56 protein-coding genes and 1 other RNA gene (1 of these 57 running past the window's edge) are annotated in these 57,671 nt (G+C 38.7%); 12 read left to right on the forward strand and 45 right to left on the reverse strand.

Annotated elements, in window-relative coordinates; genetic code table 11:
• The 11 genes from ACQKL0_RS09885 to ACQKL0_RS09935 all read right to left on the reverse strand — a co-directional run.
• Positions 1 to 1,331, reverse strand: the 5' portion of a protein-coding gene (locus ACQKL0_RS09885; protein ID WP_427687274.1) for an aldehyde dehydrogenase family protein. 145 nt of this gene lie to the left of the window's left edge; the window shows 1,331 of its 1,476 coding nt (coding positions 1–1,331); the start codon lies at positions 1,329 to 1,331; its stop codon lies off the left edge, out of view.
• 34 nt (positions 1,332 to 1,365) lie between these two features.
• Complete coding sequence (locus ACQKL0_RS09890) at positions 1,366 to 2,532, reverse strand: acyl-CoA dehydrogenase family protein (RefSeq protein WP_427687276.1); 1,167 nt, start codon at positions 2,530 to 2,532, stop codon at positions 1,366 to 1,368.
• Positions 2,533 to 2,554: 22 nt separating this feature from the next.
• A complete protein-coding gene (locus tag ACQKL0_RS09895) occupies positions 2,555 to 3,751 on the reverse strand; it encodes an acyl-CoA dehydrogenase family protein (protein WP_427687278.1) in 1,197 nt (398 codons plus the stop codon).
• A gap of 40 nt (positions 3,752 to 3,791) precedes the next feature.
• Complete coding sequence (locus ACQKL0_RS09900) at positions 3,792 to 4,208, reverse strand: Zn-ribbon domain-containing OB-fold protein (protein WP_427687280.1); 417 nt, start codon at positions 4,206 to 4,208, stop codon at positions 3,792 to 3,794.
• Positions 4,209 to 4,219: 11 nt separating this feature from the next.
• On the reverse strand, positions 4,220 to 5,383 hold the full coding sequence (locus tag ACQKL0_RS09905) for a thiolase C-terminal domain-containing protein (protein WP_427687282.1): 1,164 nt from the start codon (positions 5,381 to 5,383) through the stop codon (positions 4,220 to 4,222).
• 34 nt (positions 5,384 to 5,417) lie between these two features.
• Positions 5,418 to 5,834 (reverse strand): MaoC/PaaZ C-terminal domain-containing protein, encoded by a 417-nt coding sequence (locus ACQKL0_RS09910; RefSeq protein WP_402872843.1) that lies wholly within the window; start codon positions 5,832 to 5,834, stop codon positions 5,418 to 5,420.
• Positions 5,835 to 5,905: 71 nt separating this feature from the next.
• Positions 5,906 to 6,364 carry a MaoC family dehydratase N-terminal domain-containing protein gene (locus tag ACQKL0_RS09915; protein ID WP_427687284.1) on the reverse strand — a complete coding sequence of 153 codons (459 nt, stop codon included), beginning with the start codon at positions 6,362 to 6,364 and terminating at the stop codon, positions 5,906 to 5,908.
• A gap of 6 nt (positions 6,365 to 6,370) precedes the next feature.
• The gene (locus tag ACQKL0_RS09920) at positions 6,371 to 8,563 is read right to left on the reverse strand and encodes an acetate--CoA ligase family protein (RefSeq protein ID WP_427687286.1); all 2,193 of its coding nucleotides are present in this window, start codon (positions 8,561 to 8,563) and stop codon (positions 6,371 to 6,373) included.
• Between the two features lie 353 nt (positions 8,564 to 8,916).
• Positions 8,917 to 9,711: a CPBP family intramembrane glutamic endopeptidase gene (locus ACQKL0_RS09925; RefSeq protein ID WP_427687288.1), complete on the reverse strand. Its 795-nt coding sequence runs from the start codon at positions 9,709 to 9,711 to the stop codon at positions 8,917 to 8,919.
• 172 nt (positions 9,712 to 9,883) lie between these two features.
• Positions 9,884 to 11,935, reverse strand: a complete 2,052-nt coding sequence (locus ACQKL0_RS09930; RefSeq protein ID WP_427687290.1) for a helix-turn-helix domain-containing protein — start codon at positions 11,933 to 11,935, stop codon at positions 9,884 to 9,886.
• A 230-nt stretch (positions 11,936 to 12,165) separates the two neighbouring features.
• Positions 12,166 to 12,432, reverse strand: coding sequence for a hypothetical protein (locus tag ACQKL0_RS09935; protein ID WP_427687292.1), 267 nt, complete (start codon positions 12,430 to 12,432; stop codon positions 12,166 to 12,168).
• Between the two features lie 214 nt (positions 12,433 to 12,646).
• On the opposite strand from ACQKL0_RS09935, the gene ACQKL0_RS09940 reads away from it, so the two are divergent.
• Positions 12,647 to 13,975 carry a polysaccharide biosynthesis protein gene (locus ACQKL0_RS09940; protein WP_427687294.1) on the forward strand — a complete coding sequence of 443 codons (1,329 nt, stop codon included), beginning with the start codon at positions 12,647 to 12,649 and terminating at the stop codon, positions 13,973 to 13,975.
• A gap of 220 nt (positions 13,976 to 14,195) precedes the next feature.
• Positions 14,196 to 14,387, forward strand: a complete 192-nt coding sequence (locus tag ACQKL0_RS09945; RefSeq protein ID WP_402872824.1) for a DUF3934 family protein — start codon at positions 14,196 to 14,198, stop codon at positions 14,385 to 14,387.
• Between the two features lie 206 nt (positions 14,388 to 14,593).
• Here the strand turns inward: ACQKL0_RS09945 and ACQKL0_RS09950 are convergent, their stop codons facing one another.
• Positions 14,594 to 14,959 (reverse strand): DUF948 domain-containing protein, encoded by a 366-nt coding sequence (locus ACQKL0_RS09950; RefSeq protein ID WP_402872821.1) that lies wholly within the window; start codon positions 14,957 to 14,959, stop codon positions 14,594 to 14,596.
• A gap of 105 nt (positions 14,960 to 15,064) precedes the next feature.
• Entirely contained in the window at positions 15,065 to 15,439 is a 375-nt protein-coding gene (locus ACQKL0_RS09955; protein ID WP_402872818.1) for a DUF948 domain-containing protein, read from the reverse strand.
• A 210-nt stretch (positions 15,440 to 15,649) separates the two neighbouring features.
• Here ACQKL0_RS09955 and ACQKL0_RS09960 point away from each other — a divergent pair, with 210 nt between their 5' ends.
• From ACQKL0_RS09960 to ACQKL0_RS09970, 3 genes are all read left to right on the forward strand, one after another.
• On the forward strand, positions 15,650 to 15,979 hold the full coding sequence (locus tag ACQKL0_RS09960; protein ID WP_427687296.1) for a four-helix bundle copper-binding protein: 330 nt from the start codon (positions 15,650 to 15,652) through the stop codon (positions 15,977 to 15,979).
• 248 nt (positions 15,980 to 16,227) lie between these two features.
• On the forward strand, positions 16,228 to 16,551 hold the full coding sequence (locus ACQKL0_RS09965; protein WP_407406747.1) for a hypothetical protein: 324 nt from the start codon (positions 16,228 to 16,230) through the stop codon (positions 16,549 to 16,551).
• Between the two features lie 272 nt (positions 16,552 to 16,823).
• Entirely contained in the window at positions 16,824 to 17,030 is a 207-nt protein-coding gene (locus tag ACQKL0_RS09970; RefSeq protein ID WP_427687395.1) for a YqaE/Pmp3 family membrane protein, read from the forward strand.
• A gap of 75 nt (positions 17,031 to 17,105) precedes the next feature.
• Here the strand turns inward: ACQKL0_RS09970 and ACQKL0_RS09975 are convergent, their stop codons facing one another.
• Positions 17,106 to 19,673 (reverse strand): DEAD/DEAH box helicase, encoded by a 2,568-nt coding sequence (locus tag ACQKL0_RS09975; RefSeq protein ID WP_427687299.1) that lies wholly within the window; start codon positions 19,671 to 19,673, stop codon positions 17,106 to 17,108.
• Between the two features lie 415 nt (positions 19,674 to 20,088).
• Here ACQKL0_RS09975 and ACQKL0_RS09980 point away from each other — a divergent pair, with 415 nt between their 5' ends.
• Positions 20,089 to 21,033, forward strand: a complete 945-nt coding sequence (locus ACQKL0_RS09980) for a sensor domain-containing diguanylate cyclase (RefSeq protein ID WP_427687301.1) — start codon at positions 20,089 to 20,091, stop codon at positions 21,031 to 21,033.
• A 274-nt stretch (positions 21,034 to 21,307) separates the two neighbouring features.
• Here ACQKL0_RS09980 and ACQKL0_RS09985 read toward each other — a convergent pair whose 3' ends face one another.
• Together ACQKL0_RS09985 and ACQKL0_RS09990 are read right to left on the reverse strand one after the other, a co-directional pair.
• Positions 21,308 to 21,487 (reverse strand): hypothetical protein, encoded by a 180-nt coding sequence (locus ACQKL0_RS09985; protein ID WP_402872807.1) that lies wholly within the window; start codon positions 21,485 to 21,487, stop codon positions 21,308 to 21,310.
• Between the two features lie 14 nt (positions 21,488 to 21,501).
• Positions 21,502 to 22,230, reverse strand: coding sequence for a type II toxin-antitoxin system SpoIISA family toxin (locus tag ACQKL0_RS09990; RefSeq protein ID WP_402873209.1), 729 nt, complete (start codon positions 22,228 to 22,230; stop codon positions 21,502 to 21,504).
• Positions 22,231 to 22,473: 243 nt separating this feature from the next.
• On the opposite strand from ACQKL0_RS09990, the gene ACQKL0_RS09995 reads away from it, so the two are divergent.
• The gene (locus ACQKL0_RS09995) at positions 22,474 to 23,559 is read left to right on the forward strand and encodes an MBL fold metallo-hydrolase (protein ID WP_427687303.1); all 1,086 of its coding nucleotides are present in this window, start codon (positions 22,474 to 22,476) and stop codon (positions 23,557 to 23,559) included.
• Positions 23,560 to 23,597: 38 nt separating this feature from the next.
• On the opposite strand, the gene ACQKL0_RS10000 is transcribed toward ACQKL0_RS09995, so the two are convergent.
• Positions 23,598 to 24,554 (reverse strand): DMT family transporter, encoded by a 957-nt coding sequence (locus ACQKL0_RS10000; RefSeq protein WP_427687305.1) that lies wholly within the window; start codon positions 24,552 to 24,554, stop codon positions 23,598 to 23,600.
• Positions 24,555 to 24,783: 229 nt separating this feature from the next.
• Between ACQKL0_RS10000 and ACQKL0_RS10005 the strand changes: the two genes are divergently transcribed.
• Positions 24,784 to 25,110 carry a YnfA family protein gene (locus ACQKL0_RS10005; RefSeq protein ID WP_427687307.1) on the forward strand — a complete coding sequence of 109 codons (327 nt, stop codon included), beginning with the start codon at positions 24,784 to 24,786 and terminating at the stop codon, positions 25,108 to 25,110.
• 25 nt (positions 25,111 to 25,135) lie between these two features.
• Here the strand turns inward: ACQKL0_RS10005 and ACQKL0_RS10010 are convergent, their stop codons facing one another.
• The 4 genes from ACQKL0_RS10010 to ACQKL0_RS10025 form a co-directional block, all read right to left on the reverse strand.
• Positions 25,136 to 25,753, reverse strand: a complete 618-nt coding sequence (locus tag ACQKL0_RS10010; protein ID WP_403080125.1) for an NAD(P)-dependent oxidoreductase — start codon at positions 25,751 to 25,753, stop codon at positions 25,136 to 25,138.
• Between the two features lie 66 nt (positions 25,754 to 25,819).
• Positions 25,820 to 26,098: a hypothetical protein gene (locus tag ACQKL0_RS10015; RefSeq protein ID WP_427687309.1), complete on the reverse strand. Its 279-nt coding sequence runs from the start codon at positions 26,096 to 26,098 to the stop codon at positions 25,820 to 25,822.
• 309 nt (positions 26,099 to 26,407) lie between these two features.
• Positions 26,408 to 26,595: non-coding RNA, 6S RNA (gene ssrS / locus ACQKL0_RS10020), on the reverse strand.
• Positions 26,596 to 26,669: 74 nt separating this feature from the next.
• The gene (locus ACQKL0_RS10025) at positions 26,670 to 27,848 is read right to left on the reverse strand and encodes an iron-containing alcohol dehydrogenase (protein ID WP_427687310.1); all 1,179 of its coding nucleotides are present in this window, start codon (positions 27,846 to 27,848) and stop codon (positions 26,670 to 26,672) included.
• A 250-nt stretch (positions 27,849 to 28,098) separates the two neighbouring features.
• Between ACQKL0_RS10025 and tatA the strand changes: the two genes are divergently transcribed.
• Positions 28,099 to 28,305 carry a twin-arginine translocase TatA/TatE family subunit gene (gene tatA / locus ACQKL0_RS10030; protein WP_402872789.1) on the forward strand — a complete coding sequence of 69 codons (207 nt, stop codon included), beginning with the start codon at positions 28,099 to 28,101 and terminating at the stop codon, positions 28,303 to 28,305.
• A 377-nt stretch (positions 28,306 to 28,682) separates the two neighbouring features.
• Here the strand turns inward: tatA and ACQKL0_RS10035 are convergent, their stop codons facing one another.
• Both ACQKL0_RS10035 and ACQKL0_RS10040 read right to left on the reverse strand, forming a co-directional pair.
• The gene (locus ACQKL0_RS10035; RefSeq protein ID WP_427687312.1) at positions 28,683 to 29,978 is read right to left on the reverse strand and encodes a protoglobin domain-containing protein; all 1,296 of its coding nucleotides are present in this window, start codon (positions 29,976 to 29,978) and stop codon (positions 28,683 to 28,685) included.
• A 175-nt stretch (positions 29,979 to 30,153) separates the two neighbouring features.
• Positions 30,154 to 31,548 carry an amino acid permease gene (locus ACQKL0_RS10040; RefSeq protein WP_402989426.1) on the reverse strand — a complete coding sequence of 465 codons (1,395 nt, stop codon included), beginning with the start codon at positions 31,546 to 31,548 and terminating at the stop codon, positions 30,154 to 30,156.
• 457 nt (positions 31,549 to 32,005) lie between these two features.
• On the opposite strand from ACQKL0_RS10040, the gene ACQKL0_RS10045 reads away from it, so the two are divergent.
• Both ACQKL0_RS10045 and ACQKL0_RS10050 read left to right on the forward strand, forming a co-directional pair.
• The gene (locus ACQKL0_RS10045; RefSeq protein WP_403080131.1) at positions 32,006 to 33,079 is read left to right on the forward strand and encodes a DUF3900 domain-containing protein; all 1,074 of its coding nucleotides are present in this window, start codon (positions 32,006 to 32,008) and stop codon (positions 33,077 to 33,079) included.
• A gap of 416 nt (positions 33,080 to 33,495) precedes the next feature.
• Positions 33,496 to 33,741: a hypothetical protein gene (locus tag ACQKL0_RS10050; RefSeq protein WP_402872779.1), complete on the forward strand. Its 246-nt coding sequence runs from the start codon at positions 33,496 to 33,498 to the stop codon at positions 33,739 to 33,741.
• Between the two features lie 488 nt (positions 33,742 to 34,229).
• Here the strand turns inward: ACQKL0_RS10050 and ACQKL0_RS10055 are convergent, their stop codons facing one another.
• Positions 34,230 to 34,478, reverse strand: coding sequence for a hypothetical protein (locus ACQKL0_RS10055; RefSeq protein ID WP_402959074.1), 249 nt, complete (start codon positions 34,476 to 34,478; stop codon positions 34,230 to 34,232).
• A 223-nt stretch (positions 34,479 to 34,701) separates the two neighbouring features.
• Here ACQKL0_RS10055 and ACQKL0_RS10060 point away from each other — a divergent pair, with 223 nt between their 5' ends.
• Positions 34,702 to 35,112 carry a hypothetical protein gene (locus ACQKL0_RS10060; RefSeq protein ID WP_427687314.1) on the forward strand — a complete coding sequence of 137 codons (411 nt, stop codon included), beginning with the start codon at positions 34,702 to 34,704 and terminating at the stop codon, positions 35,110 to 35,112.
• Positions 35,113 to 36,042: 930 nt separating this feature from the next.
• Here the strand turns inward: ACQKL0_RS10060 and ACQKL0_RS10065 are convergent.
• From ACQKL0_RS10065 to sigH, 21 genes are all read right to left on the reverse strand, one after another.
• A complete protein-coding gene (locus ACQKL0_RS10065) occupies positions 36,043 to 36,387 on the reverse strand; it encodes a hypothetical protein (protein ID WP_427687316.1) in 345 nt (114 codons plus the stop codon).
• A 249-nt stretch (positions 36,388 to 36,636) separates the two neighbouring features.
• Positions 36,637 to 36,870, reverse strand: coding sequence for an NINE protein (locus ACQKL0_RS10070; RefSeq protein WP_427687318.1), 234 nt, complete (start codon positions 36,868 to 36,870; stop codon positions 36,637 to 36,639).
• A gap of 391 nt (positions 36,871 to 37,261) precedes the next feature.
• Positions 37,262 to 38,092: an ammonia-dependent NAD(+) synthetase gene (gene nadE, locus ACQKL0_RS10075; protein ID WP_427687320.1), complete on the reverse strand. Its 831-nt coding sequence runs from the start codon at positions 38,090 to 38,092 to the stop codon at positions 37,262 to 37,264.
• A gap of 29 nt (positions 38,093 to 38,121) precedes the next feature.
• Positions 38,122 to 39,591, reverse strand: a complete 1,470-nt coding sequence (locus ACQKL0_RS10080) for a nicotinate phosphoribosyltransferase (protein ID WP_402989449.1) — start codon at positions 39,589 to 39,591, stop codon at positions 38,122 to 38,124.
• Positions 39,592 to 39,640: 49 nt separating this feature from the next.
• On the reverse strand, positions 39,641 to 40,195 hold the full coding sequence (locus ACQKL0_RS10085) for a cysteine hydrolase family protein (RefSeq protein WP_427591899.1): 555 nt from the start codon (positions 40,193 to 40,195) through the stop codon (positions 39,641 to 39,643).
• A gap of 13 nt (positions 40,196 to 40,208) precedes the next feature.
• Complete coding sequence (locus tag ACQKL0_RS10090; protein ID WP_427687321.1) at positions 40,209 to 40,973, reverse strand: NUDIX domain-containing protein; 765 nt, start codon at positions 40,971 to 40,973, stop codon at positions 40,209 to 40,211.
• Between the two features lie 238 nt (positions 40,974 to 41,211).
• Entirely contained in the window at positions 41,212 to 42,957 is a 1,746-nt protein-coding gene (locus ACQKL0_RS10095) for a methyl-accepting chemotaxis protein (RefSeq protein WP_427687323.1), read from the reverse strand.
• Between the two features lie 311 nt (positions 42,958 to 43,268).
• The gene (locus ACQKL0_RS10100; RefSeq protein ID WP_427687325.1) at positions 43,269 to 44,798 is read right to left on the reverse strand and encodes an acyl-CoA carboxylase subunit beta; all 1,530 of its coding nucleotides are present in this window, start codon (positions 44,796 to 44,798) and stop codon (positions 43,269 to 43,271) included.
• A 23-nt stretch (positions 44,799 to 44,821) separates the two neighbouring features.
• Positions 44,822 to 45,604 carry an enoyl-CoA hydratase gene (locus tag ACQKL0_RS10105; RefSeq protein ID WP_427687327.1) on the reverse strand — a complete coding sequence of 261 codons (783 nt, stop codon included), beginning with the start codon at positions 45,602 to 45,604 and terminating at the stop codon, positions 44,822 to 44,824.
• A 19-nt stretch (positions 45,605 to 45,623) separates the two neighbouring features.
• Complete coding sequence (locus ACQKL0_RS10110; protein ID WP_427687329.1) at positions 45,624 to 46,523, reverse strand: hydroxymethylglutaryl-CoA lyase; 900 nt, start codon at positions 46,521 to 46,523, stop codon at positions 45,624 to 45,626.
• A 17-nt stretch (positions 46,524 to 46,540) separates the two neighbouring features.
• Positions 46,541 to 46,753 (reverse strand): acetyl-CoA carboxylase biotin carboxyl carrier protein subunit, encoded by a 213-nt coding sequence (locus tag ACQKL0_RS10115; protein ID WP_402872747.1) that lies wholly within the window; start codon positions 46,751 to 46,753, stop codon positions 46,541 to 46,543.
• A 57-nt stretch (positions 46,754 to 46,810) separates the two neighbouring features.
• Positions 46,811 to 48,160, reverse strand: coding sequence for an acetyl-CoA carboxylase biotin carboxylase subunit (locus tag ACQKL0_RS10120; protein ID WP_427687331.1), 1,350 nt, complete (start codon positions 48,158 to 48,160; stop codon positions 46,811 to 46,813).
• A gap of 12 nt (positions 48,161 to 48,172) precedes the next feature.
• Positions 48,173 to 49,819 carry an AMP-binding protein gene (locus ACQKL0_RS10125; RefSeq protein ID WP_427687333.1) on the reverse strand — a complete coding sequence of 549 codons (1,647 nt, stop codon included), beginning with the start codon at positions 49,817 to 49,819 and terminating at the stop codon, positions 48,173 to 48,175.
• Positions 49,820 to 49,927: 108 nt separating this feature from the next.
• The gene (locus tag ACQKL0_RS10130; RefSeq protein WP_402872737.1) at positions 49,928 to 51,070 is read right to left on the reverse strand and encodes an acyl-CoA dehydrogenase; all 1,143 of its coding nucleotides are present in this window, start codon (positions 51,068 to 51,070) and stop codon (positions 49,928 to 49,930) included.
• Positions 51,071 to 51,135: 65 nt separating this feature from the next.
• A complete protein-coding gene (locus ACQKL0_RS10135; protein WP_427687335.1) occupies positions 51,136 to 51,813 on the reverse strand; it encodes a TetR/AcrR family transcriptional regulator in 678 nt (225 codons plus the stop codon).
• A gap of 146 nt (positions 51,814 to 51,959) precedes the next feature.
• Positions 51,960 to 52,418 carry a staygreen family protein gene (locus ACQKL0_RS10140; RefSeq protein WP_402872733.1) on the reverse strand — a complete coding sequence of 153 codons (459 nt, stop codon included), beginning with the start codon at positions 52,416 to 52,418 and terminating at the stop codon, positions 51,960 to 51,962.
• Between the two features lie 70 nt (positions 52,419 to 52,488).
• Entirely contained in the window at positions 52,489 to 53,241 is a 753-nt protein-coding gene (locus ACQKL0_RS10145) for a hypothetical protein (protein WP_427687337.1), read from the reverse strand.
• 28 nt (positions 53,242 to 53,269) lie between these two features.
• The gene (locus tag ACQKL0_RS10150; RefSeq protein ID WP_427687338.1) at positions 53,270 to 54,316 is read right to left on the reverse strand and encodes a cytochrome d ubiquinol oxidase subunit II; all 1,047 of its coding nucleotides are present in this window, start codon (positions 54,314 to 54,316) and stop codon (positions 53,270 to 53,272) included.
• A 16-nt stretch (positions 54,317 to 54,332) separates the two neighbouring features.
• Positions 54,333 to 55,694 carry a cytochrome ubiquinol oxidase subunit I gene (locus tag ACQKL0_RS10155; RefSeq protein ID WP_402959106.1) on the reverse strand — a complete coding sequence of 454 codons (1,362 nt, stop codon included), beginning with the start codon at positions 55,692 to 55,694 and terminating at the stop codon, positions 54,333 to 54,335.
• Between the two features lie 622 nt (positions 55,695 to 56,316).
• On the reverse strand, positions 56,317 to 56,820 hold the full coding sequence (locus tag ACQKL0_RS10160; protein WP_402872722.1) for a hypothetical protein: 504 nt from the start codon (positions 56,818 to 56,820) through the stop codon (positions 56,317 to 56,319).
• 98 nt (positions 56,821 to 56,918) lie between these two features.
• Positions 56,919 to 57,572 carry an RNA polymerase sporulation sigma factor SigH gene (gene sigH / locus ACQKL0_RS10165; RefSeq protein WP_402872719.1) on the reverse strand — a complete coding sequence of 218 codons (654 nt, stop codon included), beginning with the start codon at positions 57,570 to 57,572 and terminating at the stop codon, positions 56,919 to 56,921.
• Positions 57,573 to 57,671 lie beyond the last annotated feature (99 nt).

The raw sequence follows: 57,671 nt of genomic DNA on the forward strand, positions 1-57,671 counted from the left end.
TTCCGAATCATTCGGTGTGCCCGGTTCAAGTTGGTCGTCCAAACGCCTGCTCCTAAACCGAATTCAGTATCATTGGCCATAGCAATCGCTTCATCTTCCGTATCAAAAGGGATGACGGTCGCCACCGGACCGAATATTTCCTCCTGGCAAATTCGAAGGGTGTTCCTATCCACCCTGATTAATGTAGGCTCAATCCAGTAACCTTCCGCTAAATGTGGCATATCCGGCAATAGATCCTTTCCTCCGTGGCGACCGCCGATGATAATTTCTCTCCCTTCTTTTTTACCTAATTCTATATACGAGCACACTTTTTCATATTGTATGGCATTAGCAATTGGCCCCATGGCGCTTTCAGGATGCATCGGATCTCCTAGTTGGATATACTCGGTGATCACTTCTTTCATTTTGGTCACCATTTCATCAATAATCGATCTTTGAATAAGGATCCTGGAACCACCTACACATAGTTGGCCTGCATTCCCAGTGAAAATCCCATTGAGTGTAACACCTTGTGCAGCTTTTTCAAGATCGGCATCCTCAAAGACGATGTTTGCTGATTTTCCTCCAAGTTCAAACGTCATAGGCTTTGGATTTTTAGCCGTTGATTGAGCAATTGCCCTGGCCGTTGTCCCGGATCCAGTTAGGCTGACTCTATTCACGTTAGGATGACTGACCAATGTATTACCTACTTCCACTCCATCCCCTGAAACAACATTCAGAGTACCAGGCGGAAGAACCTCATTAATTAACTCACCGTACCTTAATGACGCGACAGAGGCCAGTTCAGATGGTTTGATTATGACGGTATTCCCAGCAGCAAGGGCATAAGCTGCTTTAACGGTAAAAGTAAAAAGAGGGGAGTTCCATGGAAGTATTCCTACAACTACCCCATAAGGTTCCCGTAGTGTATATCCAACACTCGATGAGCCCAACTGTACAGTATCTCCTTTACTTCCTACAGCTGTCGCTCCTGCTGCATCGTACCAGTAACTTGCTAAACTCGGAATGAGTCCGTAACTCGTTTCCCTAATGACCCACCCATTATCTCTAGTCTCTAACTCCGAAAGTTCTTTACCATGTTGGACAATCAGATCACCAATTTTCCTCAAATAGTTTGCCCGCTCCATAGCTGGTAGGGTAGACCAGCCCTTAAAAGCACGCCTTGCTGCCCTTACTGCCGATTCGGCATCTTCGACTGTACTGTTAGGAATAGTGGCCCATACCTTTCCCGTAGATGGATTGATACTTTCTATTTGTCTTCCGGAAGAAGATTGAATTAATTTCCCGTTGATCATGTTTTGAAAATCCCTAATTTCATTTGCTATTTTCAAAGTTCAACTCCGCCTTTCAAAATGAGTATATATTTCAAACAGGCATGATTACCGCACTTTCGTCATACCACCCTAATGCTGTTGCGGCTTGTTTATAAAACTGATCTGTACGGCCTAAATAATTCTCATAGAATCGGGCCCGTTTTACAAATAGCTGGCAATCCATTTCTTCTGTAAAACCAATTCCTCCATGAATTTGTATATTATCAGCGGAGATACGGGTAAAGGCATCCGTAGCAAAGATTCTTGCGCAAGCAATGCCCTGAACACGATCGGATGCATGACTTTCCAATGCCCAATTCGCATAATATGCCAAAGATCTTGCCGTTTCCAAGTCTGTCTTCATATCTACTATTCTGTGTTTGATCGCCTGGAATCTTCCAATTGGTTGGCCAAACTGTTCACGAATTTTTGCGTACTCGGTAGCCATCTCCACTACTTTCTCCATAGCTCCCACTATTACAGCTGAAAGTGAAGCATTGAAGGAAAGTAAACCCTCTTGGAGAACATCCCAGCCTTTGTGAAGAGTTCCGAGGATTTGATTTCTTGGAATTTTAACGTTACTAAATGTAAGCTTTCCTAAGCTGCGCGTCTCATCCATGTTTTTTTGGTTTTGAATAGTTAGATTGGGATCGGTACGATTGACAATAACTAACGAAATCCCTTCTGTACCTTTTCCTATATCTGTGCGGACCGTTACGATAAAATGATCGGCTAACTCGGCATCTGGAACAAGCGATTTTACCCCATTTAATATCACTTGATCATTTTCTACTTTTCCAGATAGATTAATTCCAGAAGGACCATAACTTCCGCCCCTCTCTAACCATGCAAGAGAAAATGATTGAGTCCCATTCGCTATATTGGGTAGATAGTTTTCTTTTTGTTCTTCCGTACCGAACTTTTCTAATAAGGGGACAGCTAATGCACTCGTTTCTAAATAAAGTCCTGGTACTAATGAACGACCGGATTCTTCAAGAACAGGTATTAAATCCAAAGGTCCTAATCCCATTCCTTCATATTCTTCTGATATATTAATACTAGTACAGCCTAATTCGGCCATTCCTCTTTGCAGGGCTAGTAATGATTCTGTATCACCCTTGATAAAATCACGAGCTGCCTTTGTTTGACCTGCATCATCTAAATACTTTCGGACATACCCCCGAAACATCTCTTGTTCTTGATTTAAAGAAAAATCCATTTTTCATCACCCCTATTTAGACTTAGCGTCCCATATCCTTCGGTAAGCCTAGAATTCTTTCAGCAATTGTATTCTTTTGTATTTCACTCGTCCCTCCACCAATTGTCTGGCCGAATGAATAGAGATAATTATCTTGCCAATATGACTGACCTGAAATGGCATCTTCTTTCCATAGAACTCCCTGATGACCTTGCAGGGATATTGATTCAGAAAGTAAGTCCTTTGTGAGTTCACTTACTAATAATTTATCCATGGAACCCTCGGCTCCTGGATAACCATTTTTTATTGTTTTCGTTAAATTCCGATAATAATTTAATAAAGAACCACGGGAACGAGTATATAAATCTATCATCGTTTTTCTAACAAGTGGATCGGCCATTAACGGCTTGTCATCCTCTTTCCATTCTTTTGTCAATGATACGAGGTCATTGAATTGCTGTTCCAATGTGAAAACCTGTGCTCCTATACCCGTTCTCTCATGCATAAGGAGAGCAATTGAAACCTTCCATCCTTCATCCACTTCTCCAACAATTTCAGCATCATATGCAATCGCGTCATTTAAATACACTTCATTAAAATCATGCTGCCCATCCATTTGAATGATAGGTCGGGTTTCCACACCTGGCTGTTTCATGTCCAAGAGGAACACCGTAATCCCTTTATGTTTCTTATCAAAACGATTTGTTCTAGCAAGTAAAAAGCAGCGATCCGCTAGATGCCCAAAGCTTGTCCATACCTTTTGACCATTAATGATCCAACGGTCTCCATCTTTTACTGCACTCGTTTGGATAGCTGATAAATCTGATCCAGCGTTTGGCTCGGAGTATCCTTGACACCAAACTTCTTCTCCTGTGAGGATTCTCTGGATATACTTTTCTTTTTGTTCTTCCGTACCAATCTGCATAAGTGTTGGAGCCACCATATTAAGACCTACATAGTTTACAAGAGGCGGTGCTTTAACACGAACCATTTCCTGTTGATAAACAATTTCCTCCATCAACGTAGCTTCCCGGCCACCATATTTTTTCGGCCAAGCTATCCCAGCCCAGCCACCTTCATATAATTTCCTTTGCCAATCCCTTAAGAAAGCGGCATATTCACTTTCATCCTTAGAAACCTGGCTAGATCCATTTAACCAACCTTCAGGTAAATTTTGTTCAAGCCACATTCTTAATTCATGCCGGAATTCTTCTTCCTTTGCTGAAAATGAAAAGTCCATTGATTCTTTCCCCCTTTTTTACCAGTCTAAATTGAATGATCTATACTTGAATCCATTGTGGCAAAGAACGTTCTTCCGTCATTTTCTCCCAAGTCATCTTGACCTGCATTCCGATATGAACATCATCGGTAGGACACTGCAGAATATTCCCGATTAATTTGACATCAGGCAATTTATCTAATTCGACAATTGCAATGATGAGTGGTAAATCATCTTGGAATCCTGGTAGAAATGGACGATAGGAAATGATATACGAATAAACTTTCCCGTTTATGTCACTACCTTGACTTTCCCAACTTAGTTCCGTACTTCCGCATTTTGCACAACTTGGTCCAGGAGGATGCGAATATTCCTGACAGCTATTACACTTTTGTAGAATCAGTTCATGACGATCTGCCCCATCCCAATATGGGGTATTATCTTGGGTTTTTACCGGAATAGGTTTTTGGTATTCCATCTTTTTCCCTCCTAGTTTCTAAGAATCATAGCTCCGGCGATATCAGGACCAGCCCAGCCAGTACATATACCTATTTCACAATTTTCCACCTGGCGATCTGTCCCTTTATATTCATGTCGGACTTGTCGAACGATTTCCAAAACGTTGTTCATCCCATGTGTATAGCCTTCTGATAACATTCCTCCAGCAGTATTCGATGGTAATTTCCCACCCATCCGCAAGTTTCCTTCGGCTACAAAATCCCCTACTTCGCCTCGTGGGGCGAATCCATAAGCCTCCAATTGACGTAGAACCACCCAGCTGTAACAGTCATAAATGGAAGCAACATGAATATCTTCGGGTTTAACTCCTGCCATTTTATATACTTCAGGTGCAACATAGTCAGAAGCGACTTCATCTAAATTGTTCCAATAATGGGCATGTGACACACATTGCCTTGCAGATAAGCCCATGATGTAGACTGGTTTAGATTTACCATTTTCAGCTCGCTCTGCTGAAGTGACGATGATTGCATTTGCTTCATCTGATTCCATGCAGAAGTCGTGCTTATTGAATGGGTAACTCAAATATGGTGTATTTTTATATTCTTCCATCGTTAACGGTTTCCCGTAAAAATATGCTTTTGGATTTCTTTGGGCATGCTCATAAAAGCTCGTGCAGACATGTCCAAGATGCTCCTGGGTCAACCCGGTTTCATGCATATGGCGAGTCGCAAAAAGTCCGAACCACTGTGATGGGCTACCCGCTCCGTAAGGAATGATAAAGCTCCCACCTTCAATGGCCGATTGGAGCAGATTCACATCCCAACCGCCCCCGCCCATTCGGACGCCAGATCTCCCATTCATAGAGCGGTAGATTAATACCGTATTTAATTGACCTGTTTCAATTAGACCAACAGCATCAGCAATTAACATCTCCGTGCTGCTTCCTCCACCCATAATATCGTTTACATATTTCGGACGAACGCCTAAATACGTGGCTAACTGATGTGAAGTGCAAGAATCATGTTCGGAATAACTCATGAAACCATCAATATCTTTCGCTTGAAGACCAGCATCATTCAATGCTGCCCGTGCTGCATCCAATGCCAAATGAAGGGGCGTTGTTCCAGAATTCTTGGATCGTTCACTCTCCCCAACTCCGACAATGGCGTAGCGATCTTTTATACTTCCCATAAAAAAGCCTCCCTTTTGATTTCTAAAGCAACCCCTATTGAAATTGCAAGACGACTTGCCCTGATCCTACAACATGCTCTGGTTCTTTTTCTGCAATAAGATCCAGTTTGACAAAGCGTTTTCCCTCTTTCTCATACACATTTTTCACAAATGCTGAACAGGTAATTTGGTCTCCGGGTACAGTGATAGCACCGAATCTCATTTTAAAGTTCGTTGGCATAGCGGTATCCCCAGCCAATTTCATTACATATTCCCCTAGAAAGCCCATGACCAGCATTCCGTGAGCAATCACCCCTTGCATTCCTACTTTTTTGGCAAAGTCATCATCTGTATGGAGCGGATTGAAGTCCCCTGAAGCACCTGCATATTTGACTAATTGAACTTTTGTTACACTTGGCTTGGTAAGTGACTTGAGTCTTTGTCCTTCTTGTAAGCCTTCATAATTCAACATTTCCCTTTACTCCTCTCATTGGAAGTCTTCCTTTTGCTCCAATCGACTATTTATAAGCAATTATTCCCTACTTAAACTGTAGATGATTTAGCTTTTAAGGGCCTATAGATAATATTCGTACGGCTTATCACAACCAATTTACCCATTTCATCTCTGATTTCCGTATCGAGAACCACGAACTGCATAGGCCCTTTTTTTCCTTCACGTTCATAAACATCAGAGACCTTCATCTGGCAATATAGTGTATCCCCCGGACGAATTGGGCGTTCATAGATGAATTCCTGCTCACCATGCAGCATTCTTCTTTGATCGAGCTTTAGATCCAAGTTTTCTCCACTATCTTGCCCTATTGCTATAGGGAAAGTGGGAGGAGCAATAATGCCTCCATATATTGTTTTTGCAGCATACTCTTCATCGATATATAAAGGATTAAAATCACCGATTGCTTCGGCAAATTGCCGTATATGCCTTTTTTCGACTTCAAATACAAATTGATTTCCAGTTAAACCCTTTAAATAATCCAACTCCATAGTTTGCTACCCCCTAATCGTTGTTTTCACTTCAGATTCGTTACCGATAACAAGCATCGCATCCGCTGCTTTAATTCCATCTCGATAAACAATTAGAGGATTTATATCCAGCTCTTTGATGGAATCTTTATAATCAGTGACCAAGGCTGAAACCTTTAGTAACACATCAATAATGGATTCGATATGAACCGGATCTTTTCCCCGCGTTCCTTTAAGGATGGCTTTTCCCTTGATCTCTTCAATCATTTCATGAGCATCTTTTCTCGAAATTGGCGCAACCCTAAGTGACACATCTTTGAAGACCTCTACAAATATCCCTCCCAGACCAAACATGATAACAGGTCCAAAAACCGGATCATTATTAGCCCCTATAATTACTTCCACACCTTCGGGGAGCATTTCCTGTACGGAAATTCCATTGATTATAGCGTCTGGTTTATACATCAGTGCATTACGGGTTATTTCAGTGAAAGCTTTTACGACTTCTTGTTCGTCTTTCACATTCAATCGAATGGCATCTGCTTCTGTTTTATGTGGAATATCAGGGGAATCCACTTTTAAAACGACTGGGTACCCCATTTTTGTTGCAAAATTTGATGCTTCTTCAGCTGTTGTAGCTAAAGATCTCTTTGTAGTTGGAATTTGATAATGATCCAATATAGCGCTTGCTTCTGATTCACTCAGTGTCTTGCCAGCAGGCAATAGTTTTTCTATATCTTGCTTCTCTATCAACTTAGGAATTTCAAGTTGTTCAAATGCATGTAACTCCTTATTTTTTCGATAATATTCACTGTATTCGACTAATTTAGCAAATCCTCTGATTGGATTTAAATTACCCGGTACAACAGGAATCCCATTTTTAACAAGCTCTGCTGTGCCTTGAGGAATGGACATGCCTACCAGTGGGAAAGAGGTAATGAATATGAATTTGTCGGAAGCTTTACAAAGACCTATAAACTCTTTTAACAAAGGATGATCAGCATCCCAATAATTAGGAAACTCAGTGAAAATAATATTATCTACTTCAGGATCTTCAATAAGAGCCCTTAATGGAGCGATAAATAATTCTGGATTGGATACAGAGGCAGCAGCTGTTAAATCAACTGGGTTGGAAGCGCTTGCATAAGTGGGAATATTAAGCATGATTTTTTCCTTTGTTTTTTCACTTAGAGGCATGATGGTAAGACCATTTGCTTCACAACGGTCTGCTTCATTAATGCCTCTTCCTCCAGAACTTGTGATGATTACTGTATTTCTTCCTTTAGGCAACTTATTGGAAAGAAATAACTTTGAAAAAGAGATGATATCTTCATAATCATCAGCTCTGACAATACCGGATTGCGTAAAGAATGCATCATAAACATGATCCGAACCAGCGAGTGAACCAGTGTGAGAAGCAGCAGCTCTACTTCCTGCTATACTTCTGCCTGTTTTCATGACAATAATTGGTTTATTTTTGTCCAGTGCGTCTTTAGCCAAAATTCTTAGCTTTTCTGGATTTTTAGATCCTTCCAAGTAGCCACTTATTACGCTTATTTTTGGATCATGGATCATATATTCCACGATATCCGAAAACTCGGTTTCCATTTCATTTCCGACACTCACAAAGTAGTTAAAGCTTAGTTCATTCTGTGCAGCAGCCATATATGTTAATACACCAAATGCCCCACTTTGCGAGACATACCCCACACCTTGTTGGCCATCCAACGGAACTGATAATATCGCAGGTGAAAACGTCCCGATTAATCCATTAGACAAATTAACTAACCCAACGCAGTTGGGACCGACTATTCGAATACCATTCTTTTGGGCAATCTCTGTGAGCACCTTCTGCTTTTCAATGCCTTCCTGTCCAGTTTCAGAAAAGCCCGCAGAAAAAATGATGGCCGCTTTAACATTCTTTTTTGCACATTCTTCTAACCCTTGCTGTACTTGTTCGGCATTTAAACAAAATATGGCCAAGTCAATATCGTTTGGTACATCCAATAAGGAAGGGTAACATTTTAATCCTTCAATCTCCTTCGCTTTGCGATTGATTGGATAAATCTCTCCGATAAATTTCCCATCCAAAAGTGTCTTCACTTGTAGATTACCAATCTTATATTTATTCGCAGATGCACCTAGTATGGCTACAGACCTAGGATTAAATAAAGGATCAAGCGATTGATGTGAAAGATCTATTTGATTTTCATTTGTCATACATTCTCCCCCAACCTCGTAATGTATAAATCATTTCTCTGTTTTCATCTTACATGTAGAGAAAAAAAGATAAGAAAATTAACTATCGCTAAATTCATATAAACATTAGGAGGTTAATTCATGTAAAACCTTTCATTTAACCTTGATGCAGCAAGGAATACAAGGAGACACTAAAAAAATTACGTTCTATATAACCCCGACTATGCGTGGGGATAGCCCCGACATCTGAACAAGATAAACGCTTAACTTTTTAGTTTGAAATAAAAAAGGAAACCCCGTTTAAGGATTTCCTATATAAACTCTATTAAATTTTTTCTACTGTTCCTTGGTGATACTTGAATTCGTACCTTTTCTTAGTTCAATAGGAAACCACTTAAAACCATAAGAATATTAAAAATAAAGTGCCAAAGAATCGAAGGAATCACACTTCTGCCTTTGATAGTAATCCCTCCATAAAACATTCCTCCAATTGAAAATGCAATGCAAGTAACCCATGGAATTCCAAGTGAATAATGTTGCAATCCAAAACCCAAACTTGTTAGTACGACCGCCCATTTTTCACCTAATAGTTCTGAGAACCGATTCAGCAGATTACCTCTCCAAATAAGTTCTTCTAATACAGCATTTGTTATTGAAAATATGATGGTGAGTAGCCACATTTCTTTGATGGCGAACCAACCATTTTGAATAATGAAAGGTGTAAAGACAATAGTATTAACGATTAATGCTATGAATAGAAAAAACTTAACACTCGTTCGGTGAAAACCGGACCATATAAATGGAAAGTAAATCAGTTCATTCCATTGTGGTTTTTTCAAATATGCTATAAATGGAGACTTGGAAAAGAAAGATAAAATGAATAAGGGGACCAAAATTAGAATTAATGATACTCTACTGAAAAGTATGCGTAATTCCTTTGTTTCAAACTGTACCGTCCAATGAGTAATTGCATATAAATAAGCGTAAAATCCAACTCCAAATAGAATACTTGTGATAATAAACGATTTCATAGATTTATCGAAGGTTATAAAAATAAAAATAGACGTAATTAGCCATATACCAATAAGTAAATAATTGTTTAGTTGTAACGATATGATAAGGGATACAAATATAAATAATGAAGCGATATGTTTAAATACATATGACAATATGAAACATTCACCCCTCCGAAAACAGTAGTTGCATTAGGGCCAAATCCCTCCTGCTTACTTCGGGGGCTATAGTCCAATTCCTTCCCTTTTATTAGAGTGTAGTGTAGGAATTGGACTCTTTGGCTCAAAGGAATTTAATGAGCGGAATTCGGCATTTTAACCACTATGTTTAATGAACCGTTTCATGTTTTTCCAACCATTTTAGCATTTTCATGCGAATTTTTTTTGATGGGATTTTAATTCCCCTCTCAATATTACTAATGTAAGGGGCAGAAATTTCTAGTTCTTCTGCCAATTGATATAGGGTAAGATTGAGCACTTTTCTAGTGTTTCTTATTTGCTTACCAATTTGTTCATTCTTTTGGTTAGAATGTTTTTGTTCCGAATCATCAATAGGCTTTTTTTTCTCAATTGAGCGATATTGATCCTTAATAATCTCCGGAGGTTCTATTAAAATCATGGAATTCAACCAAATATTCGCCCATCCTTTAAAATCCGCAATAGACTCGTCCCACTTTTCATAATGCCATGATGCAATTACTCCATCATCAAGTAACTTATCCAAAGCCTTTTCAAAACGTTCTCTCGTACGCGATGGAGTTCGAATATTCATCTCTTCCCCAATAGATTCCAAGAGCGTACTTGTTTTATTTGGCTGTAAAAAGGTTCCTTTTCTCGCTTGTGTCCTCCAACGCCAGCTTAAATATCTAGTAAGTCGTTTCTCCCAAAGTTGTTTATAAGGGTTATATTGCAAAGCTTTAATTGAAAGAAGTGCAACCTGCCTGCCAGATCCATTCAAGAACTTCGCGAAAACCCGATCAATTGTAAAGGAAATCTTTTTCTTACATGTTTCCTCCGAAATGGAGTATTCTTCCCCCTTACGGTCGATAAAAGTAAATGTCCGTCCTTGCAACCTTGTATGAACTGGTTTACCTTTTTCGTAGACGATTGCTTTTTGGATATTAATCCATATGCTCTGAATATTTGTAAGCGATTTCAAAACTTGTTCTCGTTGTTTCGCTTCATATCCCCCTCTTCGCCCATCTCCACCAAGTTTAGGTTTTAAGCCTCTTATGGATAGTAAATCACTCAGGTGAATTTCTATAATTTCTTCATTGTTTCTCGCCTTGGATAAAAACAGGCTGCAAAGGGCATCGAATACATCCACATCCGCATCCGACAATAATTGTACTCTGTTCCATGCTTCGTCGACTATACTCTGTTCCATATTTAGAGAGTGGTTGAATATAGGGATAATTTGTATAAATCCTTCTGTGTTTCCACGAAGAATAGGTGTGGATGGCCATGGGGCATTTCCGATTTTTTGAAAGTTCTTTTTATAAATGGCGTCTCTGACAGACTGGTACGGTGCACTATTCATTACCAGTAAGTGGTCTTGGATAGTAAAGCTTGAAGAAAAATCCCTGATATTTGTTAATAATAAATCAGGTGTTCGAAAACCATCTTTCTTAATACAAAGAAACTCTTCTATTTTTTTTACAGAACAAGATTCCAGATTGAAATGAATGATGATTAATTTAACCCATTCTTGTACATAGCCATTTACGATATCAATTAATTTCAATACAAAATCGGTGTCTTTAGCGAATTTATCCGTAAGTTGTTGATAGAATAGTTTATTCAGCTCATCATTATCCAGTCTTGCCAAATGATTAGTGCCTAACAAACCAGCAATTTCCTCAATAATCCAATCCTTTATCTGATTTCTAAACCAACTATAAAAATTGACCCAAACAGTCTCCTTAGCCAAAAAGGTATCTGTTTTTAACTTGTTTTCCATTTGATAAATGGAATCTTCAATTAATTGTTTATCATTAAAAACAGCCTCGCTTTTTGAAGACAACTTCTCATATCTGCTTATAAGGTAAAACACAACATTCTGTGCTATCTGTGAAACGGTTTCATTTCGTGCTGTAATCCTTAGTTTAAAAAACAACTCTTCATTTTTTTTGTATGCCTCTTCCCAAATAACAAAAGATGTACTAAACCCTTCTTTAAATGTTTGAAAACCTGTCCGGCCTTTAGCCTTATGAATGTGATACATTTTATGAAAATCATTATATTGGTTGTTTGATTCATAGATGCAAAGCACCAAAAAGTTATTTATTTTGTTTGACCAGGGAAGAGTTGGCATGTTACCACTCGACTGGCTATTTGGTCTTTTTGTTTCGTTTTGCTTACCATCTATATTTTTTTGCATGAATACCTCCCCATTGAAATACGTAACCGCTCAAGATTTACTATTAAGATATATAAAAATGAGATGTATAACATGGAGCTAATGAAAGAGCAGGTAATACCCATCCTATTACATATATTCAATAAGCATTAACTTTACCCTTCTTTTGAACTAGAGTAATTAAAATTTTCTTGCCTGATTGCTTATATAAGAAAACGGATCAAAATAAAAACTCCTCAATTTAGAGGAGTTCATTCTTGTGAGAATTCTTTTAATCTAGGTAAAATAGGCACCAATATTTCATTTGCTATGTAATCCGTTTCTAAACCGATAAACTGTTTTCCGTCCAATTCAACAGATCGGGCATACTCGAGGTTGTTACAGAATATGAACGAGATAACTCCATTTTCTTCAGTCATGTCAACATATTTGAATGAAATATGATTTTGGGTCAAACAGCTTTCAAATGCAATACATAATTCGTCTAGGTTCGAATGGTCAATCGCTGAAAATTTCATTTTTAACATCTCCTCTGAATACAGGATAGCAAAATATTAGTTAGATTACAAAGGACATAACATAGTTACTTTTACACACTTTATCATCACCATGGCTACATGCTGTCATTTTGAACTGTATGGATAGCATGCCATGTCATGTCATCCTTCAATATGAATATTCCGGTGCCTGTCTCATATATTTATACAAACACCTTTTGAGGAGTGTGACAGCATGCAATCTTTTTATAAAGGAACGCTCATCTTGATAGTCGCAGCGTTTTTTGGTGAATGTATCGAGTTTTTTGTAAACATGATTCTCGCCAGGGAACTACAAGAGGAAGGCATGGGGCTTTACATGTCCATTTTGCCTGTATTCTTTCTGATATATGTAATTGCCAGTTTTGAATTGCATGTTTCGATTGCCAAGTTTGTCGCTGAAAACAAACCTGCATTACATTATAATTTACTGCTTCATGCCTTCAAATTGGCAACTGTGGTCGTGCTGATCATGTGTATCATCCTTCCTTTTATCCTTTCATTTTCTTCAATAATGGACGGGTTTCACCCATATATAAAATGGATGCTGATCGGTTTGATACCTATCGTCGCATTTTCCTCGATTGCAAGAGGTTATTTTATGGGTGTACAACAAATGAGCAAAATTGCAATCTCAAACTTTTTAAAGAAGATTTTTCAGTTCGGCCTGTTGCTCCTCATCTTCAACTTGTTTCAATTTAACCAGGAAAAGTCTTTGTTAATGGCCTTTTTCGTATTGGTAGGAAGTGAATTTCTTGTATTCTTATACTTGATCAGCATACTGATCCTTCAAGTTCGGATCATGGGGCGTGGTACGAATTTAAGGACCACAGGTAAACATGCCCGGCAAAAGCTTTTGGAGGTATCCCTCCCAACTATGGGACTTAGAATCTTTCATGCAATCACTAATGCCATTCAACCCTTTCTTATTCATGCTGCGCTTCTTTCAGCGGGGTTTGGTGCCGTTCTTGCAACCGAGCACTTTGGGATGTTAACGGGTGTCGCGATGACTATAGGTTTCTTTCCGGCATTTATTGCTCATTCTCTAATGATCATGCTTATTCCGACTGTATCGGAAGCTCACAAAAATCAGGATAAAGAAAAGCTTAGAGTCCTGTTACAAAAATCAATGTGGTTTACGGTTATGTATGGAGTCCCAGCCGTGCTCATTATCTATTTATTTGCGGAACCTCTGACAGCACTCTTCTTTTCTTCCACAACGGCTTCTCTTTATTTGAAAATGCTTTGTCCTTATTTCCTTTTCCACTTTTTCATCATACCGATGCAAGCCTACCTCATTGGATTAGGTCTAGTCAAAGATGCATTCATCCATACTGTGTGGGCGCATATTGTTTCCTTTACACTCATGTATATTCTTGGCTCTCAAGCTGTCCTTAATATGGAAGGCGTTATCTTGGGTATGAATACAGGTGCTGTTTTAATTACATTTATGCACTACTTAACCATCTGTAAAAAAATCGGAATAAGTCTCTGGTTGACGAAATCCAAACAAAACGTTTATTAATAATGGATTGTTTGGACGATTTGGCCATTCAATATCCCAACCATCTTGCCTAATGCTTGTACACGTAACCTATTTCTAGATACTGATCTATAAGGATTTTGAAAAATATTTGACCCTTTTCCTGTACTTATGCCGCTATTTGATGTATATTTCAACATACTTGGGTATTAATCAAGCAATGTGGTTTAAACTAAGCATAGACTATTAATGGAGTGATTTCATGAGCAAGGCTAAAGCTAAGAGTGGAACAGGTAAGGGAACAGGAACAGGTACGGGCAAGAAGGGTTGGAATCGTTGGAAAACGGGAGCCAATAAGAAAAAGAGTGCCAAGCCGTACGTAAGTAAGGGCGTCAAACATGGCAATGATTCCAAAGCCAATGGTAACGATTCGAGTAGTAAAAGCGAGAAATAATTAATCCACTTAATCGAGTGGCTACAAATAAACTTTCTTGTCTCAGATTCTAATACGGGTTATTCATTCAATTAAATCCATAGAAGAAGATTGGACAATTAAATAATGAGATTAATAAAGGAAAGACACTACCCAATTTGGAAGTGTCTTTTTGTTCTATGAGGTAAATGAGATGTATGTAGAAAGAATAAGAAGAAGATTTTGTGCTATCTAATATTACTTTTGGGTTTAGTAGGATTGCTTTTTTTGGGTGAAAGCTTTGTATTATAGGTATTTGTAGCTTTTTTAACCGTATCCGTCACTGAATGAATGGCTTCCCCGACGTCTTGGGCCGAGTCGAATAATGGTTCCACTGTTTTGATCTTCCCTTTCACATCCACAGTGATATCGTTCGCTGTATGAATAAGTTGTTTTGATTCGGATGAAAGGTCCTGTATCGCTCCTCTCACATCAATCAATGTTTTATTTGCCTCCCCTAACGTCACCATCACTTTTTGTAATGTACCAATCAAGAAAACAACCAACCAAATGAAAGCCAATGCGATTGCTGCGACGCTATATTCCATAACCATGAAAAAATCCCCCTTAAACTCAAAAAATTCATTACATGCATATTGCCGTAGTTTAGATGTATATGTTAGTAATTCTCGGGGTGCATGGTCCTAATATGAAATCTTTTATTTGATTTTGATGTGTACTCCCTCTGGCTGGTTATTAGGAGCAGTCGGATTTGAAGGAATTTCTGAATCGGTCCTGCTTCCTTCTTTGATGGTACTGGTGACGTTATGAATCATTTCGCCAACATCTTGGGCCGATTCCAATAACGGATCTACATTACTCATTTTCCCTTTTACATCAACGGTAATTTGGTTCGCGGTATGGATTAATTGTTTGGATTCATCTGTTAACCCATGAACCGCCTTTCTTACCTCTTCTAGGGTTTTATTGGTTTCCTCAAGCGTACCCATTCCTTTTCGAAGCGTCTTGTTTAAATTATAAATCAAATAGACGACAGCTCCGGAAACACTAGCCACGCTTAATTTAATATACATGCAAGCAACCTCCTTTTCTTTAAATTTATGCACTAGCTTCCCTATTCATTCCGTTAAAAGATTTTGCTTGCCCTGTTCTTCTCAACCTGGATTTTTTGCTATGTTCGACTATGTCTGTACTTAATCTGTTTGGCTATTCATGTTTTGAAAATTGTTATTAAGGAAATAGATGTAGACAATATGAGATAACCACTAAGAAGGAACTTACTTATGTCACACGAAAATTATCAGTCAGTCATTCAAACTTTGCACGAATGCATGACTGCATGCAACCATTGTTTTGATGCTTGCTTAAAAGAAGAGAACGTAAAGATGATGGCCGAGTGCATCCGCTTGGATCGAGAATGCGCGGATATGTGTTCATACTTGGAACAAGCATTAGGAAGAAATACACCATTCGTTTCTGAATTGGCAGTTACCTGTGCTAAGATTTGTGAAAGTTGCGGGAATGAATGTAAAAAGCATGATCATGAACATTGTCAGAAATGTGCCGAGGCTTGCTTAACTTGTGCAGAAGAATGCAGGAAACTTGCAGCATAACCTCATGCAAAGGGATAGGTGCTCTATCCCTTTATAATTTGGATTCTTTTTCTCCCTAATAATTGCTGTTAACTTATTTTAACTTTACTATGAGTTGAAAGATCAAATAATATATTCTACCGAGGTTTATGTTAAAATTATCATTTGGCATTTCACTTGAATTCTCATACTTTGCATCCCTCCATCCTCAAAATTATTAAACTTGGCTATTTTAGGAATACTAGTCTTAAAACAGGAGGGTAATGTGCATGGCAAATCAAAAAGTTTCCGGTGAGAACGATAAGGGAAAAAAAGTATCGACTATAGATAAGAAAGAGAAAGAAAACGAGGTAACTCGACTCAATCGATTATTAGGAGCCGTCATGAGGTATTTATCCGACGACGAGCAAGAAGAAATTGACATCGAGTACTTATTGGAAAATACGGATGGTTTGAGGGAATGGTGGGATCAATACCGCGAGCTTGACCGAAAACGGGTTGAAGAAAAAATTAAAAGTTCCCTTGCAGAGCTTCCTGTTGAAGAGTTGGAATTAATCCTTGAACAGATACGTAATAAAATGAATGGAGGCTGATTGCTCACTTCATTGAAATAACTAGTAACGCAAGTGGCTCTGTTTCATATATCCCTATCCTATGGATATGTTGTCCATATCTTTTTCTAATGGGTCAAATATCTTGGTTTCCCATTTCCCAGGCAATTCCCTAATCATATCAAGAACTTTCATTCGAAGGCTTTACACGACAGTGGGACCTCTATAGAAAATTCCCAACCCCATTCATAGCACCGAAATAGGTTAAGTGTTATATTAGGGGTATCTACTTTTAATTTTGGAGAGTGATCAATATTCTATATTTAATCGCCATTCTTTTTCCTCCTCTAGCCGTCTTATTGGTCGGTAAACCAATTCAAGCCTTGCTTAACTTGATTCTCACCTTATTTTTCTACGTTCCAGGCCTAATTCATGCCATTTTGGTTGTTCATGACAAAAAAGCGGATAATCGAATGAAGCATCAAGCTGCCTTGATTGCAAAGTCCAATCGAAAAAAATGAATTCAACTCAAAAACCCCGTATATCTGCCACCATGTAAAGGTGTACCATATCCGGGGTTTTTCTTTATTATTTCCTTAATATTTTCGATTTTTTCTATGGCCATTATGATAACAAGCGTCACATATTTGAAAACGCGAGGTATCTGGAAGCTGTTTTCCACAGCGCTTACACTTTTTCTGATAATTGATTATTTCATCTTTCAACTGATCATGAACGCCATTACTGATTTCTTCCCGCACCCGTTCCCAATAGACAGCCTCGGTTCTCTTACCCATCCTATATAGAAACAAAAGATGAAGACCTATTGCTTTATAAGATAGTTCCAACTCCTCTAAGTTCCTAGTCCTTATAAAGGGATCGGGAAGTTCGCTACTCTCAGCAATTGCTTCTACGGTTTCTAGCCATTGGCGAATAAGGCGAGGTTCTTTTGCCGAAAAAGGTAAATGCAGGAAACCATATAGGTCCATTAATGAAAAACGAGCTTCGATTTCAGTCTCACGGATCAGTTCATAAAGCTCCCGCTCTTCCGAAAGTGATGCTTTTTTTGTTCCATTTGGCGGAGTGAACTTTTCCCATAACTCAAAGAATGTCCCTAAATTCCTGTAGTACCTCTGAAACCGTTCAAATACCGAAGAGGTCGGGGCAATCGTAAAGGTTTGAACCGGCTCATCTACCTGTTCAAGTAATTTCCTCATGATTTTTATGTCGCCCGTGAATGCTACTTTACCCGTGTCATAAATCCCTTTTCTTCCAGCACGCCCTGCTATCTGTTTTACTTCTTGAGAAGTCAGCCTTCTTCTTCTCGTCCCGTCAAATTTCTCATTTTCAAGAAAAACGATACGGCGAATCGGTAAATTCAATCCCATCCCAATTGCGTCAGTTGAAACAACGACGGATGTCTCCCCCCGATTAAAAAGCTCAATTTGCCTTTTTCTGTTTTCTGGTGGCATACTCCCATAAATCATGCTGACCCTATGCCCACTAGCTTGCACACGTGAGGCCGTTTCGAGTACTTGCCTTCTTGAAAAGCAAATAAGGGCGTCCCCTTTCTTGGTATTTTTCAATTCGAATTCTTTCGGTTCTATTTCTAACGGTATTTCCCGACTATATTCATAAATCTCCAAATCCGTTTCATCAAGTAAATTCAGCAGCATCTTTTGAATATTTCTACTTCCTATAATGTGTACTTCTTTTGCATTTGCTTTCGTAATCGCTCTATACCAAGAAAATCCACGGTCCTTGTCCGCTATCATTTGAGCTTCATCAATGACAATTACATCATAGTAGTCCTTCTCATGAAACATCTCAACCGTACAAGAGATATGCTGTGCCCCATTTACCAGCTTTTCTTCTTCTCCCGTTTTTAATGAGCAAAGCACACCGTCTGCATTCAGCTTATCAAACACTTCCAGAGCAAGAAGCCTAAGTGGTGCAAGATACAATCCGCTCTCGGCCTTTTTCATTTTCTCCAGGGCCTGGTGTGTCTTTCCTGTATTCGTGTCTCCAACGTGTAAAATGTATTTGACCTTTAGTCCTAATGATGGTGTATAGGCCTTTCCAAAAATGTCGTCAAGGATTCTTTTCTCTTCTTCCTTCTTTCGAGCAGCTTCTGCCAGCGCTTCTGCTTTTTTTCGTTCCCTGGTTGCCTCGTCCCTTTCAAAAATCTCTTTATGAACAGATTCATCAAAGGGAATCTGGGCAAGCTTCAGTAAGTCAGATAGGTATTCTTCTTGAAGTTCGTCGAAACAAGCCTGTGACAAATCTGTCAAATCCTCTTGAAGTAACTCTTTAAGGATCTCCGGGGTGACGATATCCCCTAAGGTTTCTGAATAATCGTTCAACACTTCTGTAGTCAAGTTCTCAAGAACCTTTTTAGGTATATATTCAAAGATAAAGTCTAATACCAACCGTTCATAACGATAGAAATAATTTTCATACTCGTAACGACTTTTACCCCAATCAAAAGTAGAATGAATATCCCCCGTCAGTTCATCGAAGAAATCAGTCACCATAAGGTAATCGGTAGATTCGAATGATCCCTCCTCAATCAACCGTTCTTCAAGTAGATACGGTTCTACAGACTGAAATTTCGGCTTATTAAGAAGATCAGTGGCAATTTTGCCTGATATATAATAACGGACATGTAAATAAACTAGCAGAGAGTTATTTTCTAAAAAAGTGTACGCTTCATTTTCAAGCTTTTCCTGTACCAGCCACCGCTTATGTGCTAGCTTTTGTTCCTCTTGCCTTTTAAAGAAGACTTCCCTTGCGTTCACATATCTCTGTTCCCAATCTTGATCGTTTTCGGAAAAGGTCTCCTCCAGCCAGGATATTGTATCAAAAGGGTGATACGTCCTTAACTCATTTCGAAACAAATGGTTGATATGCTTATGATCTGTCCCTTCTGTAACGAATCCCCTGCCTTTTAAAAATACTTTCTTTTCTTTTCTCGGAACGTCATTGGACGCTTTATTTAACCAAACATTCATCCAAATCTGTTCGATATAAGACATCCGATCTGAAAGGTATGTTTCAAAGGTCGGCATTACATCTTTATTTTCTACATAGCGGTCGATATCTTGGAGTAATTTTTGCTTTGTCTGTTCAATTGAAAGTGGGTGTATATTTTCTAATTTTCCCATGATAATCCCCTTTTGAATCTTCTTATTTATTATCCTTTCCAAAAGTTTTTTTAAAATCAGCACGATAAGCCATTTTATCGGAACTGTGAGAAAGCACAAAGGAAGTGCTATGATGCAAATAGTGATAAAATATGACATGTATGATAGATTAATGGTATTACTTCCATTACATGTACAGTAAATGGTGACTCTGTCTACAATAAGCTATGTAACTTCTACATTTATAATGATGGTTTAAACTAATACTAACAAATTTCAATCAAAACTGTATCCATTTTTCGTGATAGTAACCTCGAATTAGCAATGAGCTAACGCGACGAACATACCGTCATTTATATAAATAGATTCAACCCATGATAAATCACCCATATAGAACCCAGCAAACAACCTGACTTATGGAAAGGGGATTCAGAAAATGATTCACCACGACATTAATTACTACAAGAATTTTGATTCCATCGCTAATGAAGTCTTAGAATTACTAGCTCATACGATTAAAGTCAATACATTCGTGCTCACGGTTTTCGAACAATCCCAAAGCTTTATCGTCAAGTCCTTCAATCGGAAAGCAAATCTAATCAAGACCGGCGATACCATACCCTTTAATGAAGTTCTTTGTAACCTGGTCGTCGAGAATAAAATGGAACCCGTAGTTATTAACGATATAAAAAATAGTACCCTGACATGTAATCACCTCATATTGGATAGGATTAAAAATGGATGCTACATGGGTGCTCCTATTAAAAATGAGGATAAAATCATCGGAACATTATGTGCATTCGATCTTAAACCTTATGAATTTAAAGAGTATGATGTAGTGCTACTTAGCTCCTTGGCATCGCTGATCAGTCAAACGGTCAACATCGAGAATGGAATAATCAGGGATTCTTTGACTGGTCTCTATAACCGTAACTACATTTATAACTATTTTGAATATAATAAGGATGAAATTTATAACGAAATGTCCCTCCTTTATATCGATCTCGACAATTTTAAATATTTCAATGATACTTTTGGTCATGATTTTGGAGATAGTGTCATTAAAAGGACCGCGGAGTGTCTTTTGAAATCTTCACCTGACAATAGTTATGTCGCTCGAATTGGTGGGGATGAATTTGTTAATTTATTACGCACTGAGGATAGAATAAAAAGCACAAAACAGACAGCCGAACTCCTTTTAAAACAATTATCTTCCATGCCTATTCAAGTCGGTGGGAAAGAACATTTGATTTCTGCAAGTATGGGGATAAGCGTTTACCCGGTCCATGGGGACGACATGGTTACGTTACTGAAAAAAGCGGACCATTCTATGTATGTTGCTAAAGAAGGCAAAAAACATATTGAATATTATCCTACTTGATTCGTAATTCAAAAAAGTGTGGATGATTGTAATCACCCACACTTTTTTGAATTACCGTATAAAAAACCAACGTTTCGTTTTCAACTTACGCAAAACATTCAACAATTCAGCATTTTTTTTATGTATCCTGTTTTCGGATGGCGATGCTGAAGGGGCTGGGATGTCTACTCTCACAGGTTTCTTGTTCATATCTAAAGGACCCTTCCTATTTATCATTATAAAATAGTATATGCAGGTGCCCTTAAAATATCATCAATCCCAAGCCTCCTTCTTTCTAGAGGACATCCCTCAATTTGTTCAAACGTGTTGTCTTTTCTTTATGGTTCAGGATAACACGTTCATTTTGTTTCATCACCTTTTTTGTATGTGGACTTAAAGCCACATCGGGAATTTTGACCTGGGGTTTAATTACAGCGACGGAAACATTGCTTCCAGCTTTATCATAAATGCTCATTCAACCAACTCCCCTTAATTTTGTTTTATGACCATATCGAACATCATGATCAATAATGCTATTAATAAACAATCCACTTCTGACACGAAGCTTTCCGATCTTATCTCTAAAATATAAGGAAATGTCAAAACATTAACGGGCTGAAGCGCCATTTTCTCTTCATCATTGTAATACGTATCTTCTCTTTCCAATGTAGCACGGATCGTACTTCCAGACAAGGTCGGGTAAGCTTTTAACATCAAGTTCTTGTCTTGTTCCGTTTTAAAAGGAATAATTTTGACATTCATCCCTTCCTTGGCTGCATAAGCCTGAAGCATGATATGCAAGTAGGCCAGGTATTCCTCATTCGTCTGATAAAACTCCGGAATCCCTTCTTTTTTCAAAAGGTAAAACATATTTTTGACCTTTTCCCGATTATCCGATAATAACTTATCGCTTTCCGCAACCGCTTTAGTTGCATAGGAGAGCTCATTATCGCCAATTTTTGATATATACATGCTCAAAAATACGAACATATCTATCAGCACAAACAGAACGGCGACAATGAGGAAATTCTTCCACTCATCAAAAATGCTCGTCGGATAAAAACTCCAGTATATTAAAGCCCCCAATATGAAAATGACATACCATGTTTTTCGAATGGCTTCTATTTTCATGCTGATTTTATCTTTATACCTCCAGGATAAAACCACATAAACTAATAATGCAATAAATACGGCCCATACAAAGACTCTGAAAAACATCAACACTGTTTTTATCCTCCTACCCTTTTTTCAGCTTCTATAATTCTTATATAAATTATATTCAGGATGTCTCCCTCTTTTCCCTGCAATCAAAGAGAAAGTATAAGTGGGGATTGCTGTTTACATTTGCACTTGAACAGCGACCCTCACGCGTTTCATTCAGAACCACTCCAGTGAGTGATTACCAATTTTTATGTTATGATTAGTTCAGAATAAATCCCTAAATATTCAGGAGGAACATATATGCTGAAAACTTTAAGAATTTTCATGTCCATCCTATTAACCGGGATACTTTTTATAAGTCTTTATCCTCCACTAGGAAGACGTGCATCAAAGAAAAGAATCAAAAACTTCAGTACGAAAGAAAATTTTAAGAATGGGCAATTCATCAATCAAATTCCTGCGAGTCAGATGATGAGCCTTAAACATACTGGCTCCATACTTCGGGAGTATATGAAAGGAAATCCAAACAGACGACCTGCCGTTCCCATTTTGATTGATTCGACGGTCCGATCATACAAAGACGCCAATAAAATCACCTGGTATGGACATTCAGCCTTCATGCTTGAGTTGGACGGTAAAACTTTATTGGTGGATCCAATGTTTGGTAAAGCCCCTACTCCTTTTCCGATGTTTGGAAACAAGAGATTTAGCGGTGACTTGCCAATCGATTTGGAAAACCTTCCACCGATTGATGCTGTCATTCTCTCGCATGACCACTATGATCATTTAGATTACTATTCCATAAAGAAATTAAAAGATAATGTCGGTCAATTCATTGTTCCCCTAGGGGTAGGAGACCATTTGGTGAAGTGGGGTGTATCGAAGGAAAAGATACAGGAACACAACTGGTGGGATGAAGTATTCTACGACGGACTCCATTTAGTCTGTACGCCAGCAAGACACTTTTCCGGGAGAAGTTTAAATGATAGAAATTCTACACTTTGGTGTTCATGGGTGATATACGGAAAAGAAGATAAGGTCTTTTTCAGCGGTGATAGCGGGTACGGCACACATTTTAGAGAAATCGGCGAAAAATACGGTCCCTTCGATCTTACATTAATGGAATGCGGACAGTATGATGAACGATGGTCCACCATTCATATGATGCCTGAAGAAACGGTCCAAGCAACTATCGACGTAAAAGGAAAACTAATGATTCCCATTCATTGGGCAGGCTTCACTTTATCTCTTCATGATTGGACAGACCCCATTGAAAGGGTGACAAAAGCTGCCAAGGAAAAAACCGTACAAGTAGCCACCCCAAAAATCGGCGAGCCTGTTCACATTGGCGGAATGGAATTCCCTGACACAATATGGTGGAAATAAAATCAGCTTATCTCTTTATTGAGGATAAGCTGATTTTTTCATTTTACACTATGCTCTTTCTTATCAAAATGAAGTTTCATTTTAATAGGGTGATCTTTCCTCTCCCCAAAATAGTTGGTACCGAACACGCCCAGGATAATTAAACCTGAACCCACTATATCGAAAATCGTAATTTTTTCATTAAGAAAGAGTGCTCCTGCAATAATGGTCACCACTGTCGATAGATTTGCAAAGACACTCATTTGAGAAGCCTTGATTTTTGATAATATCGTGTTCGAAAGCATCGACGTGACCAACGAAGCCAAGATTCCTAAATATAAGATAGAACCGACAAATTCCATACTTGACCATGGTGAAATGAATTCCGGCATCGTTCCCTTGCTCATATGAGATATGATTGCAGCCAGGTTAAAAAGGATGAAACCTGTTCCCATCATGAAGAAGGACATTTCACCAGGCGTATATTCCTTTGCCAAGGACCATGTCATCGTCGTATATCCTGCTGTCGCTAAACAAGATAGAAGGATTAATCCCATACCGAGCAAATCAGAGGCATTCATCGTACTTCCTTTCATAAGGAAAATGAAAATGACCCCTACTACCGATAAAACAATAGAGATGTTTTGATAAAGAGAGGTTCTTTCCTTTAGAAAGTATCCCGCAATGATGACTGTAATGATTGGGGTGATAGCCGATAAGATTCCGGCATCCGTGGATTGGGAATATTTAAGTCCGAAAGTTTGAAAGACAAAGAAAAGGGTGGGAAACATTAATGATAATGGAAGCAGTTTTTTGATTGACTCAATTGTATAGCTCACCTTAATAACTTTTAATGCGACCAAAACTAATATAACGGCGAAAGAAATGCTGAAACGGAACGCCAACGTATCAAGTGGGTTCGATTCGGCGATTGCCATCTTTGTAAACAAAAAGGATAAGCCAACAATGCTGGCATGCAATATGGCTAGCATATAAGCATATGATTTGGTTTTCATGATTGCATCTCCTTAACTAGGATACTATGATTCCGTTTTAGTTCTAGTACCCTTTGTACTTGAAATGCAATCCAATAATTCATTTGAATATTCATTGGTTAGAATTCAGTGAATGACCCATGGATCGAAGAAAAGGAGATGGAGTTGATGCTCCTAAAACATAGGTAGCAAAGTCTGCCAACGTTATACAAGTTATGATAGAATTCAATGAAGAAAGTGAGGGATACATATGATTGTGACCATCCCTATATTTCTTATGGCTGGTCTGGCCGAGATTGGTGGCGGATATCTTATCTGGATGTGGCTACGAGAAGGAAAATCCATTTATTTTGGATTGGCCGGAGGAATTGCACTTATTTTATATGGCATTATTGCCACATTTCAAACATTCCCTACTTTTGGACGTGTATATGCAGCATATGGTGGCGTTTTTATCGTATTATCGGTTTTATGGGGATGGGGAATAGATAAGAAAACACCTGATTTATATGATTGGATTGGCGCTATCATTTGTGTAATCGGGGCATCCATCATCCTATGGGCACCAAGAAACTAAAAAAACTAAAGGGCTATTAACCCCTTTAGTTCCCTAAAGCAACAGATTGATTTAAATATTTATCATCCGTGAGTGCTCGTGTTATGAAATCGGCAACATCTGCACGGGAAATGCTACGGCTTCCTTTTGGTACACCTTGATGCTCTTCCCGATACGAACCAGTAGGCGGATTATCAGATAACCCCATCGGTCTTGCCACGGTCCATGTCAAATTGTTTGCTTTAATAACATCCACTGCATTACGATGATCTTCCAATACATTCCCCAACATCTTCATTGTCAACTTCCCAATTAATCCTGGGATTTCTTTTTCAATACCCGCTGACGCCATATAAATGATTCTTGAAACATTGTTGACTTTCATTCCATTGACAATATTCTGCGTCATTTCATGTAGAACGGTCGTCTTTCCCAACCCACTGCTTGAGCCTAGGCATGATATGACCACATCTTTGCCCGATATGGCCTTTTGTACCGCCTCTTCTTCTAGAGCATCCCCTTGAATGATATGCAAGTTCGGATGATTCAATTGCAGCTTAGTTGGGTTCCTTACAAAGGCTGTTACTTCGTGCTGTAAATTTAGTGCTTGCTCCACAACCAATTTTCCTGTTTTACCTGAAGCCCCAAATACGATTATGTTCATGTTTTATCCTCCAAATGAAATGATAGAGTTAATCATAACACTGACCGGATATTTTATCATTACGTTTTACTCTAAAGTGATACTAATCATACAATACTCTGTTAACTTACTTTCTTTACTGTACTTAGTGCTGCATTGCTGAATTTTTCTTGTATGAACCATATCGCTATCGCTGCGATAATACAAGGAATGGCAAAGGCCAAGAAATTGACCTGAAGGGACAATTTCATTTGGGTAATACTGTGATACATAGGCATTCGTAATGATTTGTATACCTGTTGTCGTTCCTCCTGCCATGGCTAGGAGCAAATAAAGCATGAACATGCTTGGTTTAAAGCTTAACATCGTGAGTGTCCCGAACCCCCCAGGATTAAAAAGGAGACGAGTACGACTTTTGAACCAAAACGATCCGCAAGTTTACCTCCAACTATCGCTTTATATAAAAGCACTTTTGAATTATCTAGGAAAAAAGAGTTACTTAAAGCATTTATGAGATTTTACATAGAAATTAACTCTTTGAATACTGCCCTATAATAATGCCTCTAAGATCTTTTATTATATAACATTGCCTCTGTTTATTAACCTTCGCCCAATTAAATGGTACAAATATAAAAGACCAGCCCCCATAAGGGACTGGCCTCAAATTGTAAAAGTTATAAAGCCGCCATTGCCGTATTTCAGTAAGAAAGTTTTAAACCACCACTCCTCAAAGTGGGTGTTTGCAAAAATTTTCCTGTTTTCCAAGTCAGTGACGAGGCATAACATTCCAACCTTGATATAAAACTCCCTATTACAGCTTAAAGGTTAAAACTTAATTATCATTACGAACAACGCAGCTTATGTATTTATAATACCTAATGTTATCTTAAGTTGCAAGGTCAAAAATTTCCATCCACTACATTTCATGCAATAAATTTTATAAAGGTTCAGTAATACGGCCATTAAAGGCGGATTGATAGATGGTTAGAATATCTTCTTTTCCAAGTGGCAAGGGGCTTCTCGCTAAAAGCCTTTTTTGCTTTTCTCCATCTTCCACCAGCTTGTCTATTGCATTTTTAGGAATATCGAAATCACCTAATGTAGTTGGGATCCCTATATCTTGCACCAATCTTTTAATTTCTTCAACACATCTAAGGGATGCCTCTTCTTCGGATAAATAAACTGAGCTTCCACCCATGGCATTTAATAAGTCAGCCATCTTTTTCGTACAACTTTTTCTAATATAGCCCATAACATACGGAAGCAGGACGGCATTCGATTCACCATGTGATAGGTGAAATTGGCCACCTAGCGGATAGGCAAGTGCATGTACTCCCGCTACGCCAGCATTAAAAAAGGCAAGGCCGGCCATATAACTTCCCTGGCTCATGTCTGTCCTTGCTTGTTGATTATGCCCATCCTGAACGGCAGTACGAAGAGATTTGCTAATGAGCCTGATAGCGTGCAATGATAAGGCTTCAGTCGTAGGGTTGCTATTGACGGAAACGTAGGCTTCTACTGCATGAGTTAGAGCATCGATACCTGTTGCAGCTGTTATATGTGGTGGCACGGATACAGTCAGTTCTGGATCCACTATGGCAGCGTCCGCCAATAAAAAGTCATGGGTCACAACATCCTTGGTGTTTCCAAGAGAAAGCACGGCAATATTGGTTACTTCAGAACCCGTTCCCGCAGTGGTTGGGATTAATATTTTGGGAATCCCTTTTGCAGCAATCTTCCGTGTTCCCGTTAGATTCAGGTAATCTGCCACAGAGCCTTCATGAACAGCAAGAACCGCAGCCAGTTTCGCTAAATCCAGAGCACTGCCACCACCTAGACCAATGATAAGATCGAATGGATGCTCCTTTACATAGCTAACCAGTTTTTCTCCTGTTTCTAAAGGGAGTTCAGGAATCACTTCTGTATATAATTGAACTTGATACCCTGCTTCTTCCAATGGGAGAGTAATCTTATTCGTCACCCCTATTTTTATAAGCACCGGGTCCGTGATAATCAGAATACTGGAGATGTCATACCTCTTCACTTGAGGAATAAGTTGTTTCAATGACCCCCAGCCCACATGACTGAGCGGGGTAAAAATAAGTGTACTGGACACATAAACACCTCCAATCCAATATTTTTATCCATCATGTAATTTAATGGTAACACAAAATATGGTAGGAAGGTAAAGTTATGATGAGGGAATCGAACAATCAAACAATTTAGCTTGCAAGCAGAGAATAATATGGAGGCAATATGTTTAGATTATAAGCAAACAAGGCTTACAATTAATAGTAATTAACCTTTGCAATTGACGGTGTGAAGTCTATAATATTAGATATCAATATTTTTAGGGGTGACTATCTATGTTTTCAAATATTGGAATACCTGGTTTAATTATAATCCTTCTATTAGCTTTAATGGTCTTTGGCCCAAGTAAACTTCCTCAAATTGGACGTGCTGTCGGCACTTCGCTTCGTGAGTTCAAGGATGCCACAAAAGGGATCACCGATGATATACAAGCCGATTTCAAAGAAGACGTACAAGCTGCTAAAAAAGAGTCCATTAAATAGAAAAATGCATAGAAAAAGACGCCTGCACACAGCAGGCGTCTTGATGCGTTTGTGGCGCAAAACCGTCAGGCCACATCCCGACGTTTAGCTAAAAGCATGTTCTACGGCTTACACAAATTAGCTCATCGCTTTATTAATATAACATTAATCTGAAATTATTACAAGTTAATGTTTGAGACTTTTCTATTCTTAATTTAGTCCCCTTACTAGGTAGCACCTATACTCACTCATTCCCTAAAAAAGAAGGAAGTTAGAATACTTTTCTAAAAAAGCGTTTTAGAGGGGTATACATTTCATGATTCACTCCCTCCCTTTTACACGCTATTGGTGGAAAAAGGAATGAATCTAGCAGATTCCGTATCTTTTCTATCATGATCTTATAAATTCATTGTCATTGTTGTTAATTCCTCCGAGGATACCGCCACTTGATCGAACGCTTTACTGATTCCATCGAATATTTCGTTAAGCTCGTTCATTTCTTTGGCGACTTTAATGTTTTGCTCTTTGACAGACAGCATGGCCTCCGCAATATCAGTAAAAAATAATCCAGTTTCCTTTCCTTGTTGCGTACCTTGAATAATTTCATCACTCACGACAGCAATGGATGTATTCATCACATTTGTAAAGTCCCCTATTCCGTTTACCAATTTTGCCACTTCAGTAACGGACTTTTTCGTGTTTTCCGATAGCTTTCTAACCTCACCAGCCACCACCGCAAAGCCCTTACCATGTTCACCTGCTCTAGCTGCCTCAATTGCTGCATTCAAAGCTAAAAGATTCGTCTGTTCTGCGATTGAAGTAATGATTGATACAATTCTTTCAATTTCCTTGGATGTATTGGATAGCTGCTCCATATCCTTTGAGATAATAATTATTTGCTCTTGGGTTTTAACCATCCTTTTTTCGAGCCCCTTTAAAAGTTCAACCCCTTCTTTGGATTGCTCTTCTGTCCTGATGGCGGTATCGGATCCCTTTTGGGTAACAACTTGGATATCCATTACTTTATCCGCCATTAATTGAGTGGCGGAACTAGTCTGTTGACTGATGGCAGACAATTCTTCTGCATTCCGATTGACTTGTTGTTTAATCATTTCCTTATCACCCTGGATTTGTTGGCGAATTCTCTCATTTTCAAGATCATATGCTTCTAGAACGATTTGTTGTTCTAAATTCATGATTTTTGTGACAGCCAAAATCGTGTCCTGGTATAGTTCTATGTCCTTGATATGAGTCATCACTTGGAGAATGATTGACTGAAGCAAATCCTGAAATGCACTCAGATACCATTTTGGCTGCAAGCCAATCCTTACATGGACATGTGCAATGATATAACGCTGTTTAATATATTCATCATCGATACAACCACTAAACATTTCAAACATATGATGGTGTAACGTCGTCTTCAACCGATCAACCGAACTGTGCTTATTAATCACCTGCATTAAAGAGGGTTCCTTTTCTAAGTTTCTGTAGAAATTGTCTACAATTTTAATAATATGTTCCTTCACATCGTCCTGTAATGAACGAATAATACAGAGATCCTTTGTAGTTAAATGAATCATGTCTATTTGGGTTAACACACCTGAATGGTTTTTAATTTGTATACCAACTTGATCCTTATACTTCATATAATCAATATCATTGGTAAGGTTATTTCTCCATATGATTTTCATTAAGACTTGCCTCCGGATATCTGCTTTCGATTTATGATAGTAAGTCATATTCTATGTTAATATTAAGCTATTTTGATGAAAATTTCCTCATTTTTGGACATATTTTCACATTACTTTAGGACTATTTTTTGGTATTGCCCTAAAAAAAAACACTCCGTAAGAGTGTTTTTACGATTTATTGATTCAGATTGGAGTGTTTTCGTGAATATACAAAGTACACGATAATACCGAGGACCATCCAAATCAAGAAACGAATCCATGTATGGCTCCCTAATTGGAACATCAGAAACACACAGAAAACGATTGCCAATCCTGGTACGAGAGGCACCCATGGGCAATAAAAAGCACGTTTCAAATCTGGTTTGATTTTTCGTAATACGATGACTGCAGCGGATATCATAGTAAACGCCGTTAGTGTTCCTATATTGACCAACTCAGCTAAATCACTCAATGGAATAAATGCACCAAGCAAAGCGGCAATGATTCCGAACATCCAAGTAACGGCATAGGGTGTTTTATATTTCTTGTGCAGTTTAGATAATGGCTTCGGCATTAAACCGTCACGAGACATCGCAAACATGATACGGGATTGTCCAAATAACATAACCAGGATGACCGTCGTCATTCCAATAAAGGCTCCAACATCAATGAATCCTGCAATCCAATTTTGTCCTACAACTTGTAAAACCAAAGAAATTGGATGATCCAACGCAGTTCCGAATTGTGCATACGGTACCACACCAGTCATGATTAAACTAACAACCATATATAAAGCAACACAGATGATCAATGAACCAATGATTCCTCGGGGTAAGTTTTTTCCGGGATTTTTCGTTTCTTCAGCTGCGGAAGCTACTGCATCGAATCCGATAAACGCAAAGAACATCAATGCGGCAGTTGAAAACACACCACTTATTCCAAATGGCATAAATGGTTGCCAATTCTCTGGCTTCACATAGAAAATAGATGAAATGATGAACAATGCTACAACAATCAATTTAATGATGACCATGATGTTATTCACTCGTTTGGTTTCTTTGGTACCTCGGGAAATTAATAACGTGATTGCTATGACGATTAAAAATGCCGGAAGGTTCATATACGTTGTGGTGCCTTCAATAGAACCAGGTGCTGCAGTAATCCCTTCTGGTAAGTTAATCCCGATTCCATGTAAGAACGATTGGAAATAACCAGACCAACCGGCGGATACCGCGCTAACTGCCAAGAGATATTCAAGAATTAGGTCCCACCCGATAATCCAAGCAGCGAATTCACCAAGTGTTGCGTAAGCATAAGTGTAAGTCGAACCCGAAACTGGAACGGAGGATGCAAATTCAGCATATGAAAGAGCGGCAAATAAACAAGCTAGACCTGCAATGACAAATGAAAGGGATAGTGCAGGCCCGGCGTGGACCGCTCCAGTACCCGTCAATACAAAAATGCCTGTCCCAATAATGGCGCCTATACCTAGCATCGTTAAATCCCAAGCACCTAGCTCCCTCTTCAAACCATTGTTATTGGAACCTGTGTTCAATAAGTCCTCGATGGACTTCTTTCTAAAAATGTTCATCTTTTCTCCTCCATAAAAAATAAAAAACATTCAATAAGTAAATAATAGAATGGCTAAAAATATTGTTTAGTTAAGATAAATTTCGACAAAACTCAACAAATCCTGAATTATCAGACTTTCAAATTATACGCATTACCCCTTTACCCGTCAATGGTTTTATTATTGTAATAGTATAATTTTTAAAGAATACTATCCTTATTTTCATTAAAGCTTACAAGATTTATATACACTATTAATATACTCACAAAATATTAGACATTTGATATTTCTTAATTATAAGGTAACTTTCACTAGTAATATGTATATAAATTTACTTCATTACAGGGCTCACCTTCGGAGCATAATGTCCTAATACCATGTTCAAGGTGACTAGATTAATATTGACGGATGAGACTGGCATCTCTATACTTATTAAGTCTTAAAAGAGGAAATATATATAATGGAGTAGGTGACTTTCATGGATTTTGCGATTACCTATCTGTCTTTTTATTTAATACAAGTCGAAGGAAAAGGCGATCAGGCGGACAAACGTTTTAAACACTTTCAAACACTTGATACCCAGGAATATGAAGATAGTCCTTTAAAGGATTTTCTAGATGGTGAATTGATGAAAATCTCCAAACGAAAAGTGGACCGTCATCCTAAAACTGAACAAATTCCGACGAAAATCGGTTCATTTATAGTAGAAGAAGGTCATGCGCTCGACTCAAACCCAAATTACAATGCATTCAATCGAGTCCGATATGCACGATCAAAAGAAGAGTTTCAAAAGGAAAATGAACTTTTTGCCCAATCTTATATAGATACAAGTGCTGTACGTGGCGGGGTTTTCCTTATTGCTTCGGCTAAGTTGACGCAATATCTTGATGAACCTTTCATCTTTCTATTGAAATGTGATTTCGAGCCAAAAGTCGCTTCCATTTCCGACGAACGAACATTAATTCGACATGTGGAAATGGCCATTACCACAAAAAATATGAAATCGATTCAGTACCCCTTCATGCCCGAAGAAGGAATTGTCGAAGAAGGTGAACTGAAAATCCACCAGGCTTCACATGCCCGCTACTTCGAGGATTTCCTTAAGTTCGTAGAATATGGGGAATCCATGCCAGAAATTATGAAAAATCAGGTCATCCATATGGTCCATGAACATGTATCTGCACAATTCGAAGAAAACAGCGACGAACTGCAGAAATTCGAGCAAGACCTCGAAATCTGGGAATCAAGTGAAAAACGGGAAATCCAGGAACGCTTAGAAACCCACCAGGTCGTCGAAGCAACTGCCCAAATCGTCGAACATACACCAGAAGCCGAACTGCGCATGAAGCTTGGTAGTACCTCCGTTAAAGGACTTCTAGCCGATTTCGGGGAAAGCATTCATTTAGGCAAGATTAATGGGAAGTATGTATTAATGATAGAAGCCGACACGATTCAGTTCGATAAAGGCGTTTCACCGATTGAATTCCATAGGCCAGATGATTTAATGGAGATTGTGGAGCGGATTAGTAAGAAGAGTGTTGGAGAGTATTGAGGGGTTTTATATAGAGTTTGAAATTTTGGTTTCCTAACGCCAACAGTATGAATATAACTATAATTTCTCGCATTTTTGCGACCGCAGTTGTGATCATAAAAAATAAAAATTAAGGATTTATGGCTTATATTTTAAAGGATTTCATTTTATAAAATATCATTCTAGCCACTCCGCTAAAAAAGCAGAGTGGCTTTTAGCTATAGAATTTCATTTTAAGCGAATCATTTGGTCCTCCACGGTTTGATTTCAACCTGACTATTGGCCTTCTTTGGAAACTATACTATCAGAGATTGTTAACTGTCCATTCAAGGCTAACTCCCCCCTTTGATTGTAGAAGAGACCAATAATAATTTTGCATTGCCATCCAATGCTTCCCAACATATAATAGAAGTAATACAGTTTAAGGGGGAATATAAATGAGTGAAAGTAGAGATCCAATTGATACTACGCTGGCTTCTCATTTAAACATGCGACTCACTCGTTTAGCCAAAGAAAGGGATATCCAGATGGAAAAGTTGCTGGATAAGTCTGTGGAATTACTACTTGAATATATGGAAGATCATGAAAACCTTAACGATCATATTAAGTTAAATAATGTGGAAGCCATCAATAAAAATAGGGAAATTATCCTTCAAAGCAGGCAATTATTAAAGGATAAATAATACAAATAAAAGCACAATAACCATAGGTAAGGTGCTTTTTTCTTCACTTCAAAATTTTAGCTCCTTCGTAAAACCTTACAAAATAGTCTTTTTTAATCCAAGTAAAAAGGCAGTCCAAGAACTGCCCTAAAAAATATTCATTCACCTAATGATGAAATGATATTAGTAGTAATAACAACTTTTTTTATTCTTTTTACAAGAACAAGGTCTTTTTGGAACCCAGACTGAATAAGGGTCATTCTCCTCATAGCATTTTTTCACAAAGCAGCAATTTGAACTCATAACTATCTCCTCCTTACTAAATTATATGCATGTACTTATCGGAGTGTGTGGACAAGTTGCTTATATAATTAGTGAGAAATGGTGACAAGAGTACATATTGATGTCTGTTTCTTAGGCGTACAAGACAATCACCTAAATAAAGAATGGCTTTATATCACCCTTGCAGGAGAAATCCTTGAATATGAGAAGGTCACAATATTTTCTGCTCAGTTAAATTCACCTTTATTATACCGATTAATCAAATTATCCCTAACAAATTCTCTACTGGAAGGTGTTAGCTTTGACCTTTCTGGATGGATTAAATCTCCAAATGGTCTCTCCCGAACAAACTTGATTTCTCCTTCAAACTCCACTTGTGCATCCGCATCATATCCTACCACTTTCACGAAACAAGTGTTATGTCCCGTTTTTATAAAATCGATTACATTTAAAATATGTTGGTTTTCACGATTCATATTTCTTCCCCCAAAGCTTGGTTGTTATTTGTAAAATATACATATCAAAACGGTTCGTCCTGCCCGTATTTAAGATATTACACCTTCCCTCTATTTAAGCAATGATAAAATAAATTGAATTTGGTAATCCTATTAAAATCTGTTTGATGTACCCTTTTTATATCCTTATTCCTTCTCTATGAAATTACAACCTGCTATAATTTAGAAATTGGAGGTGCACTATTTGAAGGAAATTATTCTGGTTTTAACCGAGATCATCAATAACATTCATGATTTCATCCTGATATTTGTAAGTGATACACTAAACTTAAATGCTACGGATAAAGATCTACACTTTTGGATAATGGGTATTATTGGGATTATCATATTCATCTTTGTGCTAGTTTTATCTAACATCATTTCAAGACTAAGATTTGGCATTACCATACTCTCTTTCATTTATACATTCACCGTCATGGTGGTATTGGTTTTTGCAATTGAAATACAACAGGCGTTAACTAGTAGAGGGAATATGGAATTTCAAGATGCTGCCATAGGTCTCTGGGGTTTCATCGTCTTTTTCTTAATTTTCGTTGTTCTATCATTTTGTTACTTATTCATTAAAAAAATTTTGAAACAGACTAAAAAAAGATAAAAAGATACATGCATGAATATATCTCCACCACAATGAGAAAACGTGCACGCTTGAAAGCGCGTTTTTTCATTTTTCCATTTTTCTACTATAACTTCCTATCAAAAGACATCCGATTCATCGTCTTATCTATGTAACATCTTGTCGCCCCCCTATTTTATTGATGTATATATAATCACTAGCCACCAGAAGATTGATATTAGTAGATACTTAGCGATATTATTCAAAAGTTTGAAAATGAATTTCATTTATTACTCCCCAAACCTTATTAATTATTTATCTAATATTATGTATGTAAAATGCAAGTAAATAGTTTGTACAAATATGTTAATTGGACTTGCCAATGTAATCATTCTGGATGGATGTTGGGTACGTTCGAATCGATAAATATGTATGAAATGTAAGTTTTAATTCAGTTTCCTCCATGGAACATTTAATTATCTACTAAATTTTAACTTAGATGTTTGGAATCCCTATGCTATAAAACATCTTATTACCACTTGTATTTTTATTATATATTCTATCGAGGACTATTTTGGAAGATTGTAAACGATTTTATTAACTAATTATTCTTAGTTCAGAGGGACACGCTAATGTAGAACCTATCATAAATAATAGATTGAAAAACCCACCTAACTAGTGAAAATACTGTTATCATAAGAAAAAGCCACCGTTATGGTGACTTAGTTTATCTTAGATATATCATTACTTAACTTGCAATATTAAACGTTCAATTAAATGCTTCATTTATTAATAGATTTATTTTGCTCATATTATTTAAAGTCCTATTATTGCTATAAATCCTTATCCCTACATCTGAGAATAAGTAAATCGTTGCGTTTGGATCTAAATCAGTATTGTTTTTAAGTTTATAATTATCCTCCATATTGTACGAAATGATCTTATGAAGATGCATCTGTTGACAATCACATACTAACCCGTAACATCCATTGGTAATACAAAAAAGTATATAAGCATCAATAACTTTAAATCCCTATTACTTTGTACTTGGAAAACTTTCAAGCTTATATTTTCTATATCATTTAAATGAACCAGCTTAGGTAATTTTAAGTGTTCAAAATCTTCATAAAAACCCATGCCATCATTCATTACAATAAAGAAAGGGAAGTTCACAGTATTCAATAGAAAAGTATAGGTCAAACCATTAATTGAATCATTTCTAAAAAAGTATATAAGATCTATTGGAGGATTATAAATCCTATCCAATACCGCATCCTTTTCTATGCATTCACTCACTTCGTAATCAAATGTACGCATTTTTCTCCCACCTTTATCTTAGCATTGAGAAAGCGCTTAGATATTACAGTCGTTTCCTACCCAAATTATAGTGGCCGGCAATACTCCTATAATTTCAGGAAATAAAAAAAACTCTGAAGAGAATGTTCTTCTCACCAGAGCTTTTCAATCCTAAACTAGTTATCCAGCATTAAGGATTTTAACATGTCACGTTCTCCTGCTAAAAGACCTCATTACGAAATTACAATAATATTCTTTACAAAGATATTTTTAAGAATTTAAAACTTTTTCCTTAATATACTCTTTTTCGTACTGTCCTTCTATCATGCCTTTAAGTCTAAATAAATCTATCCATACATAAATGCTCAATGTGCAGATAGCTAATAACCAATACCATAATATCACGGATGCACTTTCTTTAATGTATATCCTATGTGCCCCAATTCCTCCAAAAAATAACCAAAGTACGAGTGCAATTCCAAAGCTTTTCTTTTCAGTAACCATAAATAAAACAATCTCCTTTTTAAAACCTATAAAAAAATATTATATTACAATTATTATAGATAATCAATATTATTTTCACACCTTATATTGAATTGGATTTTTATATTCACAGGTTATTTTTTTACTATATTTATATCACATGTGCTCCGCTAACTATAAACTACCTCTCTTTAAAACCATACTACAAATAAATATATAACACGGTAAAATGCTTCTTCCCTTTTATAGCTTTTCTCCATTTTTTTCATTATCCATTTTACACCTATACCAACTTAGAAGGTAATCGTTGTATACTGTGTCATAAAAAAATCGCACAACCCTCGTTAAAAGAGTTGCACGACATTTTTGATACTATCTTGAATGGAATTCATAATAAGTGTTACATGTCTTTTTATTTCCACCATGTATCATATACATTAATGGCTTCATTTCGTTTGTGCTCCGTTTTTGTATACCAGCCTTCAATGATTTCGGCCGCTTCCGTCCTGATCTCTTTACCTTCTAAGTAGTCGTCAATTTCATCATAACTTACCCCTAAGGCAACTTCATCAGGAATCAATGGTTTATCATCTTCTAAATCGGCTGTTGGAATTTTCATATATAGTCGTTCAGGTGCTCCCACGAATTTAAGGATTTCTTTGCCCTGTCTTTTATTCAAACGGTAAAGAGGAATGATATCCGCTGCACCATCTCCATGTTTGGTAAAGAATCCCGTGATAGCTTCTGCTGCATGATCTGTACCGAGGACTACACCTTTATATAGTCCTGCTAAATCATATTGGATTTTCATTCTCTCGCGTGCCTTTGCATTGCCTCTTAGGAAGTGTGTCAATTTTTTTCCTGTCGCTTCCTCTACTGCACGTACAGATGCGTCAACGGCTTCCTTAATGTTGACGGTTACGGTCATGCTTGGCTTGATAAATTTCAGAGCTAGCTGCCTATCTTCTTCGTCAGCCTGGATACCGTAGGGGAGGCTGACAGCGATAAATGTATACTCGGTGGTCTTCAACTCTTGATTCAATTCATTGATCGCTACTTGGGCCATGTAGCCAGCTATGGTTGAGTCCTGACCACCTGAAATTCCAAGGACGAAACTTTTTAGAAATGAATTCTTCTTCAAGTAGTTCTTTAGAAGATCGACGCTCTTCCGGAATTCAATTTCTGGATTGATCGTTGGTTGAACAAGTAATTTTTCTATGATTTCTTTTTGTAATGGACGCACTGTATAACCCCTCTTCCCAAATAGATTCGTTATTTTGTAAGCTTTCTATCCACATTGGCTTTCACTTCATCTATATTTCTCATTTTATTATCCCAACATTCCTGGCTCAGGTCGACGGGGTATTCTTCCGGATTTAAGGCCCTTAAGTATTCTGGCCACAATACTTGAATGTTCCTTAACGTAAAAGCTTTAATTTCATCAATCGATGGCAATTCGTACGTTAATGTACCATTTACAAAAATGTCTTCGTGCAGGTCAATTGCATCGAAATCTGTGACAAATTTACTTAAGAAAGTGTGCACGGGATGAAACATTTTTAGTTTTTCCTGTTCCTGTGGCTTTTCAAATTCCATCGCCAAGTAATCACCTTCTGCATGGTGGTTGACTTTATTAATGATCCGATAGATCCGTTTAAGACCAGGTGTCGTTACCTTTTCAGGGTTGGAAGAAATTTTGATGGTATCTCTCATATTCCCGCTTTCATCTTCTATTGAAACCATTTTATAAACTGCACCCAATGCAGGTTGGTCAAAAGCGGTGATCAATTTTGTACCGATACCCCAAATATCAATCCGCGCTCCTTGTTGCTTCAGGTTGATAATCGTATATTCATCCAAATCATTCGATGCTACAACTTTTGCATCTGGGAAACCAGCTGAATCAAGCATGCGTCGTGCTTCTTTTGAAAGGTAAGCTAGATCCCCGCTATCAAGACGGACTCCGATGAAATTGATTTTGTCCCCCAATTCTTTAGCAACGCGGATGGCATTTGGTATGCCTGAACGCAATGTATCATAGGTATCGACCAAGAACACACAGTCTTTATGAGAGCTTGCGTATTTATGAAATGCTGTGTATTCGTCTTTATAAGCTTGGATCATAGAATGTGCATGTGTGCCTGATACCGGTATTCCGAATAGCTTTCCTGCACGTACGTTGCTTGTGGAATCAAACCCGGCGATATAGGCAGCACGTGCTCCCCAAATGGCTGCGTCCATTTCTTGTGCACGGCGTGATCCGAATTCAAGTGCAGACTCATCGCCAATAACCTGCTTAATTCGTGAAGCTTTCGTAGCAACGAGTGTGTGATAGTTCACAATGTTCAGCAACGCCGTTTCAATGAGTTGTGCTTCACCAAGAGGTGCCTCTACACGTAATATCGGTTCGTTGGCAAATACAAGCTCGCCTTCCTTCATGCAACGTATCGTCCCAGTAAATGAAATATTCTGCAAATAATTCAAAAAGTCCTCTTCGTAATGCAATTCTTTTTTCAGGTATTCAATATCGCTTTCTGAAAAGCTAAAGTTCTGAAGATAATGGACAATCTTTTCTAGTCCCGCAAAAATTGCATACCCACTATTGAAAGGAAGCTTTCTAAAAAAAATTTCAAATACTGCCTTTCTGTTATGGGCATTATCCTCCCAATATGTTTGAGCCATATTGATTTGGTATAGATCAGTGTGTAGCGCGTAGCTATCGTCATTATATTTGTTTTCCATGATAGTTCCTCCCAAAAGAGAAGCGGTACCTCCCTTTTTTTCTGTGACGTTACTTTATGATCGTTGCGCCTAAGACCCCTTCGAAATGGGTAAGTGCCCAATCGTGTCCTGTCTGATTAAATGAAGCGATTGCATTTTCATAAATGAAAATATTATAACCTAAATTGTAAGCGTCCATGGCTGTGTGAAGAATGCATATATCACTGCATACTCCGACTAGGTATACATCTGAAATATCCCGCTCTCTGAGTTTGATATGCAGGTCCGTGCCTGCAAAGGCCGAATAACGTGTCTTATCCATATAATGTACATTTATTAGATTTTTATTGATTTCATATTCATCTTTAAGCTTTCCATATAAATCTCTACCCATTGTACCCCGAATATTATGAGGGGGAAACAAATCCGCTTCAGGATGATAACCGTCTCCTTTTTCATGAAGATCGATCGCAAAAACTGTATAATCGCCTTGTCTAATAAACTCTTTTGTAATACTGACAAGTGCATCTTCTATCTCCTGACCAGGCTTTCCACAAGTCAATGCACCATCATCGGCTACAAAGTCATTCGTATAATCGATATTAATCAATGCTTTTTTACCCATTTTTCATTCCTCCTCAATAATAAATCGAGTCCGTGACTATCTCAGCATTAAATCGGTAAAGTTGTGAGGGACGAAATGAATTACGTTTCGTTTTCTTCTGTAATCCCTTTTCATCCAAAACCTTTTCCAAGAATGGGAGCTTTGGAGCTTTAGAAAAAAACAATGAATCTGCGCTGATTTTTGCATCATCCCGTACTGTCAATAGAACTCGTTGTAGCTCCGAAAGCGTAAATTCATCCGGCAAGAAGTTTTTTGCAATGGTCGTTTGCATCATTTCTTTTTTCAGTAGTTCAATCGCTTCATTAATGATTTTATAATGGTCAAAAGCCAAATTCAGTTGTAAGACTTCCTTAATCGTAAATAAGTCGACCTCTGCGGCATCATCGTTGGCCCTCCTTTGATGGAGAAATTTCTCCTGAACAATTGCATAAAAAGCATTTGAGATGATCCACCCTCTCGGATCACGGCCCGGTTGGTCATACATACCAAAATGTTTCACTTGAAGTCCTGAGACTCCAGTTTCTTCATTTAACTCCCTTTCTGCGGCTTCATAGGCCGTTTCATTAGCATTTACAAAGCCACCGGGCAAGGCCCATTTATTGCCTTCAACATTTGGATTTCCTTCCTTATCTGTAGCCGCTCGTTTAATTAATAATAGTTTCAAGAACATTTCAGGTGGTGCTTTTTTCTCGGTTTTTTTAGCCGTTATCGTAAAGATAGCAATGTCTGCAGTGTATCCATCTGGAGTGATATATTTCTTTTTACCTTGCTGAACCATGGCAGCTCTCACTTTCTTTCTTTTAAATAAATGGATGAGTAATTAGTAAATCCTTAATTACTAATTATAATACTCTCGTTTTCACTTTTTTGCAACATTTAACATTTAATTATTTCCATTTTTAAGGATAATTATTTTCTATTGCTTCTGAAAGTTGACTCGTAGCTTTACAGTAGTAAAATTGTTGACATACAAGAAAGAGACTGTCTCATTTAAGGGACAGTCTCTTATTGAATTCTTAAACTGAGTATTGATTACTCATTTCTTCTAAATCTTCAGAAACAACGGCCAAATTGGAAACTAACTGTTTCATCTCTCCAGTCATTGCGTTAATTTCTTGAGCAGATGCTGATACTTCCTCGATACCAGCAGCATTTTCCTCAGATATGGCCGCAACTTCTTCAATGGACCCTTTCATTTTTTCTTCTTTATTTGTCAACAGGATTAACTGTTTTGCCATGGAATGAACCAATACATTCATAGTGGACAATTCCGTAGAAATATCATCGAAGGTTTCACCTGTCTTATGAAGGTTTTCTCTTCCCTCATCCACTTTCTCTAAGCCTGATGTAAGGATTTCCACCATGTTTTTTGAGTTATTATTAACGTTACTGACTATTGTAGAGATGCCGTTTACAGAATCAGAAACTTGTTCTGCAAGTTTCCTTACTTCATCCGCTACCACAGCAAAACCTTTCCCCTGCTCTCCTGCTCGAGCCGCTTCAATCGCTGCATTTAAAGCGAGTAGATTCGTTTGATCAGCTATATTGCTAATGAGCGTGACAAGCGTGGTTACTTCTTTATTTTGCGATTCCAAAGTTTTCACCTGATTCACTGACTCCGAGACAATATTATAGATTTCCTGCATTTTCTCAATTGATGAGCTCATTAATTTCATGCCAGTCTGTGAATCATTAATTACTACCTCTGTTGACTGGGTAATTTCTTGACCTTGCTTATTTGTTGCGGCAATGATTTCGGAAAACTCTCTCATATCCACCGAAAGTGTAGAGGCTAAGTTAGCTTGGGACTCTGCGCCAACCGCCATTTCATCCATCGTGACGGACACTTGAGTTGTCCCTTCATTTACTTCATTAGAGGAATTATTCAATTTACTACTCTGCTCGTGTAATGATGATGATAGACCATGCATTTTTCTTATCATTTCAGATAAAGTCTCCGTCATTTTTTCAAAAGACGTATAAAGTAATCCTATTTCATCAGTAGATTGTATTCTATTTTCCCGCGTTAATGTCGAAGCCTCTTCAAGCTGCCCCTTCGTAATAGCATTTGCAATATCCGATAGTCGCTTTAGAGGATTAAGCTTCTTACCAAGATAATAGTAGACGATTCCCAGTATGAGTACAGTAAAAATAATCGAAATTACAATGACAATCGGTAAAAGGCTGGATAGTACGCCATTTTTAATCGATTTAATAGTTTCGGCCTCCGTATCGACACCGAGAATGCCTATGACCTTTCCATCTTTGTCTTTAATGGGTGCGAAAGATGACATATAGTTTCCGTACTTTTCATCTTTAATGATATCTGTACTCAACGTTTCCCCGGATAGTACTGGCAATAAATCTGTAACGGATATAGATGTTACCGCTTCCCCTATGGTGGAAGATTCTTCGGAAAGTAGCCCATCAATCAGTAATTGAACCTGATTATTTTTAATAGCATATGTATATACATATAGAACACCAGACTTAATTCGAAAATCATTTAATTGATTTTTAATTTGAGTGTATGTGTCGTTGACTCGGGGCTCATCAAGAAACTTCTGGTAGAGGACTGGATCGATATTTGAAGCTACCCTAGTTGCGTCTTGTATACCTGTTTCCTTAAAGGTTTGTTCAATCGATTTGGAAGAATCATAATATAATGTTACCAGATTGAATAGTAACAAACATGCTATTAAAACAAATAACAACTTAATTAGCGATGTTTTTAAAGATTTACCTTGAAATATATTAATCAAGATGTTTCACCTCATTATATGATTTAAGAACAGTAGGATGAGTACGTCTTATACCTATTTATCGTCTCTGTGAAAATTATATGAAGATTATTGAATAGATTTTTGGATTGGAAAATAATAGAAGGAGAAGAATCGGGCTGAAGGGTATTGTACGATGTTATATTCGTTAAAAACGAATATATAGCAAAGCGAGGTATTTCCAAGACATGGGAATACCCCCACTTATCAAGCTAGTAGTGGAGGTATTCTCACATCACATTTTAATGAGCATTACCACTATTAATAAAGGTGCTTTTATTAATAGTGATTAATTAAACCGGATACACCCCGTGTTTCCGATCAGTAAATGTTAGCTGTTTACTACTATATACTTCAAAACGATTACTTAATTCATCTCGCAAATCATTAGGCTGGATGATTGCGTCGACAATCATCTCGGAAGCCAAACGATAGATATCGATATCTTTATTATATTCTTCTCGTTTTTGTTGAATAAAAGCAGGCCGTTCTTCTGCTTCCAATGCGTTAATTTTATTCGCGTAGACTGCATTAACAGCAGCTTCCGCACCCATAACGGCAATCAATGCCGTCGGTAAAGCTAATACACAATCGGGTTCGAAAGCAGGACCGGCCATTGCATACAATCCGGCTCCATAAGCTTTTCGCACCACTACAGAAATCTTTGGTACTGTAGCTTCACTCATGGCAGAAATCATTTTTGCACCATGTCGAATGATTCCCGCTTGTTCCACCTTGGTACCAATCATGAAACCTGGTATATCCGTAAGAAACAGTAGTGGGATATGGAACGCATCACATAAGTTAATGAACTTGGCTGCCTTATCAGCCGAATCATGGAATAATACTCCCCCTTTGACTCGTGGCTGATTAGCGATGATTCCGATTGATTGACCATTCAGTCGGGCGAGACCTGTAATCAATTCAGGTGCGAATAGCTTCTTGATTTCACAAAATGAGTCACGGTCTATGATCCTGTCGATTAAGTCATACATATTGAATGGTGCATTCTGATTTTTCGGAATCAAATCTTCAATCGTTTTTTCAAAGTCAGCAGGCAATTCTGATTGGCACACTTTTGGCTTTTGTTGATAATTCCCTGGAAAATAACTTAAGTATCGACGGGCAAAGGCAATCGATTCTTGTTCTGACTGTACCAGAACATCTCCACAACCTGAAACGGAACAATGCATTTTTGCTCCGCCCATTTCCTCCTCGGTCACTTTTTCTCCAATGACCATTTCAGCCATTCTCGGTGAACCTAAGTACATCGACGCATTGCCTTCAACCATGACAACAATATCGCAAAAAGCCGGAATATATGCCCCGCCAGCGGCTGAAGGTCCGAACAGGAGGCAAATCTGTGGTACTTTACCGGACAGTTTCACTTGATTATAAAAAATCCGACCAGCCCCACGTCGCCCCGGGAACATTTCGACTTGATCCGTGATACGGGCACCTGCTGAATCGACTAAATACAGAAGGGGTACCTGTAACTTATCGGCCGTCTCTTGAATACGGATGATTTTTTCAACCGTTCTTGCTCCCCATGAACCGGCTTTCACAGTTGAATCATTGGCCATGACACAGACCGTCTGACCATTGATTTTTCCAATCCCTGTGACAACTCCATCTGCCGGAAGGCCCTCACTCGTACAATTGGCAAAAAAGGCATCCTCAATATCTATTCCATCGTCAAATAAAAGCTCTAATCTTTCGCGGACGAACAGCTTCCCTTTTTCCGCATTTTTTTGATGGTATTTCTCCAAACCGCCCTTACTTATTTTTTCAACCTGTTCACTGAGTTTATCGGTTGTTACCATTTATCTTCCTCCTTCAACTGAAGTTAATGACCAGTAAATATCGGTTTGCGTTTTTCCTTGAAGGCTCTCAGACCCTCCAACCGGTCATCGGTTTGTAGCGTCGTCTGATAACAGTCCTGTTCGATTTGCAGCCCCGTCTTTAAATCGGTTTCTACTCCCTGGTTGATCGACATTTTGGCTGCTCGCAGGGCCAAAGGGGCGTTAACGGCAATTTCATTAGCCAGTGTTTTGGCTACTTCAAGCAAGTGCTCGGAATCGACCACCTGGCTGATGATGCCCATCTGTCTTGCTGTATCGGCGTCCAGTCTCCTTGCCGTATAAATCAGTTCTTTTGCTGTCGCTATGCCAACAATCCTTGGGAGACGCTGTGTCCCCCCACCCCCGGGAATAATGCCAAGGGAGGTTTCCGTTAGCCCCATCTTTGCTGTGTTTGATGCAATACGCATATCACACGCTAGAGCTAATTCAAGACCTCCACCAAAAGCGGATCCATTAATCGCAGCGATGACAGGTACCGGAAGACTTTCAACTGCCGATATCGTGTCACCGATCAGTTTAAGCGTTTCCTTTACTTCCGCCTCATTCATTCCAGCCCGTTCCTTTAAGTCTGCGCCTGCGCAAAAAGCCTTATTTCCAGAACCTGTTAAAATCACTGTCCGAAGATTGGAAAACATCTTCAATTCATTCAGAGTTTCATATAAGTTATGAAGAAGTTCCCTGGATAACGCATTGGCTGCATCCGGCCTATTCAATGTCACAATGGCTATTCCATTTTCCTCTTGGCTCACCTTTACATTCGATAACATTACTTCACCCCTAGTGCGATTATTGTGCGTTGTAAATGGCCATCTGATGGCTAGGTAGAGGCTTTTCCAAACAGGATTGCATCATGGAGGCTGACTGGATCAGTTTTTTGGAGTCGATTCCCGTGTCAATGCCCATATTATTAAGCATGTGAACTAGATCATCCGTGGCCACATTTCCACTCGCACCCGGTGCATATGGGCATCCCCCAAGTCCTCCTAGCGCCGAGTCGAACGTGTCGATTCCATAGTCCAAAGATTTGAGGACATTGGCAAGGGCCATCCCTCTAGTATCATGGAAATGGAGGGCCAGACTGTCCTTGTCATACCGTTTCACCGCTTGCTCTAGGAAAACATCCACTTGTCTGGGAGAAGCGACGCCAATCGTATCTCCTAGTGAAAGCTCATTGATTCCATACTCGAATAATTGATCGCATACCCTGAATATCTGATTGATATCCATTGGTCCTTCATAAGGGCACCCAAACACAGTGGAAACATACCCTCTTACCGTCTTTCCTGATTCTTTTGCTACATCAATGACTTCCTTTAGAACAGGGAATGTGTCGGAGATTGTTTTATTAATATTCTTCAGATTATGGGTTTCACTGGCTGACATGAAAACCGATATTTCATCCATATTTGCTGCAAGGGCAGACTCTAACCCCTTTCGGTTCGGAACGAGGGCCGCATATGTGATAGTTGGATTTCGCTTAATTCCTTTACCCACCTCCAAGGCATCCCCCAATTGAGGAATCCATTTAGGATGAACAAAAGATGTCGCTTCTATATAAGTAAGACCGGTCTCGGAAAGCTGATCGATCCACTCTATTTTTCTTTGGGTCGGGATAATGACCTTCTCATTCTGAAGGCCATCCCGAGGACCTACTTCCTTGATCGTTACGCTTTCAGGCCATTTCATCCTATCCCTCCGTCCCTTTATTCAATGACGGCCAAAACATCGCCTTCATTCACAAAATCTCCCTCATTCACCTTAAGTTCTTTCAGTGTGCCCCCCTTTTCCACTGATATGGGAATTTCCATTTTCATAGATTCCAAAATGATGATATCCTGTCCGTCAGCAACACTTTGTCCCTCACCTGCCACGATTTTCCAAACGCTTCCTGCCATGCTCGCTTTTAATTCTCCCATTTTAATTCCTCCTATTTTCTTAATGAAAGGTATAAGACCCATTAGGCCTTACCCAACTTAGACCGTGATTTTTTTAATATATTTATTGATGAAATCCGTCGTCGTATCTCCTTTATGGAATGCATCATGTTCAATGATTTCTTTGAGCAACGGAAGATTCGTTTTAATTCCTTCTACTTTATATAAATTCAGTGCTTCTTTTAATCTATCGATTGCAATCTCGCGAGAAGCTCCGCTAACCACCAACTTGGCGATCATCGGGTCATAAAAGTGGGAAACGACCGAATTATCCTGAACCGCGAGCTCATGACGGATCCCTTCACCTTCAGGCAAGGATAAACCGGTCATTGTTCCTGGTGCTGGATAGAAGGTCTTAGGGTCTTCTGCATAAATCCTCACTTCTATGGCATGCCCCTGTCTTTTAACATCCTCTTGTGTAAAAGAGAGTTTTTCTCCATTGGCGATTTTGATTTGCTGTTCCACAAGATCGAGTCCCGTAATTTCCTCCGTGACCGGGTGCTCCACCTGAAGCCGTGTATTCATTTCAAGGAAATAGAATTTCTTGTTAGCATCCACTAAAAATTCCAATGTACCAGCATTGTGGTAACCGATGCTCTTTACAGCTTTTATAGCCGCTTCACCCATTTTCCTACGTGTTTCCTCATCCAGAAAAGAAGATGGTGCCTCTTCCACGACCTTTTGATGGCGTCTTTGTACCGAACATTCCCGCTCCCATAAATAAACGGCATTCCCAAATTTGTCAGCCAGCACTTGAATCTCGATATGACGTGGTTTTTCAATTAACTTTTCAATGAACATATCCCCATTACCAAAAAATAACTGAGCCCTTTTCTGATTGCCTTCGAATGCTTTCGAAAGCTCTTCCTCGTTTGTAATCATCTGCATACCGATGCCCCCGCCTCCGGCTGACGCCTTCAGCATAATAGGATAACCAATCTTTTCGGCAACAGCTGCCGCCTCAGCACTATCGATTAATGGGCGCGACAACCCTGGGACTAACGGGATCCCCGCTTGTTCCATCTTTTTTCTGGCTTCTACTTTATTGCCCATCTGTTGAATGACATCTGGATTGGGACCGATGAAAATCAGACCTGCTGCTTCGCATGAACGTGCAAAATCTGCATTTTCGCTAAGAAACCCATATCCAGGATGTATGGCATCAACCTTAGCCTCTTTTGCAATCTCTAAGATTTTTGGGACATTCAAATAGCTTTCCTGAACGCGGGATCCTCCTAAAAGATAAGCTTCATCTGCATACGAAACAAATGGAGAGTCGGAATCAGCTTCTGAATAGACGGCAACAGTCCCTATACCCAATTCCTTACAAGTGCGAATGACACGCGATGCAATTTCACCTCTGTTTGCAATAAGAACCTTTTTAATCATCCCATTACCTCCTTATTTAGTCCGTTCCGCTAATAAATCGAGAGTCTGCTCCCGTAACTTATACTTTTGGATTTTTCCGGATGCAGTCATTGGATAGACATCCGTAAAATGAATGTAACGCGGGATCTTATGATGAGAAATTTTCCCTTTACAGAATGCTCTCAGTTCCTCTGCTGTCAGGCTTTCTCCTTCTTTCAAGATGATCCAGGCCGTTACCTCTTCTCCATATTTCTTATCAGGAATGCCCAAGACCTGCACATCGACTATTAAAGGGTGCTGATAAAGAAACTCTTCTATTTCCCTAGGGTAAATATTTTCGCCACCTCTTATTATCATATCTTTCAGGCGACCGGTTATCTTGCAGTACCCGTTTTCATCCATTACAGCTAAATCTCCGGTATGAAGCCACCCTTCCGGATCAATGGCCTCCTTCGTTGCTTCTGGGTTTTTGTAATACCCCTTCATGACATGATAACCTCTTGAACAAAGTTCACCCTGTTGACCCCGCTCTAGTTCCTCTCCGGTAGCTGGATTTATGATTTTCACTTCCACATTCGGCAACGCCCGACCGACGGAAGAAACACGAAGTTCAATGGGATCATCTGTACGGGTCATCGTAATTCCTGGTGAAGATTCCGTTTGACCATACGTGATCGTGATTTCTGAAATCCCCATCTTATTCACTACTAGTTTCATGATTTCAATCGGACAAGTGGAACCGGCCATGATTCCTGTCCGCAATGACCGCAAATCATACTGATCGAAGTCTTCAAGGTTCAACTCGGCGATGAACATCGTCGGTACCCCGTGAAGTGCAGTACATTTTTCTGCCTCCACGGTTTGAAGTACGGTACGTGGATTGAATTCAATAACAGGCACCATCGTAGCCCCAACAGTAACGGAAGCCATCGTCCCAAGGGAACATCCAAAACAGTGGAACATCGGTACCGGGATACAGAGCCGATCTTCGTTTGTGAGTTTCATGCACGACGCAGTATTCAACCCATTATTGACTAGATTTGAATGGGTCAACATGACCCCCTTGGGGAAGCCCGTCGTGCCCGATGTATATTGCATGTTGATTACATCTCCCGGCTTCAGGTCCTTCATCCGATTATCGAGCATTTCCTCTGAAATCCGATTACTTCCCCTTAGTACATCGTCCCAGGAAAAAGTACCGGGATAACGAATGTCACTCAGCATGATGATATTTTTTAACTTTGGTAGTTTCTCAGATTTTAATTTACCAGGCTCCGCAGTCTTTAGTTCAGGAAGTATCTCATAAAGTGTCTCTATATAGGAGTGATCCCTATATTTATCCATCAAAATGATTGTTGTCGCATCCGATTGCCGGAGGAGATATTCCAGTTCACTCGTCCGGTAATTCGTATTGACCGTGACGAGCACCCCACCCATCTTGGCGGTTGAAAATTGGGAAACGACCCATTCAGGCTTATTGGTAGCCCAAATGGCAATATGTTCACCTTTCTCAATACCAAGTGACATAAAACCGCGCGCTGCCTGACGACAAACCTTTTCGAATTCACTATAGGTATATCGTAAACCTAGTTCATGATATACCACCGCTTCATTATTCCCGTATTCAGTAGCGGTCTTTTCAAGCAGTTTGCCAATCGTAATATCTTGCAGATCTGACATCAAACTCCTCCTATCAAATAAAGGTAAGATGAACGCTTTTTATTAAAAAGTGATAAAATCTGCATGACTCCTCTAAGATTGGATATCTAATTTCAGGTTTCCCAAAGATCAGCAACCCAATTGTCTAGCTATTACCATTCTTTGAATCTCGGAAGTACCTTCCCCAATCTCTAGCAGCTTCGCATCTCTTAAGTAACGCTCCACTTCATATTCACGCATGTACCCTGATCCTCCGTGGATTTGAATCGCTTGGTTGCTCGTACGGAATGAGGTTTCACTAGCAAAAAGCTTGGCAAATGCCGCTTCTTTCGCAAATGGCTTTTTATTATCCTTTAGCCACGCAGCTTTATAGACCATATTTCTCGCCAATTCTATTTCCATTGCCATATCAGCCAGTTTGAACTGAATCGCTTGGAAGTTGGAAATCGTTTTACCGAACTGAACACGTTCTTTTGAAAATGCCAAAGCCCTGTCGAACGCCGCCTGTGCTATTCCGACTGCTAATGCAGCGATGGAAATCCTTCCTCCATCCAAGGTAAATAAGAATTGTTTGAATCCCTTTTCCGGATCACCCAACAGATTCTTTTTTGGCACCCGTACATTATCAAGAATGATTTCACATGTATTAGAAGCTCGCACTCCCATTTTTTCGTAATTACTATTTATCGTTAATCCCGGTGTATCTGTTGGGACGATGAAAGCCGAGATGATATTTTTCCCCCTGCTATCTTTCCCTGAAACGGCTGTAACTGTGATGGTCCTTGAATAGCTTGCGTTCGTTATCCAGGTCTTCTCACCATTGATTACATATTCATCACCTTCCACTACAGCCGTCGTTCTCGTACCACCCGCATCGGAACCTGCATTCGGTTCAGTCAAACCAAATGCCGCAAGTGTCTCACCAGTGGTGATCGGGATTAGGTATTTTTGCTTTTGCTCCTCGGTACCAAAGTAATAAATTGGGCTCGCCCCTAGCGAAACGGCCGCAGCATAGCTTAATCCTGTCCCTCCACAAGCTTTACCAATTTCTTCAACAGCAATCGCATAGGAAATCGTGTCACCGCCTGAACCCCCGTATTCCTCCGGGAATGGAATACCAAGTAACCCGAGTTTCCCCATCTTTTTGAAAACGTCTTCTGCAAACATGGACTTCGCATCCAGTTCTATAGCAATTGGTTTAATCTCTTTTTCTGCGAATTCCCTTACCATTTCCTTGATCATTTGCTGCTCTTTCGTAAGTGAGAAATCCATTTATTCATTCCCCTTTCATAGTGAGACCAACTAGTCGGTCTGTATCGAATGTAAACGCTTTAACTTTAATCGATATCCATTTGATTCTTTAGTAAATAAGGTTGGATGCTTGCATCATTTTTGAATTCTTCCGTTAATAGGCTCTTTAAAATTAAATCGACATAGATTCGTCCGATTTCTTCGATTGTCTTTCCGCCGTCCCGTTTATACCATTTGTAGGTCCAGTTCACCATGCCTAGGATGGACATCCCGGTAATTTCCACCGGTAACTCGCTACGGAATTCTCCCTTTTCAATTCCTTCTTGAATAACGGAGAATACAATTTCTTTATACTGGTGACGTTTTTTTTTGATTGCTTCTACATAAGGTGGTTTAAGGTATATGCTTTCTTGATAGAAAACCGAAATATGTGGTTTATAGAGGTCAAACACTTTAACAAACGATAGGATGATCTTTTGCATTTTTGCTGAAGGGTGTATGTTATCTGAGGTGGCTTCCTGTGCTTTCGTTAAAACATAGGATATAAAGCAATCATGAATGACAAATAAGAGCTCATCTTTAGAGGAAAAATGGTGATAAAACCCACCCTTGCTCGTTCCGCATTCTTTCACGATTTCGTTCACAGAAACTCCGTGGTATCCATTTTGTTCAAAAAGGTTCAGTGATGTTTCAATGATTTTATCTTTTAACTCCGTAAGGCCATCACTCCTTATGTATCCGCTTACATGTAATCCATTAAACAAAAACTTGTTTGTTCACCAAGTGGATTTAATTAGATTTTACCAAATATTATCAGTTTGTCAATTTTTTAATATATAATCGTGGATGATTCGAATCTATACATTGAATCCCCCACTTAACTCATGAAAAGTGATAAGTGGGGAACAATTCAATTGATCCAATAGCATCGAGGTGTGTCGTAAAAGATACGCTGATTGAATTCGGGGAAACCGGATTGAAATTGAACATGAATCGGGCAATCAATCAACCATGGGAAAAAGCAATAAAATTCTTTATCTCCATTAATTATCGCCGTAATAGCTAAATCCAGGTTTTGCTGAAAAATTGTATATCGGGCTTTTGCCTGATCATACTCATTTTCCAAACCATCTACAAACACATTGACCGTTAAGAGATATTGACCAAGAGATGCGTCCCAATTAGCCAACACTTCATCTCTTTTTTTTGCATCCAAGGCAGAACACTCATATTGCGTACCGATGGTAAGGTATAGATCACCTGTTTCATCAGAATGAGTCAGTGTATATTTCCTTCCGTCTACAGGGAGACATGGGGTCGTGGGTGGCATAAACTTAACCGTTAATTTTTCCGGATGAAATTCTGGCATCCCTTCATACTCCTTTTGAAAAATACAGGTTTACCTTATACTATGACAGTCGCCCATCCCTGGTGAATATCTACTTTTTCTTGACGGGTTTCACCACTGTTTTCATCAATTTCCACCCATTATTATATGACCAAACCGATTTGATTTCTAACAATGGATCTCTCCCATCCATTCCCATTATATATTGGACACCCGATAATCCCTTCCCTTTTCCAAAGATAGTCTTTGGTTTCAAAGAAGTGTATGAATGAACCAATAACTCCGTCGACTCATTTAACATGCCATCCTGATAAATCCCCAACTCTTCATACTCTCTCTTCCTTGAACTGACATCTACAATCACAGGCTTTTTCCCTTCAATTTTGAATTCCGCTTTGTACCCATCGAGAAATTGGGCGGTGATTGGAACGGAGGGCGGAACATCCAAATCCTTGGCCTTTCCATCTTTGAATGTATAAGCATAACACTTTAGTGTACGCTCTATCCCTTCCGTCAAGACAGTAACAAGCACATCTTGTGTCCCATCTTTATTCAAATCGACCAGTGAAAGTTCCGGCTTATACCCGGCTTCGAGTGGTACACTGATTGATTTGCGATTACTTTCTACTCGCAACTCGATTTCTTTAAGGAACTTGCTACCTTTGTCGAAAGGTGTGCCTTGGACCTGGATTATGTCAATTTTTTTATCCCCCGTAACATCCCTTTTCGAAGAGATATAGGTCCCATCCTCTGGGAAATTTTTATCATGTGCTTCGACCGCTTGATAGCTTAAAAAGATTGAAAGTACTAAAACCGAATATTTTAGTAATTTTAACTTTTTCATGGCAATTCCCTTTCTTATATCAAATTGACTAATTCGAAATATTCCGCTTTTTGAACTTTCTTCGTTGATCTTTCATGAAAATGGACCAGAAGTAATAAAAACCAGGAACTAATATTGCAAATCCCACAATATAGGTAGCGAACACGGCCCTGAATGAAGTGGGGTCTGTAAATGCTTCCATTATCCTGACATTCGGATAGATGATATATGGTAAATGGGCGACCCCATAGACATAGCTTCCTATCATATATTGGATGATAATCGCTATTACGGCGAGCCTTGGCATCCCCTTTACCTCTTGTTTGGAAAAATAGGGCAGGTAAAGAGCTACACCGCTAATGATAAAAAAGATAAGGGAGACCAATAGCAGTGTGGAGTTCTCCATCATTCCTTCGTAAATCCACGATGCTTCTTTTTTCAGTGTGAACATTACGAGAAATGCCATGATTAACACCAATGGACCTGTAATCATTGCGTCACGGCGGTAGATCTTATACGACTTTAGCTCATCAGCCTGTTTCGAATAATCAGACAGAAGCAAAGATGAGAGAAACAATGTACTTAAAATACCAAAGCCTAAAAAGGCATATTCATTTGCGCTAGTGAAAAGTTTAACTAAATTTAATTCCTCGTTCCCCCCTACATTCTCGAGAAATCCAAGATGGGTAATCGGTAAAACACTGATTAATAGGCCAGGTATAATGAGACCCGTTATTCCAGATATATAAGTCAACATCTTTGCATACTTGTCCAGGCTGTGAGAGAAGACGAGAAAAGCACTTCTAATGCAAAGAAGAAGTAAAATTAAACTGGCGGGGACAATTAATGCTACTCCAATAGAAAATACAGCACCTGGAAATAGGCTATAAATGGCAATAACAAGGCCTACAACAAATGTATTCGTCACTTCCCAAGTCGGAGATAAATAACTATTTGCTATCTTTGTGGCATTCGTATGCTCTTTCTTGATATAGATCATTGCCCAGAATCCTGCACCAAAGTCCATGGACGCCATGATGGCATACAAGAAAATAAAGCCCCACACAAGCGTTATCGCTAGAAGTGCTTCATTCATTCACTATTCCTCCTTTTCACGAATTGGAATCGAATAACTGGACATCCTTCTGTTCAGCTTTATAAAGATCATCCGTTATGGAATGACGCTTGAAATAATAGGTAAGTGTAAATACAACAGACACACATAATATGATGTAAACGATAATGAATAATGTGAATAGGTACCCCAGATTTTCATAGGTGGTTACCGAATCTGCCGTGGTAAGCATTCGATAAATTGTCCATGGTTGCCTTCCCGTACATGCGAATATCCAACCACATTCGATGGATAGTACGGCCAATGGTCCCGAAGCCACAAACAACCATAAAAGCCACCTTGGATATCGCGCTTTCTTCAAGACCTTATTCCACACTAATGCGAACAAGGACAGTACTATTAATCCCCCCCCAATGATCACCATTGCATTGAATAATGTGTGAACATATAGCGGAGGCCAATATTCCTCTGGGAAATCATTCAGACCGGTAACTACCGTATCAAAACTATTTCCTGACAAAATACTCAGTACCCAAGGAAATTCTATGCCATATTTCACTTCCCGCGCTTCTCGGTCTGTCCAACCGAATAATGTGAGACCTGCATGATCCTTCGTTTCGAACAGGCCCTCCGCAGCTGCTAATTTTTCTGGTTGTTCCCGATATAAATGCTGGGTCGTCGAGTGACCATTAAGTGCGGTCAAAAATGAAAAGACCAACCCCAATACAATGCTTAACCTTAATGCCTTTTGGTGAAAGTTATACTCGGTGGATCCATACTTATTTTTAAGCATTTTATAACCAGCAACAGCAGCAATCGCAAACGCTCCTGTCATATAAGCAGTGAGCGCCGTATGTCCTGCTGTTACGAAGAAACTCGGATTGAAAAAAGCTGCCCACGGATCCACATCGACGATTTCACCATTTTCGAACCGGAAACCAGCAGGTGTCCCCTCGAAAGCATGGACATTTGCAATAAGAACAGCTGAAGCCAAAGCACCAAATGCGACAAAGGATAAACTCAAGATTCTTGCCCATGGCCTGATTTTTTCAGCTGCATATACATAGATGGACATGAATAGTGCCTCAACCATAAAAGCATAAATCTCAATTTGGAACGGAAGGGCCATAACTCTACCTATGACCTCCATAAATCCAGGCCATAAAAGAGAAAGCTGCACACCGGCAATTGTACCTGTCGGGATTCCCACTCCCAACAGAATCCCTAGTGTTTTGGTCCAGCGTTTAGCCATGACCACATATTGTAGATCTTTCGTCTTTTGATACATCAATTCCGCTGCCAGCATCATCATAGGTAATCCCACACCTAGAGTGGCAAATATAATATGTACGCCCATATTAGTCCCGAACATCGCCCTTGCCATTTGTAAGTGATCCATACTTATTTCCTTTCTAACCTAATTTATTCTTTTTAGCTTCTCCATACAAAAGGAAAATATTTAAAAAAGTTCCATGAATCCTCTTTATCTTTTGTTACTAACAGTTTTTTCCTTAGTTAAATATCATTTATTCTATCGAGGTAAATTGTAGGATATAAAATAGATGAACGACCTCGAAAAATAGCAGGTTTGTTGCTGGATGATATACCATAGGCTGACGCTGTTCCCCATTAAAAAAACAAAAAAACACCGTTCAAAGTGAACGGTGTAAGCATTTGAACAATATTGAAAATTTCATTGTATAAATAGAACAAAATAGGCTTCCTCTTTCCTCACTATCATTAAGGAAGTATGGAAGATATCGATCATTCATGTACCCTACTTTGTCGAATTTTATCATTTTAAGTAGATAAGTAGTTAATTAAAATGATATGCCGTTACAAGGTCATACCATACAAACAAGGTGAGTTTTCACTTTAAAAGCGCATGCATTTCCCTCAATGTTTTTTTATGATCCTGATTTTCACTCATAAAAAAAGACAACAAAAAAATATTTAACGATAGGATTTTATATTATCCTAATTTTCAATTATCTCAATGGTCATTTAACCAGTTTTCGTTCTTATCGTTTCTTTTCTTTATTCCAGTAGTCATATATAGCTTCTTTCAATACCCCATTTAGATTTTTTCCTTGCTTCGCTAACCATTCCGTCTGATCTATCGGTAATAGTAGTTTAAGGTTTATTCTTTCATTTGGCATTTCCACTTTTCTTATTTCTTTCAGAGTAATGCCCTCTTCAACATTCGGGAAGGATGTTTCATTCTCATGTACTATCTGAAAATCTTCATAGCCTTCTAGATCATATATCTCACAATATAGGTTAAGCTGGGGCAATCCTTCCCCCACTAAACCGCGCAGATGCATAATCGCACTGATTTCTTTACCATCTTCCAATTCTATTTCAATAATTAAATTTTCATTATTGCCGAATTTTTTTAATACTATTTCACTCACTATTATATCCAATTCCAATGTATACCTTGAATCTGTCTCGAATATATATATAGCACTATTAAACATAAAAACACTTTCGCCATCTATTTTTACTGACTTAACCTTGCGCATACACACTCCACTTTCAAGTATTATTCTCCATGAATTAAATGACGGTAATCATGATGATAAAGAAAATCTATAATTTAAAGTGATGCTCACTGTATTCACTATTCAACCATCAACCGTGATTCCAGATACTTATCCAACTTCTTTTTTACACGTTGGAGTGCATTATCTATTGTCTTTACTTGAACATTCAATTCTAGTGAAATTTCCAAGTAGGTCTGCCCGCCCATATACAAGTCCACGACTGTACTTTCCAGGTCACTAAGGAGTTCCGTTAATTTCAGTTCAATTTCACTGAATTCTTCTAATCCTATTAAAATGGCAACCGGATCCATCTGCTTTTGCTCAGGAACGACATCAATAAGAGCTTGCTCCGATTCCCCTTGGTAAATAGGTCTAAACAGTGAAACATAGGTATTCAATGGGGAATGCTTTTGTCTAGTGGCCGCTTTGACGGCAGTGATAATTTGTCTAGTAATGCAAAGTTCAGCAAATGACTTAAAGGAAGCCGAATTTTTGCAATCTCGATAATCCCGGATAGCCTTATACAGTCCAATCATGCCTTCTTGAAAAACATCTTCCTTATCTCCACCCGTTAGAAAATACTTCATTGCTTTAGTTTTGACAAGACCTTTATACTTCGTAATTAATTGATTCAGTGCCTCATCGTCACCATCTTGAAATTTGCCTATCAATATTGCATCTTCCATTTGTGTAGGGTTTTCTACTTTTTCCTTATCGAGGATCATACTCATTTTTATTCCTCCACTCACTTAGTTGAGCACCAAATAACTACAAGGTTGCGTTTTAGCTTCAAAATATTGGTAGAGCCTTATAATATTATAGTATCTCAG

It is taken from the genome of Peribacillus sp. NPDC097264, assembly GCF_050277925.1.
Taxonomy (GTDB): domain Bacteria; phylum Bacillota; class Bacilli; order Bacillales; family DSM-1321; genus Peribacillus.

What these genes read in the sequence shown, in the direction of transcription:
- ACQKL0_RS10145 (WP_427687337.1), bottom strand. Translation starts at nt 53,241, where the DNA reads ATGAAAAAGTTAAAATTACTAAAATATTCGGTTTTAGTACTTTCAATC.
- ACQKL0_RS10015 (WP_427687309.1), bottom strand. Translation starts at nt 26,098, where the DNA reads ATGTTAAGCTTTAAACCAAGCATGTTCATGCTTTATTTGCTCCTAGCC.
- ACQKL0_RS10120 (WP_427687331.1), bottom strand. Translation starts at nt 48,160, where the DNA reads ATGATTAAAAAGGTTCTTATTGCAAACAGAGGTGAAATTGCATCGCGT.
- ACQKL0_RS10005 (WP_427687307.1), top strand. Translation starts at nt 24,784, where the DNA reads ATGATTGTGACCATCCCTATATTTCTTATGGCTGGTCTGGCCGAGATT.
- ACQKL0_RS10000 (WP_427687305.1), bottom strand. Translation starts at nt 24,554, where the DNA reads ATGAAAACCAAATCATATGCTTATATGCTAGCCATATTGCATGCCAGC.
- ACQKL0_RS10110 (WP_427687329.1), bottom strand. Translation starts at nt 46,523, where the DNA reads ATGAAATGGCCTGAAAGCGTAACGATCAAGGAAGTAGGTCCTCGGGAT.
- ACQKL0_RS09940 (WP_427687294.1), top strand. Translation starts at nt 12,647, where the DNA reads ATGCAATCTTTTTATAAAGGAACGCTCATCTTGATAGTCGCAGCGTTT.
- ACQKL0_RS09990 (WP_402873209.1), bottom strand. Translation starts at nt 22,230, where the DNA reads ATGTTTTTCAGAGTCTTTGTATGGGCCGTATTTATTGCATTATTAGTT.
- ACQKL0_RS10085 (WP_427591899.1), bottom strand. Translation starts at nt 40,195, where the DNA reads ATGGGTAAAAAAGCATTGATTAATATCGATTATACGAATGACTTTGTA.
- ACQKL0_RS09985 (WP_402872807.1), bottom strand. Translation starts at nt 21,487, where the DNA reads ATGAGCATTTATGATAAAGCTGGAAGCAATGTTTCCGTCGCTGTAATT.
- ACQKL0_RS09895 (WP_427687278.1), bottom strand. Translation starts at nt 3,751, where the DNA reads ATGGACTTTTCATTTTCAGCAAAGGAAGAAGAATTCCGGCATGAATTA.
- ACQKL0_RS10130 (WP_402872737.1), bottom strand. Translation starts at nt 51,070, where the DNA reads ATGGATTTCTCACTTACGAAAGAGCAGCAAATGATCAAGGAAATGGTA.
- ACQKL0_RS09945 (WP_402872824.1), top strand. Translation starts at nt 14,196, where the DNA reads ATGAGCAAGGCTAAAGCTAAGAGTGGAACAGGTAAGGGAACAGGAACA.
- ACQKL0_RS09935 (WP_427687292.1), bottom strand. Translation starts at nt 12,432, where the DNA reads ATGAAATTTTCAGCGATTGACCATTCGAACCTAGACGAATTATGTATT.
- sigH (WP_402872719.1), bottom strand. Translation starts at nt 57,572, where the DNA reads ATGAGTATGATCCTCGATAAGGAAAAAGTAGAAAACCCTACACAAATG.
- ACQKL0_RS10045 (WP_403080131.1), top strand. Translation starts at nt 32,006, where the DNA reads ATGGATTTTGCGATTACCTATCTGTCTTTTTATTTAATACAAGTCGAA.
- ACQKL0_RS09975 (WP_427687299.1), bottom strand. Translation starts at nt 19,673, where the DNA reads ATGGGAAAATTAGAAAATATACACCCACTTTCAATTGAACAGACAAAG.
- ACQKL0_RS10100 (WP_427687325.1), bottom strand. Translation starts at nt 44,798, where the DNA reads ATGGTAACAACCGATAAACTCAGTGAACAGGTTGAAAAAATAAGTAAG.
- ACQKL0_RS09930 (WP_427687290.1), bottom strand. Translation starts at nt 11,935, where the DNA reads ATGCAAAAAAATATAGATGGTAAGCAAAACGAAACAAAAAGACCAAAT.
- ACQKL0_RS09905 (WP_427687282.1), bottom strand. Translation starts at nt 5,383, where the DNA reads ATGGGAAGTATAAAAGATCGCTACGCCATTGTCGGAGTTGGGGAGAGT.
- ACQKL0_RS10105 (WP_427687327.1), bottom strand. Translation starts at nt 45,604, where the DNA reads ATGTTATCGAATGTAAAGGTGAGCCAAGAGGAAAATGGAATAGCCATT.
- ACQKL0_RS10155 (WP_402959106.1), bottom strand. Translation starts at nt 55,694, where the DNA reads ATGGATCACTTACAAATGGCAAGGGCGATGTTCGGGACTAATATGGGC.
- ACQKL0_RS10125 (WP_427687333.1), bottom strand. Translation starts at nt 49,819, where the DNA reads ATGTCAGATCTGCAAGATATTACGATTGGCAAACTGCTTGAAAAGACC.
- ACQKL0_RS10140 (WP_402872733.1), bottom strand. Translation starts at nt 52,418, where the DNA reads ATGCCAGAATTTCATCCGGAAAAATTAACGGTTAAGTTTATGCCACCC.
- ACQKL0_RS09890 (WP_427687276.1), bottom strand. Translation starts at nt 2,532, where the DNA reads ATGGATTTTTCTTTAAATCAAGAACAAGAGATGTTTCGGGGGTATGTC.
- ACQKL0_RS09960 (WP_427687296.1), top strand. Translation starts at nt 15,650, where the DNA reads ATGTCACACGAAAATTATCAGTCAGTCATTCAAACTTTGCACGAATGC.
- ACQKL0_RS10150 (WP_427687338.1), bottom strand. Translation starts at nt 54,316, where the DNA reads ATGAATGAAGCACTTCTAGCGATAACGCTTGTGTGGGGCTTTATTTTC.
- ACQKL0_RS10035 (WP_427687312.1), bottom strand. Translation starts at nt 29,978, where the DNA reads ATGAAAATCATATGGAGAAATAACCTTACCAATGATATTGATTATATG.
- ACQKL0_RS09915 (WP_427687284.1), bottom strand. Translation starts at nt 6,364, where the DNA reads ATGGAGTTGGATTATTTAAAGGGTTTAACTGGAAATCAATTTGTATTT.
- ACQKL0_RS10040 (WP_402989426.1), bottom strand. Translation starts at nt 31,548, where the DNA reads ATGAACATTTTTAGAAAGAAGTCCATCGAGGACTTATTGAACACAGGT.
- ACQKL0_RS10090 (WP_427687321.1), bottom strand. Translation starts at nt 40,973, where the DNA reads ATGGTTCAGCAAGGTAAAAAGAAATATATCACTCCAGATGGATACACT.
- ACQKL0_RS10080 (WP_402989449.1), bottom strand. Translation starts at nt 39,591, where the DNA reads ATGGAAAACAAATATAATGACGATAGCTACGCGCTACACACTGATCTA.
- ACQKL0_RS10050 (WP_402872779.1), top strand. Translation starts at nt 33,496, where the DNA reads ATGAGTGAAAGTAGAGATCCAATTGATACTACGCTGGCTTCTCATTTA.
- ACQKL0_RS10065 (WP_427687316.1), bottom strand. Translation starts at nt 36,387, where the DNA reads ATGCGTACATTTGATTACGAAGTGAGTGAATGCATAGAAAAGGATGCG.
- ACQKL0_RS09980 (WP_427687301.1), top strand. Translation starts at nt 20,089, where the DNA reads ATGATTCACCACGACATTAATTACTACAAGAATTTTGATTCCATCGCT.
- ACQKL0_RS09920 (WP_427687286.1), bottom strand. Translation starts at nt 8,563, where the DNA reads ATGACAAATGAAAATCAAATAGATCTTTCACATCAATCGCTTGATCCT.
- tatA (WP_402872789.1), top strand. Translation starts at nt 28,099, where the DNA reads ATGTTTTCAAATATTGGAATACCTGGTTTAATTATAATCCTTCTATTA.
- ACQKL0_RS09950 (WP_402872821.1), bottom strand. Translation starts at nt 14,959, where the DNA reads ATGGTTATGGAATATAGCGTCGCAGCAATCGCATTGGCTTTCATTTGG.
- ACQKL0_RS09900 (WP_427687280.1), bottom strand. Translation starts at nt 4,208, where the DNA reads ATGGAATACCAAAAACCTATTCCGGTAAAAACCCAAGATAATACCCCA.
- ACQKL0_RS09995 (WP_427687303.1), top strand. Translation starts at nt 22,474, where the DNA reads ATGCTGAAAACTTTAAGAATTTTCATGTCCATCCTATTAACCGGGATA.
- ACQKL0_RS09965 (WP_407406747.1), top strand. Translation starts at nt 16,228, where the DNA reads ATGGCAAATCAAAAAGTTTCCGGTGAGAACGATAAGGGAAAAAAAGTA.
- ACQKL0_RS09955 (WP_402872818.1), bottom strand. Translation starts at nt 15,439, where the DNA reads ATGTATATTAAATTAAGCGTGGCTAGTGTTTCCGGAGCTGTCGTCTAT.
- ACQKL0_RS10115 (WP_402872747.1), bottom strand. Translation starts at nt 46,753, where the DNA reads ATGGGAGAATTAAAAGCGAGCATGGCAGGAAGCGTTTGGAAAATCGTG.
- ACQKL0_RS10055 (WP_402959074.1), bottom strand. Translation starts at nt 34,478, where the DNA reads ATGAATCGTGAAAACCAACATATTTTAAATGTAATCGATTTTATAAAA.
- ACQKL0_RS10160 (WP_402872722.1), bottom strand. Translation starts at nt 56,820, where the DNA reads ATGCGCAAGGTTAAGTCAGTAAAAATAGATGGCGAAAGTGTTTTTATG.
- ACQKL0_RS10070 (WP_427687318.1), bottom strand. Translation starts at nt 36,870, where the DNA reads ATGGTTACTGAAAAGAAAAGCTTTGGAATTGCACTCGTACTTTGGTTA.
- ACQKL0_RS10010 (WP_403080125.1), bottom strand. Translation starts at nt 25,753, where the DNA reads ATGAACATAATCGTATTTGGGGCTTCAGGTAAAACAGGAAAATTGGTT.
- ACQKL0_RS09910 (WP_402872843.1), bottom strand. Translation starts at nt 5,834, where the DNA reads ATGTTGAATTATGAAGGCTTACAAGAAGGACAAAGACTCAAGTCACTT.